We start from the raw sequence: 57671 nt of genomic DNA, 5'->3' as shown, positions 1-57671 counted from the left end.
ACTTTGAGGGTCTTCTGCGGCGGTAGATAAAGAACCAAAAAATCGTTCTAAGCTTGACGTTAAACTGGTATTGGAAGAAGCCAGCAACGAATCTAATTGTTGAACTTGATCTAAAAATGCTTCTGATTCTGCTAAATTCTCGCCAGCAGATCGCAATTCTTCGTTGATAAATTCATTGCTTAAGCGGTCGACCGATACTATCCGTGTGCCTGTGCCCACAAAACCGCCGCCAGTAAAACGGGGTTGCTGTGTTTCTTGTTCGGTACGCTGACGGCTATAACCTTCTGTGTTGGTATTTGAGATGTTATGGCCCGTCGTTGCAAGAGATGTTTGCGACGATCGCAAGCCGGATAACGCAATGTTAATTAGCGACATAATTAACCTCTACCAATACCATTAACGTGAATTTTTTCATTTAAATTCGGGTTGATCCAACAACTGAATAATTTTTTCTGCGTAGTTAGGATCGGTTGCATAACCTGCTTTCTGTAACTCTTCTACGTATTGTTTTGGGTTTTCTGCAACTGCCAGTGCATTCTGATAACGTGGATTGCTTTGAATAAAACTTACATAGTCTTCAAAACTTTCTGAAAAACTCTGATACGATCGGAAATCTGCCTGTTCTTGATAAGCAACATTGCCGTTAAATTCTAACGTGTTAACACGAACAGCTTGTCCATTCCAACGCGAATCACTTTTAATATTAAAAAGGTTATAACTGTAGCCAGACTGATCTTGCGCTATGTGTTTTCCCCAACCGGTCTCTAAAGCTGCCTGCGCCAGTAAAACATCTTCATTTATATTGAGTTGGCTTGCCGCCTTTTTCGCGTAGGGCTTTAGGGTTTCTATAAAATCGGCTTTGTTAGTAAAATCCGAAAAGTCATTTTGCTTAATAGAATCCTGTGTGATTCCGTGAAAATTATTGGCCGGTATTATTTTTCGATACGCCAAAGAATCATTATTTAGCTGACGAGGTTCTAACCCAGCAGTCGTTGGTTGTTCTTTACCCCAATCCAACTGAAACTGATTGTTTAATTGCTGCTCCAGAATTTTTGCGATACCAACGCCGCCATTTTTAGAAAGCGCCAACGACAATTGTTGATCAAACATTTGTTGATGGTATTTCATCTCGTTACTGTTTAAAAAATTATCTTCACCCAAGGTGTCTGTAGTTTTTCGCATTTCTTTTAGCAGTTGGCTAATAAAAAACGATTCAAATTGTTTAGCGACCTCGGCGATTGCTTTTGGGTCTTGATCACGACCCAATGATTTTATGGAGTTTAATGAGTTCAAATCTGTATAAGCATTTGAATCTAAATTGGTTCGGCCTATTGAATATTCCATAATCAAATCACAATTAACTCGGCACGCAAGGCACCGGCTTGTTTAAGCGCTTCTAATATGGCCATTAAATCACCGGGTGCTGCGCCAACTTCATTAACGGCACGAACAATGTCATCCAATGAAGGGCCTGGTGAAAATCGAAACATTTGTCGCGGGCCGTCTTCCACAATAATCTCTGACTGTGGAATTACTACGGTTTGGCCTTGGGCTAACGGATTGGGTTGCACAGCGTCTGGAGTTTCACGCACAGTGACCGTTAAGCTGCCGTGGGTAATGGCAACAGGCTCTATACTCACGTGACTACCAACAACAATTGTACCGGTACGAGAATTAATAACGACTCGCGCGGGCGCTTCGCCGGGTTCTATTTCAAGATTTTCGATAAGTGATAAAAACTCAACTTTTTGCGCTGGATTTACCGGTGAACGCACCGATACCGATGCAGCATCCAACGGAAATGCGGTTTCTGGCCCAAGAGTAAAATTAATAATCTCGGCCATACGCTTGGCAGAGGTAAAATCTGGATGATGTAAGTTCAATACAATGGGGCCACCGTCGGTAAAACTTACCGCGACTTCGCGCTCAACCGATGCGCCATCGGGAATACGACCAACACTAGGCACGTTTACGGTTAAACGTGATCCGTCTGCACCTTCTACACCTAAACCACCCACCACTAAATTGCCTTGTGCAATGGCATATACTTGACCATCGATACCTCTTAAAGGAGTTAGCAATAAGCTTCCACCGCGTAGTGAACTCGAATTACCAATAGAAGAAACTGTTACGTCTATGGCGCTGCCGGGTTTTGCAAACGGCGGCAGTTGGGCGTGCACGGCCACAGCGGCGACATTCGCCAATTGAAATCGAGCACCTTCGGGTATGGCAATTCCGAATTGTTTTAACATTGAGCTAAAAGACTGCGCAGTAAAAGGTGTTTGGTTGGTTTGATCACCGGTGCCGTCTAGACCAACGACAAGACCGTAGCCAATTAATTGATTCGAACGAACACCCTGGATACTGGTTATGTCTTTTATGCGTTCAGCCACAGACACGTTGGATATTAAGATAAATAAACCGAAAATAATGCAACGTAAAATAATCATAATTACGCTCGCTAAAATGGCCAGAGAGGGCCGTTAAAAAATCGAGACAACCAACCTTGCCGATTAGTATTGGCAAGCTCACCTGTACCGCTGTAAGAAATTCGAGCGTTGGCGATACGCGTTGATACAACCGTATTATCGGTGGCAATATCACCCGGACGAATAATACCGCTCAAGCGAATGTATTCATCGCCACGATTAATGGTGATCCATTTTTCACCGCGAATCACAAGATTACCATTGGGCAGAATATCTGCCACAGTTACCGTGATATCACCAATTAAACTGTTACTTTGGTCTGCATCTGCTTCTCCGGTAAATTCTCTTTCTGCGACCAGATCGGTTAATAAACTCAGATTTTTTACACTTACTCCAGAACCTAATACCGTGCCCTCTTCTATATTAACGTCGTCATCTTTTACCAACGATACATTGGATGATTTACTGGAACTGGTTTCTTCCTCAAGAATAACGGTGATGATATCCCCAATGCGCATGGCTTTAGCATCGGTGTATAGAGAGATCGAATAATTTTCGCTGTACAAAGATCCATTACTCGGCGGAATTACCGGCGGCGGTGGTGCGATAACTGGCGCATAAAACGGATCAGAATCCGGTGTCGGCATTCTGGATTGACCCGCGCAGCCCGCCAGACTTATTAATGGAATTACGCAGAGAGATAAACGCTTGTAGAAATTAAATAATTGAGTCATTTTTTGTACTTCTTTGCTTTAGCATCCACAAACAGTCGCACCGTTATTCGTTATTATTTTCTGTTGTTTGCGAGAATGATGAATGCAACTATTTACTGCACGGTTATTAATGCCAAATTAAAGATTTTGACTAATAAACTGCAACATTTGATCGGCCGTAGTCACAACCTTTGAATTTAATTCGTAAACACGTTGCGTAGTAATCATATTTACCATTTCTTCGACAATATCCACGTTAGAGTTTTCGAGTGTACCTTGTAATAAATCCCCTAAACCATTTTGACCCGGCGTACCTGTTAGGGGATTACCACTTGCGGCGGTTTCATAAAATAAGTTGCCGCCAAAGGCTTCTAAACCCGATGGATTAATAAAGTCGACAATTTCAATCGTGCCAATTTGAGTTGGGTTAGTTTGCCCTCTGATATTGGCGGTCACAATTCCGTCTGTACCAATAGTTAATGTACTGGTATTTTCTGGAACGGTAATAGCAGGATCGAGTAATAAACCATTGGCATTTACCAAGTCACCATCGGAATTTAAATGAAATTGGCCGTTACGTGTGTATGCAGTTGTACCATCGGGTAACGCTATTTGAAAAAAACCGCGACCGCTAATGGCTACATCCAATGCTTGATCGGTAACTTGTAAACTGCCTTCTGTAAATTGTTTTTGCGTACTTACCACGCGCACACCAGTACCTAGCTGCAAACCCGACGGTAAGGTTGTATCTTGGGTTGATTGCGCACCGGGTTGACGAGTAATTTGATAAATTAGATCTTCAAATACTGCGGCATCACGCTTATAACCAACGGTCGATGCATTAGCCAGATTATTTGAAATGGTTGTTAGTTGGGTGTCTTGAGCACTTAAACCCGTTTTACTTACATACAGTGCTGCGTGCATAAATACCTCTGATGTTCAATATTTTTAATAAAAAATTGGGTCCGTTAAATTAGCTGGTATTTTTTGACAAAAAACTACCGAATTACTTTTTGGAACCTCTGATTAACTCATCCATGATTTAATCAGAGGACAGAAATTGAAAATGCGATTTCCAATTTCTTCACAATTTCGATCACTTATAGTTCTTGAAATTGGTGACACATCCTTGTGTCACCGGAAACTCTAGGTTAACCAGAGTTTCTTTTTATTTAAGAAAGCTGCAAAAGTTTAAGATTTGCATCGGCATTCTCTTCTACGGTTGACATTAATTTTATTTGTGTCTCGTATTGTCGAGCCAAAGCAATAACCGAGGTTAATTCACTGATGGTATTAACATTACTGGTTTCTAAAAATCCGGCAATTACCGTGACGGAAGGATCATCAACAAATTCACCACCATCTCGTAATCTAAATAAACCGTCTTCACCTTTTTCTACATTTTCAAGATCAGGATTAACCAATCGCAAACGATTAATATTGGCAAGCGCTTCTGGCCCCTGCCCCTGAATTTGCACACTGAGCGTACCATCCTTTGCAATTTGTAGTTTCTCAAGCGGTGGTAAAATAATTGGACCACCCTCGCCTAAAACCGGTAAACCATTACCGGTATGCAAAATACCTTCTGGGCTAATGACAAAATTACCGGCTCTTGTTAACGCCTCAGAACCGTCTGCCGTAGCAACCACCAAAAAACCATCACCCTCAATAGCAACGTCAAGATCGCGTCCGGTTAAATTTAAGGAGCCATGACTAAAATCGGTTGCGGGCCGCTCTGTTTGCGAATAGGCGCGAGTTGGAATGCCATCACCATAATAAACGCCCATGCTGCGCGCTTGCTCAAAGTCGGCTCTAAAACCTGTTGTGTTGGCGTTCGCCAAATTATTGGCTCTGGCGGTTTGTGCTAACATATTATTTTTTGCACCCGTCATGGCGATATAAATTGCTCTATCCATATTCAAGGGCTCTCACAATACTAAAGAAAAAACATAAGCTGTCGAAAACATTAAAACCGGCTTATGACAAAAAATTACCGCTTTTTATTAAGTGAGCAAAGCCGATGCCATAGAAAAATAAAAACAAAAAAAAGGCGACTTTCGTCGCCCAAGTCGCACAGTCAATTCTTTTTTAACGGATATTAATAATGGTTTGCGTGACCTGGTCAGCCGTCTCAACCGTTTTAGAGTTTGCTTGATAATTACGTTGCGCAATAATCAATTGCACAAGCTGCTCGGTTAAATCGGTATTTGATTCCTCTAATACACCCGAGTTAACTAAGCCTAGCGCGGCAGAACCTGGAGCGCCAATATTTGCTTCGCCCGATTGAAAAGTTTGTGCCCAAGAATTATTGCCTACCGGTTGTAATCCTTGGTTGTTGGTGAATTCCGCGAGCGCAACTTGACCCACAACACTAGATTGTCCGTTGGTAAATCGCGCAAATATGATTCCAAACTCGTCAATTTCTAATCCCGATAATCGACCGGTGGTAAATCCGTCTTGTGAAACATCGGCAACACCAAAATTAGAGCCAAATTGAGTAGAACCGCGATAATTAATCGTCAGTGTTGCACGTGCAGGGTCCGTTGCCTGAGGGTTAGACCAATTTAGAATGTCAAATTCGGTTGCTCCGGCAACACCATCTACCGCGCTTAAATTACCGGTAGAATCAAACGTTAATAGGTTGGGAACTGGATTACCGGTGGCATCAACAGAAGCTGCGGCTCCGTCGATATAAGTGTAGGCTTGCCATTGTGAAGGGCCACCGGCTGGCGAGTTTTGTACGTAATATTGTGTCAGTGTATGCGATACGCCTAATGAATCAAATATTGTCACTGACGTAACGCTGTTATAGCTGGCCGCATCTGTTGAATCAAACGTAGTTACCAGCGGCGGTAATTCACCGGCATCGAGATTAATTCGCCAATCAACATCGACGGTTTGTTGGGGCGCAATATTATCGGTTGATAATTGAAGATCGGTTAATACACCGATGATGTTATTGTCATCGTCGGCCCCAAAGCCTTGAACAATAGATCCTGAGTTATTGACCAAAAAACCACTCTCGTTAACACCGAAGGTTCCGTCGCGGGTATAATTTAATTCACCACCGGCATCAACAATAAAAAACCCTTCACCACTTATAGCAAGGTCTAATTCATTTTCGGTGTAAGCCAGATTACCTTGGTCAAATGATTGCGCCACCTCGGTGACTCGTACACCATCGCCAACTTCTAAAGAGCCTGATCCAAATAATGAGTTTGCGTAAATATCACCAAATTCGGTTCGACTTTCCTTAAACCCTATGGTTGAGGCGTTCGAAATATTATTACCCGTCACTTCAAGGTCAATATTTGCCGCACGAATTCCACTGAGACCAATATTAAATGACATAATTTACTCCATCGAACCGAATAAAACGGTGTTTTTATTGTTCATTAAACTGAATAACATCGTTAATGCTGTATGCGCCTATACCGGCAAGGTTTAGCGTGAGCTCTCCGTTTCCACCAACGGTGACACTGTTAACATTTGCGCTTAAGCCGGTATCCAATTGTGTCGTACTGCCATTAATATTTGCGGTTACCGTAATTCGGTATTCACCGCTGTCGATGTTAGATCTTGATGATTGCCAGTCGATAAGCTCGCCGTTAACTTCGGCAAAACTGCCATCCCAGCGGAAAACCAATTCCCCAGCGGCCTGAGTTCCTAATGGAATTCGATCGACAAAACTGCCTGCGCTGTCGAATATATCGATATTAACGTCGTTGCTGGAAGCAGGTAATTGCACTTGTCCAGAAACCACGCCACCGGGTGCTAATAAGGCGGTATTGGTAGGAACGGTTACCGAAGTTCCAACCAGCGACGAAGCGGCCAAAGCTTGGTTAGATAAAAATGAACTGCTAAAGTCGGTAAAATTATTGTTTAATTCACCCAGGCTTTCTAATTGTGAAAATTGCGCAAGTTGTGCGACGAATTCACTGTTTTCTTGGGGTTCTAATGGGTTTTGATTTTGCAATTGCGTTGTTAATAATTGCAGAAAAACATCTCTACCTAGATCGTCGCCGTCATCCGTTTCTTCTGTAGCGCGGTTTTCAAGTGAGAAACGACTTAGTACCGATTCAACATTGGAAATATCCATTATTTAATCTCCGCAAAAAGCCCTACTGACCAAGCGTTAATATTCTTTGCATCATTGATTTTGCTGAATTAAGCACTTCAACATTCATTTGATAGGCCTTTGAGCTTGAGATCATGTTCGTCAATTCTTCTACGGCATTTACATTGGGGTAAAATACGTAACCGTCTTCGTTGGCGAGAGGATGGCCCGGCTCGTAACGTTGCTGCAACGGCGCATTTGATTCGACAACACCTAAAACTTGAACACCACTGGTTTCACTGGGTCCTGCATCAAGAGTATCAAAATTAATATCCAAGGCTTCTTTCGCCACCGCGGCAAAAACTGGGTGGCGAGCGCGATAGGTTTCGTCAATACTCGATGCGGCGGACTCAGCGTTAGCCAAATTACTTGCCGTGGTATTAATTCGAACCGTATTTGCGCTCAGTGCCGACGCAGATGTTCTAAAGACATCGCCTAATGACATAATTTTTTACCTCTATTATTCACCGCGTAATGCGGTTAACAGGCCGCTAAACCGACTTTTTAAGAATAAAAAACTGGATTCAAACGCTAATGAATTTTTCATAAACTCGGCGTGTTCAATGTGCTCTTCTACGGTATTGCCATCAATAGAAGGCTGCAAAGGATTTCGATACAAAAGTTCGTCATCGTTTATAACTACAGCGCCGCCGGGTCTGTGACCGGATTGAGTGACGTCCATATTCAAACCTTCAGTTTGGTTTGAAAGATGCTGTTCAAAAACGGCCTGAAAATTAAGATCTCGTGCTTTGAACCCAGGTGTTTCTGCATTGGCAATATTATTTGCCAATATATTTGCACGCTCGGTACGTTTTTGTAATGCAAGTGGGTGGATACCTAATGCAGTGTCAAAATTAATAGCCACGATAATTACTCATTTCACAGATTGATTTTTTTGCAGAACAACCATCAACTCGTTAAAAATTCCAGCTTTATGGATAAACTAAAAATCTCTGCAATTTCATCCTTAGAAACCTCTGATTAAATCAGGGATAAGTTAATCGGAGGTTCCTTTGGTAAATCTATTTATTGCCGCTTTAACGGCAATGCACTCTCACAAGTGGGTTAAAGCGAGAACTAGGCCAACAGCGTTATTGATTGAACATTTTGTGTTAGTCGCAGAATTTGATACAACATTCTGAGTAGTTATCAAAAACCATGGAATATGAGAGTTTTTGATTCTCTCTAGAAAACTATGATCAAGTCTGAAAAAAATCCGCAAATCTAAAGCTTATTAGCGTTTACTTAATAAAACGCTGATTAACTCCGCCATATTTAAATAACGGTAAGAAATAGAAATATAATTTCTGAACTCTTCACAAACTCAAACAATTTCCGCTGATCAAATCAGGGATGAGTTAACCGGTGGTTCCAAAAGTTATTCGAGAGGAAATAGTTTGCCGTGTAATTTTACTTCAGCAAAAATTAGTGAAAAACACTCGTACTACAAAACGTAGAATTCAGGGGAATTTATCAATTGGAAGAGTTTATTAATTAGAAGAATCTATAGGAACCTCTGATTAACTCATCCATGATTTAATCAGAGGACAGAAATTGAAAATGCGATTTCCAATTTCTTCACAATTCCAATCACTTACCGTTCTTGAAATTGGCAACACATCCTTGTGTCGCGAGAAACTCTAGGTTAATCAGAGTTTCCTATAAATTATAAGATTTTGGAGATTAGAAGGCGTTGTAATTTAAAACAGTTTACGAATTGAAAGCATTTACCAATGAGACAGACAAACAACGAATATTACCGCGTGGAGTGAAAGCGAATAAAAGCCTAGTAATACAGTGAGATATAAATCGAATCAATACCGAATATGCGGTATTCATAAAGATACAAGAGTAACGAAAGTTACCGTTTAAAGATCGCAATATTAAGCTAGAGCACTGATACAGGTACTCTGATTAATTCGCAAAGAGTTAACCAGAGTCCAATGCTGTTCGTGCTCTAACGAATTAGATGATGAGGATAATGTTCACCCGCGAACACCACAAATACAGCGGGCTCTATTAATCGTCTATGTCATCAAAATCAAATTCGCGCAGCTCTCGACTAAGCCTACGCTCTTCTAACGCGTCTTCTAATCTTCTACGGGCATCAATTTGCAAGTTTTTAGCGGTGAAGTTGTCCAGCTCATCACCGATGCTGTTAAGCACATCACTTGAATTGAAGTCGTCATTGGTTAGTTCGTCACGCATAAAATCATCCTCAACAATTCCAACAAAATTAATCGCTTGTAAGAATCACTGTGTTCTACCCGCAACTAGGAGGCTACAACAACCAGCCACCTTATTGGGATCGTTCCAACAGCTGACAATTGCAAAAATAACTATAGAATACCTTTTTCGTCAAGAATATTTTTTCACTAATGTGTGCTGCGCTTTTAAAGTGAGTCAAAATATACTTTACCGAAGCCGACACTTTTGCGGATTCAAACACAACCGACGCTGAACACAATTCCCACAAGGGTATAGATTGGTGTTTTTTAGTAAGCTCTTTTGCGTTTTGAATGCACCGGCATCATCGAGCTACTTGCTGCATTCAGCAAACCTCAAGCCAAAAAATGACCACGGCAGAAACTAAGGTTAACGAATAGTCGCTAATGCTACGAAAGTCTATAAAACAAGGTAAAAGCGGCTGTTATCTACTCTAATTGGATTAAAAACCCAGCTACAGGGGCTTTCAATCGCGGAACTGGTTAAAAATTGTTTGGTAATTATTAACCGTAATTTTTAATCCTGTTTGCACTAATCGGTAATGTTCGAAAACAAACAATCTTTCAAACATTTTTTAATCAGCGAGTATCATATCGCCATGTACGAATCTCTAGGAACCCCTAAGTTAACGCATCCATGATTTAGTTAGAGGTTTCTGTAATTTAAACGGCTTGTTAAATATAGCAGGTGAACAAAATAAAGAATGGAATGGATACCTATCAGCTTAACCGAGAAACTTAAAAAATGTATCTATAAAGAACGTATCTATAAAGGCACTGTGTTTATAAAAGCACCGCGCTTTAGGGAGAAACCTCGGCAAGGCCCTATTTAATTAAACGTCAATTAACTCAAACCTCAATTAGCGTCATAAATACAATTTAATGTGTAAACTCAAAGTACGCTTTAAAGCTGTTCTTCAACAATTAATCCAACTTCACGAAATTTGGCAATTTTATACCTCAGTGTTCGCGGGCTAATTCCCAAACGCGCCGCGGCTCGCTTGCGGCTGCCACGCTCATCGCGAATGGTATCAACTATAAGCTCGAACTCGCGTTGCTTTAAATCGTTCCCCAGACTGCCTTTACCCATATCCGGTGTAGCTGGTGGTGTTTTTACGGTATCAACGGTGTCTAGATTAGCCTCACTAAACAGCTCAGAGACCGGCGAATACCGAACAGTGGGTGCACTTGAGGCGAATAGATTGGAATTCTGATCATCATGCCACAGTGGAGTTAACGACTGCGGTTGTGAGTGCGCAACAGTAGTTTCGTTTTGCATCCAACTCTCGAACACGTTTTCGTGGGAGCCGGAAACATTTGCTCGAAAACAATTTGTATTTTCATTCAAATTGGTTTTAGGGATAGTTATGGATGTAGTCATTACCTCAGGTGCTGAACTGTTTACTGTCGTGCTGGGTAGAGTATTATTTGAAGCGTCGCTGCAACTCAACGCCGATATCACCGGCAAGGCCATAGCTACGCCTTTTTCGTTTGGTAAGCCCAGATCACAAGCATTGATGGTAAGCCCTTCCTGTAAGATCAACGCTCGTTGTATTACGTTGTCTAATTCCCGAACATTTCCCGGCCAAGAATAGTTAATTAGACCTTGCTTTGCGTCTATCGATAAACGCACGCCATTTCGATGTTGTTTTCTTGCATGTTTGCGTAAAAGCTTTTCAGCCAAAGGCACTATGTCGTCACGTCGCTCGCGTAAAGGTAACCAAGACAACGGTAAAACGCTAAGACGGTAGTAGAGATCTTCGCGAAAGCGCCCCGCCTTCACTTCATCCAGCATAGTGCGGTTAGACGTCGCAATAACGCGTACATCCAGACGGATGGTTTTACGCCCACCCAAACGCTCAACTTCGCGCTCTTGTAACACACGTAATAGCTTTGCCTGTAGCGCCATATCCATTTCAGAAATTTCATCAAGTAAAATGGTACCGCCATTGGCCTGCTCAAATTTACCGGGCATACTGGCCGTAGCACCGGTAAATGCACCCTTCTCGTGGCCGAATAGAATAGACTCCAGCATGGTTTCAGGAATGGCGGCACAATTGATTGCCACAAAGGGCCCTTGGCTACGGTTAGAACAGTCGTGAACATAACGCGCTAAAACTTCTTTACCGGTTCCCGATTCGCCTAAAATTAACGCCGTGGAATCCGACTTTGCAACGCGTTTTGCTAACTCCAACAATTGTAAACTGGAGTTCGCCACCGCAACCGGTGCATTTTTAAATTCTTCAGAAATACCTCCGGTATAGCGTTGTACCAGTTCTTGCAAAAGTGCCGGTTCAAAGGGTTTTACAAGGTAATCAACCGCGCCTTCTTGCATCGCCTTTACCGATTGATGAATGGTACCGTAGGCGGTCATCAATACTACGGGAATGTGCGGGAAACGTTCTTTGGAAATTTTTAGCAGTTCGTAGCCATCAAGATTAGGCATGTTTACATCCGATACAACAATGCCAATATCATTACGCGATTGCAAAACTTGCAGGGCTTGATTACCGTCGGCAACCGCTTCAACCTCTAGATTGGCTATTTCTAATGTATCGACAATAGCTTCTCTTAAAGAAGGATCATCTTCTGCAACTAAGACTCGTAATTTAGATTTCATAGGACACTACTCACTGGCCAAAAATCATCAAATTGTTAACGCCACTTGAGAGATGAATAACTCAAAGACATCAATAACCAAAAGATTTTGCGTTAAATTAATTACCCGAATTTTTTGTATATAGCTTTTAGAATCCGTTGATTAGCTCATTTATGATTTAATCAGCGGACAGAAATTGACAATACGATGTCCAACTTCTTCATAATTTTAATCACCTACCGTTCATGAAATTGGCAGCGTGATAACTGCCTCTACTCCCGGATTAGCGTTTTTCAAAATAAACTGCCCACCGTGAGCTTTAACCAGTGTACGTACAACGGCCAAACCCAACCCAGTGCCTTGGGGCTTGGTGGTAACAAAAGGCTCGTCGATGCGGGCGAGAACTTCAGGCGTTATTCCAGGCCCAAAATCTCGAAAGACAATATTTAAAACACCTGAGTTATTTAAATGAATTAACATCTCTAAGCGAGTGCAATTTTTTGACTGTTTTTTTGAATCAAGCTCGTGTTCAATGGCTTGAATAGAATTATTAACAATATTAAGAAAAGCATTAATTAAAGCATCTTTATTGCAACGAATAAAATGAGGAGTAAATTCTTGCGCATTTGTTTTATAGACAATATCTAAGGTAAAACCACTGGCTGTAAGCGGTACTTCAGCGGCTTCATAAAATTCGTTGATAAACTGTTGTACCGAAATACGATCCGTTAAAGGTAAATCCCCTTTAACGAACAGCAACATATCTTGAATTTGTTTTTCTAAATGGCGTAAACGCGATCTTAACTTTTCTGCAAATTTCTTCCGAACGGATAACGTTTGTTGCGTTGCGAGATCATTTTCGTCATTTGAAGAATATTTAAGATCTTCACACAAATGACCGGAATACAATAACGCGGCCGATAAAGGTGTTCGTAGTTGATGAGCTAATGCAGAAACCATTTTTCCCAGAGAAGATAAACGCTTCTGATGACTAAGCTGATCTTGCAGTTTTCGAGTTTCGGTTAAATCGGACAACAAAATAATTTGCCCTTCTTGGCCGCCACTTAAACCTTTGGTCGATACCGAAATTCGTCGTCCCTGTTTTGTTGATATTTCATGACCGTCATCGAATCGACGAACAAAACAATCCGTCATAACTTCACGCCAAAGTCGGTGTAACAAGGGTATACCCAATAAAAACTCTGCGGCCTCATTCGCGTAAATAATCTTGCCCTGTTCGTTCAATACCAATACCGCAGCAGGGACCTTTTCAAGAATTAAATCGAAAGGAATATGAGACCGTGTTAATGTGTTGTTAAGATCATTTTTAACGTTTACTTTTTCAAACGATTTTAGAGAATCAAAGGCAACGACGCTATTTTTAGCGATTAACGCATTGAAGATTGCAGCTTTTTTATCGGATACGGTGACATTTTTTTCTGCACCCAAGATCGCATTAAAAACCATAGCATACACCCTTTAATTTCCGTCAAAAAATCATGTAAATAAGGTTAAACGTTTTATACACATAGAATAATGCAACCTTAATACCAAAATTTTTTTCATAGTTTTCAAGGTGTTACAAAAGACGTGGTGTCAAATAATCGACCCATTTTAATGAACGTGCAGGAGTATTTGTCGGTCATACTGAAAAATCATAGTAATAGAATTCAAAAAATTTATTCATACTATTCATATAATGCACAAATTCTCGAATTTAACGTTTTTCAAAAACCGCATTTACTAGGAAACTCTGATTAACCTAGAGTTGCTCGCAACACAAGGATGTGTCGCCAACGTCAAGAACAGTAAATGATTGAAGTTGTGAAAAAATTGAGAATCGCATTGTCAATGTATGTCTTCCGATTAAATCATGAATGATTTAATCAGAGGTTCCATTAGTTAACATCAATATAAAAATGGCTAAGAGATTGCTCTAGGAATCGTTAGGTTAATGGCGGTTTGCGATGAATTATTGAGAGAGGACTCGAAGTAACAGACTTTACAGAGTACACGAATTCAGTAACACCTGATTTTGGTGCCACCCTAGATGTTTACATAATCATGAGTTTATACACGTTCACTTATATAAAAAAAGCCTTTTAAAAAGGCTAATAGAGGAAGCTTTTAAAGAATGACTCTTTAAAGGAGGAGCGACAAATAGCCGTCGAAATTTAAACTCGATGCAAACCGTACTTACGCATTTTCTCTACCAAAGTAGTTCGTCGTATTGCCAAACGTGATGCGGCTCTAGCAACAACACCTCCGCAATCGTCTAATGCTTGTTGAATTAAATTACGCTCTAAATTGGTTAAATATTCTTTAAGGTCAATTCCATCATCGGGCAACAAGGTGGTATCACCCATTTTTACCATGGTGGTCTTAGCGTCGATGTCGTCGGTATCGGGTTCGAACTCTTCATCAATATCAACATGACGATATTTTTCAGGCAGGTCTTGAGCGCCAATAACACCGTAGGGATGCACAATTGCCATACGTTCAACTAAATTCGCCAACTCTCTTACATTACCAGGCCAAAGATGACGAGATAGCGAGAATATTGCTGCCGAATTAAATCGAATGGAACCGCGCTTTTCGCTCTCTAACCGAGCCACCAATTCATTAATCAAGATTGGTATATCTTCGCAGCGTTCGCTCAAAGAAGGCATTTCAATGGGGAAAACGTTTAATCGATAAAACAAATCTTCACGAAAAGTACCGTCTTCTATCATTTGTTCAAGATTGCGATGCGTAGCCGCAATAACTCTGACATTGGTCGGTTGAGGACGATTAGATCCTACGCGTTCGAATACTTTTTCTTGCAGTACTCTGAGTAATTTTACTTGCATGTTCAACGGCATATCGCCGATTTCATCTAAGAATAATGTGCCGCCCTCAGCCAACTCGAATCTTCCCGCGCGCGAATTAATGGCGCCGGTAAATGCGCCCTTCTCGTGCCCAAACAATTCACTTTCTAATAATTCCGCTGGAATAGCGCCACAATTAACTGGCACGAAAGGACCATTTCTACGTGCAGAACCGTAGTGAAGATTACGTGCTACAACTTCTTTACCCGTACCGGATTCTCCGGTTATTAACACGCTAACTTCTTTATCGGCAACCTGAGTCATGGCTTCGCGAACATGAACAATTTTACGACTGGTACCGACCAAACTTCTGAATAAATGCACAGGGCGCTTTTGATTAATGCTACCGTGGGTTTTCGCTTCGCGGTATCGCTGTGCGCGGTGCAAAGTGTCCATTAAGGTGGCGTAAGACGGTGGCATTGAAAGTTGACCAATAACCGATTCACGTTGCAATAATTCAAGATCGATAGATTCATTTCTCGACATTAGGATAAACGGTAAAGATTTATCCCAATTTAGAACCTCGTCAATTAATCCATCTACAGAACAATTTACATCGCCAATAATGACGGCAACAAAATCTTGAGACTCAAATTGTGTATCGTGAATTACCTGTTTCCAGCTATCAGAGTTATAGACAACCGCAGGCTCACCCATAAAATCGAGTACAATTTTTAGATCGTGCTGCCTTTGCTGATTATCGTCTATCACTAAAACTTTTAATTCTGCCCACATATTAACAACCTAGCTATACACCTTGATATTTCAATCCGATATCAATATCAAACGATTATTGGTAAATGAGATCAATTATTACCTGCAAATTATTAATACAACTTCAGTATAATATTAGCAATTAATAATGGATTTTCGTTTTACGTTAATTGCATTCTCATCGTTGATAAAAAGATATAAACCGCGCAAATATAATAAGTCGTCAAAATCTTGGTTATTTGCCCAGCCAATACTCCGTCTATACTTAAAAAAAATTAGACTAGGTTAAAATCAAAGTCAATTTATTGTCTGGTGAAGGTGAAAGAAAACTGACAAATAAGAACGCACTTATGCAGATCGTTAGAAAATTTCACAGTAAAAATTTAAAAAAGCTACGTTTTATAGAACTAAAGCGCCTTTTTAAATTATGCGAATGCTTATCAAACAGATAGAAACGCCTATATTCAACAATTTTTGTAAGTTATTTTTACCTCAATACCGAAATCATCTGAAGCCATATAAGAGAATTTGAAGATGAATTTTACGGGATTTTACAATTAAGCGGATATGATTTCTCAAGACCCTACAGTGTCGTTAGTCGGTTTAAAAAACTATTGAATTCGGTAAGAAATGAATCAAATGCACCCTTTCGCAATTGTTAGTAAAAAACTCACAACGTTAACGTATCTGCTAACGGCTACTTGTTTGATGGCAACTATCTCCTGTACTCATACCATGGTTTCATCCGTTGAAATTGATCCTAGAAATTCATCAGATGATGAAATTAAGGGGATTGATAATTCAGAAATGATGCTGAAACAAGAAGATTCGGCAATGGATTCCATGAAACCTATTTCCGATGGTTCCAATGAAAAAGTTGTGGGATTACCAGATCAAGATCACTTAATGAGTGATTCAATAGAACTTGAGTCCCAAATGCAGGAAAATACAAAAACCGACAATGCAATGGCTCCGCAAAATTCGTGCAAAAACGCCATTAATGAGCGTGTAAATAAGAAAGTTTCTGTTTTAGGTTTTAGTATTCAATCGCCTGCCAATGCCGTAGATTTATCGCCACTACACACATTGTTACCGAAAGAGTTAACCGGTAAATTATCCGAGTTAAATAGCTCGGTTGCTATTGATAGCACTACAACTCAACTACCCGGAAAATCTCATAGACAGGGTTTTGCAATCGCATTAAAAGATTTGCAGCTGAAAGATAACAGTCAATATTCTGTTATTGGTAATATTGTAAGTACCGCTTACAACACAGATGAGTCTATTTTCGACAAATTGAAAAACAAACAAATTCCCTGGAAACAAATTCGCGGTCAAAAACCACGAATTTTTTCCATCAGCTTAGCCGTTATTGATAACTTTACCGGACTTGAAGTTGCGCACAAAAAATTCTCTGGCAGTGCCTACGACAGCACCAGCCTTAAAAATAAACCTCAAGCCTTCTCAGCGGCTTTTTACGATACAGACTATGGTCAGGTTGTTTCTGAGATTGTTACACAAGCTGCGCGCTGGATTAATGACTCATTGCTGTGCTTACCCACGAAAGCACGCATCACTCAAATCAGTAATAATGGGGTAACGCTCAATATTGGTCGCGATGTTAATGTTGAAACAGGTATGATTTTTAAAGTAGATAGCCGAGGCGAACAAAGTTTACCGGATTTTATACAGCAAACTGATCCACACAACGGTGCGGAGATTGTGATAACGCAAGTATATGAGAATCAGTCTTTTGCGAGATACATCGAAAACTTGGCAAACTTTCAGGTCTACATTAACGACCAAGCACAACTGATTCGTTAATTGCTTAACCCTTACTTTTCACGAAATCCTAATCAATCCGGAATTTCAAACAATACAAAAAACATTTCACCAACTTCAAGAACCGTAAGTTAATGACATAAGTTAATGACGATAAATTAATGACAATAAAATGAAAACAGAAATTGCGCAGGCAACTTCTGCTGCGTGACTCGTTCACGAACTAACTGATCGAAGGTTCTTTTAGTTGTTTTGAGATTAATGATTTTGAAATTAATAGTTTTGAGCCAGGTAGGCTTGATGTACTTTTTTCTCTAAACCTAGAGAATGAATTTTATCTTGAACATCAACCTTTTGTTGTTCAAGAAAATAAATAACACGTCGGTACATTCTAACAATTCTTTCAATTTTAAGCGCAACACTTTGAAATTCAATTGCTCTTAATTCAACACACACTTGAACCAATTCATTTATTTGACGATCAAGATTATCGAATGCACTACTGTCTTCTTGCTCTAAGGCCATATCCAAACCCATCGCCAATTTGGATAAGCTGTTTTCTATTTCGATCAATGTCATTGTTTTATTCATAATGATTATTTGTGCTCTTCAATTGCTTTAAGATCTAATCCATTCCAACCATCACGAATAACGCGCATTAAATCTGTGGCTTCATCGCATTTTTTTAAATCGTTATTAAGATTTGCCGAAATTAAAAGATGCGTCATGTATTCATATAAGTCATCTAAATTTGTCGCTACTTTACCGCCTTTTTCAAAATCAAGGGCCGCGCGTAAACCCGCTAATATATCAATCGCCTTAGATATTCGATTGCCCTTCATTTCTATCTTGTTGTTTAAAATTGCTACACGGGCCTGAGCTACGCGCTCTAAAAAGCCTAATAACAACAGATCAATAAGTTTATGAGGTGACGCATCAGTAACGGATGTATGCAAACTTACCTGATTGTACTGACTTAACGCATGATTTTGATTCATAATATTTCCTCGCCTGCTCCTGTTAGATATCGACAAAAGCAAAAGGGACTTGAGCCTAATATATTTTATTCGCAATATTTTACATACTGAATCCTATGATTAACTCCGCCACGATTTAATCAAAGGGCCTGTTAGTTATCTCTGCGATTATTTATAGGAGTATTTTGTAATGAGCTGGTTAAAAAGCTTAAGGTATTATTGAGCTGGCCCACTAGGGCATCTGTCGCTCGATATTGAGCGAATAATCGCTCTTGCGTTAATTCAATTCGTCTTTCTAATGCTTCTCGCTGGTCATCAATACCGTTAAGCGTATTTTGCAAACTGTCTCTTCGTAACTGTAGTATACCGCTGGAACCTGTGTACCCATCCAAAGACTCCGATAGACGATTCGATAATCCGTTATCACCCGAAAACAAATTAGCAATCGCATCAAAATCTGTCGAAAATGCATTGTTTAAACGGGTGTTATCAATGGTTAACCGCCCTTCTTGATCGGTTGATACACCAATATTTACTAAAAACTGTAAACCTTGGGGATTGTCAGAAACACCGGTAGAAAATTGGCTTCGTATATTAGAAAGCAAACCTCTTACCGTTGAGTCGCCGGTTAAGGCTCCGGTTACGTTACCGGTATTACCATCATTTACGACAACAACGGTGAGTTGTTCTACGACGTCTAAAAAGCTGTTATAGACATTCACAAAATTTTCGATCGCACCGCGTGCACTGGCGGTGTCATTGCCAACCGTTAAATTGATCGTATCTCCGCTGGCAAAATCATCGGCATTTTGAGCGTCTAATAAATTGAAGGTGACGCCTTCAATGGCATTTTCAAAGGTATTGTTTGAACCCGTAATTCTCAGTCCATCAATGTAGGCAATAGCATTTTGTGCGGAATCTAATTCTCGGCCATCTTGCACCACTCCGCCATCACCGGTGGTTTCGATATCGGTAGGATCATAAACAAGCTGAGACAAGCCCACAGACGCATCTCTGTTATCGCCGTCATTATCGTTTACCGTTAAAGAAATGGTGTTATCTAAACCGGTCTCATTACTGGTTAATACTAATCGCGCCCCGGTTTCGTCGTTAATAATGGAGGCCGTTACACCAAGATTATTTTCCGATTCATTAATAGCGTTACGGATTTGTTGCAGTGTGTTGTTGTTTTCATCAATGTCGATACTGAACGATTCCGAGCCCAAATAAATGTTTAAGGTTCCGGTGCCAACCTCGGTACCGGCGGTTGCAACGGCTTGAGTTGCAATTTTTTGAGCCGTGGCTATTTGCTCAATTTGGATTTGATAACTTCCGGCCTGGGCACTTTCATCGGCGGTAGCACTGATTAAGCTACGATCACCAATACTCACCGATCGCCCTCGAAATAAAGACTCATCGGATAGATCATCGACAGCATCTAAGAAAGCGGTTAATGCCGAGTTTAATTGACCCACCGCCGACAATTCTTCGGTAACATTTGACTCTAGGCGATTTAATCGTCCTTCTGTTGGTGCACGCTCTGCATCGACAATCGCGCCAACAATGGCATCGATATCAAGCCCTGATCCAATACCGTTAAATGTGATGGTCATTAAAAATCCGCCGTATACACGTTAGATGAAAACTGTTTAAAAATCACAACTCTGCAAGTGTTAAAAATTCTGGATGCTTAACTACTGGAGCTATTTATCCTTCGATGATTATGCACAGTTATTGTTATTGATTAGCAAGAATATCGGCTAATTATTGCCGCACTTAAGTTTTTGGTTAGACCACTATTTTCTAGAAATCAAGATAAACGCAAATAGTAAGCCTAAGCGTTGTGAAAGTGCCAATGCGTAAAAATATTAAGTAAAAAACCGGTAAACAGAAGATGAGTTACATCGAATTTAAGTAACAAAAAAACAGGGCCATACATGCGATAGAGAAATACATCAGATAAATATAGTCTAGTAAAAACTAATATAATAAGCGCAACAACACTCTGTGAAGTTAAATCTTAAAAATTTAAACCTTCACAGAGGGAAGTAAACTTCTTGTCTCAGATATGCGTTCTGCTATTTGCAAAGCTTCATCCGAAGGAATTTTACGAATTAATTCACCAGTTTCAGAGTCGGTAACCTCTACCACAACACGGCCAGTTTCATTTTGTAAACTAAACGATAGATTTCTGCGAATCGATTGCGAGAACTCGTTTAAATTTGAAACCGCTTCGCGAATATTCTCAGAAACACTAGGCTCGGTATTTTCTTGTTCAACCCGCACAGCGCGAATCTGTTCTTGCGGAACGCGATCAGAGATTGCCACTTCTGCTCTGGTATTATTGCGTGAAGCTGAAGGGCTGGCGGCTGTGGGGCGAATATTTTGTACGCTGTTAATATCCATTTTTCACCCTCTATATTATCGGCGGAGTAAACCCCGCCGATAAATCACGTTTTAACCTAGAAGACTCAATACAGCCTGTGGAAGCTGGTTAGCCTGCGCTAGCACCGAAGTACCGGCCTGTTGCAAAATTTGCTGACGTGTTAATTCAGCAGTTTCAGCCGCAAAATCGGTGTCTCTAATTCGGCTTCGTGCTGCAGAAACGTTCTCAGAAATATTTTGCAAGTTGGCAATGGTATTTTCGAATCGGTTTTGCACCGCACCTAACTGCGCTCGCTGGGAGTCAATATTGGCAATAGCACCATCGACTACAGCAATAGCATCCTGTGCACCACTGGCGCTGGTAATATCGATGCCTTCAACGCTTTGTAAAACACCAATTGACGAGCTGGTAATTTCGGCAATGTTAGTGCCCCCAACAGTAAACGGCTCACTGGAATCGAAGGTAATAGTACCTACTGCTTCGAACGCGTTTGCAGTGGCATCGACAGTTTGGTTAGCTGTGCCGATAGTACCGTCTGCGTTTACCGCGGTTAATACAATGCTCGAACTGTTGTTAGCACCGGCTCCGTTAACTTCGGTGAAGTTTTGAATTTCAATATTATCGCCATCTTGAGCCGACAAAATTAAATTTCCGTTTTCATCGAGTGCCGCAGAAATACCGTTACTACCCGAATCTGCGTTAATCGCATCACGGAGGTTTTCTAAATCTTGCGCTACGTCACCGCTGGCCGTTAAGGTAACCGCAGTTGTAGTTGAACTGGTTCCGCCGTCACCATTATTAGTACCAATGGTGAATGTTACCGAGTCCGCTGTACCGTTCGCAGTATCGGTTGATAACACAAAATCACCCGCGTTAATTGCCACTTGAGTAATGGCCCGCGCAGAGACACCGGTGGTATCACCCAGTGCGTTAATAGCATCAGCAACCTCGCCTGCGGTATCTGTATTTGACGTTGTAAAACTACCGGTACCAAATGCACCTGTAATTGTAACGGTAGCGCCATCGGTAAACTGTGTACCACCCACCGAGTTAGATACGCTACCTGCGGTTGTACCCGCCGATTGCACACGGTAGTTACCCAAACGTTCGGCAGAGGCATTTGTTAAAGAAACCTCAATGGTTTGGTTTGCATTGGCACCCACTTGGAAAGAGGCTGTACCAAATGTACCATCAAGAACTGTTCGACCACCAAACGTTGTCGCATCGGCGATACGTGTTAATTCTTGTTGTAACTGATTCACTTCTTCTTGTAACGCTTGACGTTCAGACGATGAGTTACTGCCGTTAGCAGATTGCAAGGCCAGGTCACGAATACGTTGTAAAATATCCGTGGATTGTTGCAACGCACCTTCAGCAACTTGCGCCAAAGAAATACCATCGTTCGCATTTCGAGAGGCAATGTTTAGCCCATTAATTTGCGAAGTTAGTCGGTCTGAAATTTGCAAACCTGCAGCATCGTCGGCAGCACTATTAATTCTAAAGCCCGTAGAGAGGCGTTGTAGAGAGACATTAAGTGCTGACGTCGAGCTATTCAAGTTGCGTTGCGTATTTAAAGACGCAACGTTTGTATTGACTGTTAATGTCATTTGAATGACTCCTGGCCCTCTAACGGGGCTAATTGACTGTGAGATAAGATTGTGCACTAAGGCTATCGGCCGATAGCGTAAAAACTTTAAAAATGAAAATTTTTAGGGGAGGTACCGGTTTGTCTAGCGTTTAAGCAAACTCGGTGGAGTAAAAAGAAGAGAACTTAAGAACAGTTAGAGATAGATAAATTAAAAACGTAAAAATTGAGCTCTATGAGAGTATTAACAATCATAGAACGGCAAATACCTGACCTGCCGCGCATTAGCTTTTGCATATGCTTACTTTTATATTAGCGGCCAATTTGGGTTTGTAAACTAAAAAGCGGCAAAAAATCACCGACCGAGTTCACGCAAGTATCATTTTCAAACTCTAGCCTCTGATTAAATCAAAGATGAATTAACCAAAAGGTTCTAAAAGCTACTACAAAGACTTGAAAAATTAGAAGCCTCTAATAACAAGAAAAGCTTTATTAGCGGTCGTCATTTATAGTGGTTAATTAATCAGCGTGACATATTAAAAATACACGGCATTTGGTTGCCAGAAATGCAAGTATAAGGTAACGGAAGTTCTGATTTACCTGGAATTCACTTGGACACAAGAATATATCGCTAAGATAAAGCACTGAGAGTGCTTAAAATTATGAAGGAAGTAGAAATCGCATTTTCAAGATCTACTCTCTGATTAAATCACAAATGATTTAATCAGAGAGTAATATAAATGCACAGATTTAAACAAAGTCGATACTGTATTTAATCTTGATACAACCAATCTAAGTTGGCCGTTAGGCATTTCGTTACTTAGCAATCAAAAACTCAACCAATGCCTTTGTTTTGGTTTCTTGACCCAAAGAGCCTGGCTTATATACCCACTTATTTACCGCATTTAATGCAGCTTCATTAAAACCAGACTCAGGGCTTGCCTCTAAAATCTTTGAAGAAACGACTTTACCATCTTCAGCGACTTCTACTTCTATTAGTACCCAACCTTCTATACCGCGATTAAGAAGGTCTTTAGGATAAAACGGAGCTACTTTAATCAACGGCTTTTGGGTAATTTGCTGGTAAGGAGCATCTACAGGAGCAGACGTGATTGGCGTCGCGCCACAACCCATTAAAATTGAAACCAATATGCATAAAACTGTGTATCTCACAAAAACTGCTAAAAATTTAACACTAAATAAACGTGTATATTATCACGGAGTTTATTGTTGACTACATGAAATTTAGAAAACATGCTCAAAATATATACATTAAAATTTTCGCGCATATTTTAAATGATACAACTCACGGTATTTCGCAACTTCGCACTCATCCCATTCTAAAATCCCCCATTGAACAGGTTTTTTAGTATCAGCATGAACAAAAGTATCAAACGCAATGGGATTAGGGAATTGTTTCGAATCGACGAACCCCAGCTTACCGTATATTTTCTTTGTTGCAGAATTTTTTACATCGTATAATCCGAAAACTTTTTTGGCACCCTCACTCAGTACATATTCCGCAGCAGATGCAAATAACAAGGGTGTCGCCTTCTTATAATATCGTTTATCTAGGCAATAGGTATTCATATCCATAGCCAAATCATCGCACATATATTCATACTGCTTACCATGCTCTGTTGTTCCGGCTTCAAACGGAAATACCAACTCATCTGACCGTTTATTAACCCGCAAAGTAGTAGCAACAACATTATTTATTTCTACGTAAAAATAAATTCCACTCTCATGGTATTTTTTATCTATTTCTTCGCTGTAACCTTCATAGCCAGCATTATGCAAACGATCTTTATGCAGTCCGCGAAGATATGAAGCAAGTGCGAAGGTTTCATCATTTACCGGAATTTTATAACAAGCATACCCATCAAACTCGGTTACTAAATATCTATTATCACTCAACAGTTTCATGTAAACGCTCGCAATAAATGAATTAAAAAATAAAGGAAACGCTGATTGATCCAGATTTTCCAGCGACATAAGGATGTGTCATCATTTTTAAGAGCAGTAAGAAATTGAAATTGTGAAACAATTGTAAATTATATTTTCAATAACTGTTTCCTGATTAAATCACGAATCAATTAATCAGCGAAACCTAAAAGTACTTCTGTTTAAAATGTTCCATAAAATTAACAGAGAAATCATTTTTTTCAGTGCACAAATCAGCAACTATCAAAAAAACACGACAATATTATTAACACGATAAATACTGCGACAACCCCCAAATACCTCTGTACATGAAACACATCAAATATGAGTCTATTAAATCGTAACTTGAGGGAAATAGTCTACGGATATCGACTGTTCTCTATGAATCCGTGATACTTACATGATTTTTGTTCTAAACAATCCAACTCTATAAAAGAGAAAAGAACAAAAATAGATTTTAACCCTAGTTCTACTGACAAATTTTTAGAACGAATAATTCAAACCGACGTAAACTATCACGATTTAAGCTTCCGTTATTTAGAAGAAGAAACAAACTGCTTACGAACACAATTTTTAGAATTGATTTATTAATTCTCAACGAAACAAAAGCATATCTATATTCTGAGATAATAAGTACCGTGTCTAAATAAAGCTAACTGAAAAACTGTTAATATAAATTTTAAGAACATCTGAATCATGTTTAAGAAATTCTGATTAAATCATGGGTGAGTTAATCAGAGCTTCCTTTAAGTCAAACAATCAATTTACAGTTTTAAATGTTTCCGCAAAAAAAAGGCCGCTCAATGGCGGCCAAGATCGTGAGATTGCAGAGATTAAAGAACCTATTTTTATTGTTATCCACCCAACAAGCTGAGGACTGCTTGGGGAATTTGGTTTGCCTGCGCAAGAATTGTGGTGCCAGCTTGTTGTAGAATTTGGCTTCTTGTTAATTGCGCGGTCTCTGCGGCAAAGTCTGTGTCTCTAATTCGGCTACGTGCAGCCGATACGTTTTCAACAATGTTATTTAAGTTGGCAATGGTGTTTTCAAACCGGTTTTGCACCGCACCTAAAATCGCCCTTTGACTATCGATGGACGATATTGCCCCATCGACAATGGCGATGGCATCTTGCGCTCCATCGGCGGTGGTAACATCAATATCTGCAACTGTTTGTAAAACCCCAATGGTCGCCGCCGTAATTTCTCCAATGTTGGTACCGCTAAGCGTGAAGGGTTCATTGGAGTCAAACGTAACTGTACCAATCGCCTCAAAGGTATTTGAGGTTGCACCGGATAAGGCGACGTTTGCGGTACTAATGGTATCATCGGGTAATACAACACTGAATGTTACCGACGAATCGTTTGCGCTATTGTTGCCGTCAATTTCGGTAAAACCCGTAATCTGAATATTGTCGCCGTCTTTTGCAGTAACAATTAAATTACCGGTTTCGTCAATTTGTGCCGACAAACCATTGGTACCCGAATCTGCGTTAATCGCATCACGAAGATTTTCTAAATCTTGCGCGGCATCGCCGGTTGCGGTTAACACAATATCGGTTGTGTTAGCAACGCCGTCACCATTATTGGTTCCAATCGAGAAACTTACCGAATCGGCAACTCCGTTGGCGCCATCAAAGGCTATAGATATGTCGCTTGCGTTAACGGCAATTCTATTAATTGCACTAGCACTAACTCCGGTTGATTGCGTAGATGCATTAATGGCATCGGCAATGTCTCCGGCGGTATCGGTTGTTTCTACCGTAAAGGTCGAAATACCAAACGGGCCAACAACACCTACTGTACCCGCGGTAAAGTTAGCACCGCCAATGGCATTACTAATACTTCCCGCTACCGTCCCTTCGCTATCAACTCGATAATTACCAAGTCTAGAAGATGACGCATTGGTTAATGTTACTTCGATGGTTTGGTTTGCTTCGGCACCCACTTGGAATGACGAGGTTCCAAAAGTGCCGTCTAGAATTCTTCGACCACCAAATGTAGTGGTGTCAGCAATGCGAGTGAGCTCTTGTTTAAGCTGATTAACTTCTTCTTGCAGCGCTTGGCGTTCACCGGCGGAGTTACTACCGTTAGCCGATTGCAATGCAAGATCACGAATACGTTGTAAAATATCCGTTGACTGTTGCAATGCGCCCTCTGCAACTTGAGATAAAGAAATACCATCACTGGCATTTCTTGCGGCAACGGTTAAACCGTTTACCTGTGATGTTAAGCGGTTTGAAATTTGTAAACCGGCTGCATCATCACGAGCGCTATTGATACGAAATCCTGTTGATAAACGTTGTAAAGCTACGTTTAGGTCACCAGAAGATTGGTTTAAATTACGCTGAGTATTCAGCGAAGCGATATTGGTATTTACAGTTAAAGTCATGGTTCTACTCCTAGCCCCCTAGGGGATTAAGATCCTCGTTACAATCATTCACAACCGGGACATCGGCTCTAAAAAATTTTACTTTAGGGAGGAATTTGTAGAAAAAGATTATTTTTTGCTCACCGACCGAAATTAATTTTCATTAATAGAATTTAATTATGATCAAATTGGTTTTCTATCGAAAATTAATTGCTCAAGTTTTTAAATTTACGTCGAGCGATTTAAGAAACCATTTGTGTGCTTTTACGTGTATTTTAGAAAAGCTGGAGAAAAATTACCGTCGAAGCTAGGTTTCTACACCTAAATTTAGACTGGCTAAATAATTGCTCTGTTGCCTTTATTAATAATTTATCAATAAATCAAGGCTAAAGATGATTGAGCAACTGCAAAAAGCGGTAGAAAGCGGCAACACAGCGGAAATGCGGCAAATTATTGCCGCTTTGAGTGAAAAAAATCACTCCGTTGTAGTATTAATCCCGCTTATTAATATCTGTATGAAAGAGCAGCAATTTGATTTGGCTCTTAAAATTTTTAAGCAGGCTATTCAGCAAAATCTACATCCGAAGCAAATCGTACGACTTTTAAATGAAGAATTTTTCAAAGGGCATTCCCGTTTAGCCATCGATTTTTTAACCATCGCCTACAATGAACTTCCAAATAATAACGTTATTTGTGAATATTATGTAGACCGCCTGATGTCGCTTGAGCATTACACTCAAGCAGAAGATGTATTAAGTCAGATTATACAACAACGTCCTGAGCCTATTTATCTGGCTAAGCTGAGCGAATGTTATTACCGTCAAGCAAAATTGCATGAGGCAAAAGCAACCGCTTTAATCGTGCAACAAATGTGTCCGCACTTGGCAAAAAGTTATATCAATTTAGCAGTAGTTGAAAAAGCGCTTGGTAACTTGAGTACCACGGCGCAACTGCTGCAAAAAGCTATAGAGATCGAACCGGATAATTTTTACGCGCACATAAATTTTGCGCATTTAGCACTCTTGTCTCATGAATTTGAGCTTGGTTGGCAAGAATACGAGTATCGCTGGCAGGATAGTCATTGTATTCAATTGGATTTACCACTACCCAGCTGGAACGGTGAGCAAGAGGGACATTTGTTATTGTGGGCCGATCAAGGATTGGGTGATCAAATCATGTTTCTGAATTTAATGGCTAAATTGCAGACCGAAATCACGCTAAAAATAGATCCTAGATTAAGAACATTAATTGAACCACTATTGCACGAACGGGTTCACTTTATAACTGATGAATACCAAGGTGATTACAGTGAATTTGATTTCTGCATATCGCTTGGATCACTCGGTCGATACCTTGTGCGTAGCATTGACGATATACAACCACAAGCGATCTTAGCCAAAGTACCTCATAGCATAAATTCGAAAGCTCAATTAGAAAGCGAACTTAAAGCAAAAATTTACCACTTCTTTGATATAAATGATGACGCCGAGCAACCTCTTTTTATTGGCATCAGTTGGCGTGGCGGAAACTACCGGACAAATGCGTTAGGAAGAAATATACCGCTAGAAATACTCTCGGATTTACTGGAAGCATTTGTTGGAGATCAATCTATAAAGTTCATTAATCTTCAATACGATGCAACAAGTGACGAAATAGAATTGCTTGCAAAGAAAGGTGTCTATACACCCGATTTTGATTTAAAAAATGACTTGGTTCATCTATCCATACTAATGACTTCATTTTTAACCAAGTTTATCAGCGTAGATAATTCAATCGTGCATTTAGCTGGCGCTCTGGGTGTTAACACCGATTTATTACTGTCATCTTTAGCCGATTGGCGCTGGTTTTACGAGTCCGACTGTTGTCGATGGTATGAGTCAGTGAGAATCTGTAGAAACCTGCCACTTATCGGTTGTAACTCTTTTGACTGCTTAAATTCAGAAAATCAAACATTATCGAATCAACAAAAAATAGCATTAACACAATTAAAACATGACTTTTATGCGTTAATATTGGATGTAAAAAATATCCATCAATAACTATTGAAAATCCAATATTACTTCATAGTTTCCTAACTCTTCTAAAAATACGCAGTTAATGATTATCTCTTTGTACAGACATAACGGATTAAATCAAAGTTAATTAGATCACGGACGCTTATATTATAAACATTTTTAATAACAGCAGTTTTGTTAAAGTGCGTAAATCGTAGATCGCTAACTATATTGCATGTGATACAGACAAACTTGAGATTAACAATGTCTATTCAAAAAAAGTTTATAACGGCGCTGACTATTGCTACCTTAATTATAGGTTTGTTATTGATAGTGTTTTCTTGGGAGAACGAGGTTTCTAAAACCGAAAAATTCGTTGCGGATCTTGAGCAAGACATTTTACACGATATTCGCACCGTATTAGATATAACCAACTCAATTATGTCTGAACGTGTCGCTAGCAGTATGAAACTGCTAAAAGAACGCGGCGCTGAACTTGGCGCTGCTAGATCTGGTGAAGAGGTAAATGTTTCAGGAACTCCGTCTACCAACTTGTACCTTGGTAATAGACCCATCGCCAATAATTACGATCTCGTGGATGGATTGACAGACATAATGGGAGGCACTGCGACCATCTTCAGCAAACGTGGTGAAGATTTTATTCGTATTTCAACCAACGTCATGAAAGATAACGCTCGTGCTACGGGCACAAAATTAGCCGAAAATAGTAAAGCAATGACGGCTATTAAAGCAGGTCAGACCTATTACGGTGAAGTCGATATTTTGGGTAAACCTTATTTGACGGCATACGAACCCTTAAAAAATATATTTAACGAAACTATTGGTATATGGTATGTCGGTTATTCGGCGAATCTTGGCGCTATGAATAACGCCATAGAAAGCACACGCATATTGGAAAATGGCTTTGCCGCGTTAAGAGACGCTAAAGATACAGTCACTATCTCTTCGTCAAACGTCACAAATGATCAGGTACAACAAATTATATCAAACCAGTCCACTGAATATAACCTCAAAATAATACCGTATGAACCTTGGGGCTACGACATTATTGTTGCAACAAAAAAATCCGATATCCGTTCAAGAGCATTTGATGCCGCCATCGTAACGATTATAGAAATCATTGGTGTGCTTACCGTTATTATTACCGTTGTGATGTTTTTAACGTCGAATTTGGTCAGTAAACCCTTGAGATCACAAATTAAAGCCATCAAAAATCTTGCCGATGGCGGTGGTGATTTAACCGTACGATTTGCGTCAACACGCCAAGACGAAATTGGTGTTATGGCGAAAGAGTTTGATCGACTTCTGGCCAGCTTACAGTCAACCATGAAAGAAGTAAGTGATCAAACCCGTGCGGTATCGGCAACATCTGAGAGCCTCACTGAATATTCCAGTAATATGTCAGCTGTTCAAGATGAACAAAATGAGAAGACCAAATTACTGGCTTCAGCGGTGCATCAGCTTTCGATATCAGCAAATCAGGTTGCGGAGAATACCGAGGGCGCTAAGAAAATTACTGAAGGAGCCTACGGCAACGTTAAAGTGGGTTCTGATTCATTACGTCAAACTTCTCAAAAAATTAGGCAACAGGCTCGTAACATTGAAGAATCCGAAGCTGTAGTATCAAAATTAGCGGAACAAAGTACGAATATTTCAACGGTATTGGATGTTATTCGAAACATTGCCGAGCAGACCAATCTTCTTGCTTTAAATGCTGCCATTGAAGCTGCACGAGCTGGCGAACAAGGACGCGGCTTCGCCGTAGTTGCCGACGAGGTGCGTTCGTTGGCGAGTAGAACGCAGGCTTCTACTCAAGAAATTAACGACATGATTCAGAAACTACAACAACAAGGGAAACACGCTACCGATTTAATGCAGGAAAATCGTCAACAGGCAGCTCAAAATGCAGAATTAACCGAAGAAGTTAGTAAGAATTTTATAAATGTACTGAGCTCAATGGAACAAATAAATCAATTAAATTCCGAAATTGCCCAGGCAGCCGACGAACAAAAAACTGTGTCCCACGATATATCTCACAATGTTGAAATCATACACTCTTCAGCCGCCCGAAATAATGAAATTGCGCAATCAACACAGTATGCCTGCAATGATTTATTTGGCGCTATTTCTCAATTGAAAAATCTGATAGAGCGGTACAAACTGTAAAATAACTATTAGATGCCGAACGCTAGCATTAACCCCTAGTTGCTGTAGGTTTAATTTGTATCTGATATAACGCGCGTTTAGAACACTATTTTACAAAGTTCATAAATAATCTATTTAAAATTTTTCGATATTGGAAACTATAGGAAGCTCTGATTAACTCATCCATGATTTAATCAGAGCACAGAAATTGAAAATGCGATTTCCAATTTCTTCACAATTTCAATCACTTACGGTTCTTGAAATTGGCGACACATCCTTGTGTCGCTGGAAACTCTAGGTTAATCAGAGTTTCCAATAAATTCTTTAGAACATAACTAATGTCGAAAAATGGGTACCGCACTTAACGGTCTATTATAGATTCAATTAGAGTCACCTAAAGAACAACAGTTATTTCATTATCTGTTAACGAAAGCATTTTTTTAAAACCTTGCCTAATTATTTATTCTTTTAGAGAAAGAACCCCATCAAAAACCCTTCTAAACAATAATTTATCATTATTAAAAGATCGTATATTGTCGATAAAATCACAGTACTGACGATCAATAGATGACAAGAAAAGCGCGCAAACAAATAAAATCTTGTCGCATTTTTTGATAGTGTATTTGATGTAAACCTCTTTCAAAAATATACCTTTATCACTAATATACCGTTCATTAATGATTATCAGTCAGCGATACTCATTCTATCGGTAATCAAAAGGAAATATAGATTGAACACTAGAGAAGTCATCACTACCCTACCCGAAAAAAGGTTAGTCGATTTAAATACCTATAAGCGTAGAGAATTGCTTGAAGTATTTTTGCAATACGATGTCCCTTTTCTGAGTGCAACCGTAGAAGTTGATATTACAACAGTAAGGGAATGCGCCAAAAATAACGATCTTAATTTGTTTACCTGCCTACTTTATTGCCTGACAAAAACGGTGAATAGCATACCCGAATTAAAGCATCGCTATATAAATAATCACCTTTACGAATTTGACTACATAGAACCAGGGTATACAGTATCGCAAGCTGATGGAACTTTTAGCTTTTGCGATTCTAAATATGTTTCACGCTTCGAACGTTTTCATCAAACTATTTTAAACGATATAGCTCAAGCCAAAGAAAGTCCCGATACCGGCGTTAAAGACAAATCTCATATGTTTTTTGTTTCTAACATTCCTTGGATTTCATTTACACATTTTCAGCAACCGTTTTTTCGCCCCTATGGGTTCAATCCGGTGGTTACTATTGGTAAACATATTGATCGTGATGGCAGACGTTATGCCCCCGTTGCTTTGCAATGCCATCACGGCACCGTCGACGGATTGCATATTGGTTTGTTTTTTAACCGTTTAGAAGCCTGTATTTCTCAATTTGAACAGCTTATAGACAATGTTGAGCCAGTATTCGACTGAAAAACACCAACTGCGTGCATTTAGTTGTAACTCGTTAACGATTTGGCTCTTACATCTTTTTAATCCCAGCTAAGAAGTTGAAGCCAACTTCTTAGACGTTTACACTGCTGCGAACTATTTTTGTGAACATAATTCGGAGTATTTTGTGAACCCAGCTAATAACAGCAAACTCGTCGTAATCAGTGGTGGTTCTAAAGGTATAGGTCGTGCCTTAGTGGATAAATTCTACAATGCAGGCTTTACCATCGCGACCTGCTCTAGAAACATCAACGAACTAGAATCGTTGAAATCTGAATTAGATTTAGAAAAACGTTTGCATATATTTCAGGCTGATCTCGCCAATAAAAGCGATGTTTGCGCTTTTGCAGATTATGTTTTGAGCTTAAACCTGCCAATTCAGGTATTAATCAACAACGCGGGTAAATTTTTACCCGGCGAAGTTCATTTAGAAGAAGAAGGCGTGTTGGAATCGCAAATAGAAACTAACTTATATTCCGCCTATTATTTAACACGTCATTTAATCGAAAATATCAAATCTCAAAAAAGTAGCCATATTTTCAATGTATGCTCTATTGCCTCATTAATAGCCTATGCAAATGGCGGCTCGTATACCATCAGTAAATTCGCACTGTATGGTTTTTCAAAAGCTTTAAGAGAAGAGATGAAAAACCATCATGTAAAAGTAACATCTGTCTTACCGGGAGCAACCCTAACCAGCAGCTGGGACGGTGTTGATATTCCAGAAGAAAGATTTATACCCGCAGAAGACGTGGCCGCATTAATGTTTAATTGCTTTGAAGTCAGTGACAGAACCGTTGTTGAAGATTTACTTATTAGGCCACAACTGGGCGACATCTAGCATTTATACATTTTGCTAAAATCTGCCTAATTGCTTAGAAAATTGAATCAAGTAAAAGAGTAATCACTAAATACAAATTATATTAGCGATTACTCTTTCATCGTTTTTTGTAAATCCAAGATATTTAGCCTCTCGTTAGTGATCATTTTTATAACTTTAAAAAGATAGTATTTTTCTACTCACAATTTTTATCAATAGACTTTTTATAATCCCACCACAATAAAAACCGTGTAAATTTTTAATTTAGTCAAATATTGACAGATCTCCTCATTGCTTCGCTCCTATTAATCCGGAATACAATTTTTGATTGACATAATTACTACATTTAAAAAATTAAACTTAATAACGAGCTTGAACATCCGAAATTCATTCAATTAAAAAGTCAATACAAGTACTAACACTTTGGTGTTAAATTCTTTAGAAAAAATATGTAAAGTTAGAACAGCAAAGGAAAACAGCTATTTATTTTTCTTTAAATAAAAATTATTTACTTTTTATAAAAATAATACACTTAAATAAGTTACTTATTTGGCGCGAAAATCATCCTATACAAATAATTTTTAGAGCGACTTTTATAATTTTGAGATAGAATTCACACCTCCTTATTTTTACCAATCCATTTGCAGACAATAAAGGAATACCTGCATGAAATTTACTTCATACTCTTTAATTTTGTCATTTTTTGTTGCACTTTCAGGCTGCGCCACTATTGTTGGTGAATCGACTCAAACACTACCAATTATGAGTTCACCAGATGGTGCATCTATTGTTATTACCGACGAGAAAGGCGCTGAAATTTTTAAAGGCACTACTCCTACTACAGTAACACTAGAGAAAAGTGATGGTTCATACTGGGGTGGAAAATCATTCAACTTAGTATTATCAAAAGACGGCTATGACACCGTTGAGATTCCAGTAAAAACTTCTGCTAACGGTTGGTACATTGGCGGTAATATTTTATTCGGCGGTTTAATTGGATGGTTTATTGTTGATCCACTAAATGGCAACATGTACACATTGTCTGCGAAAGAAATTAACACTACTTTATCTAAAAGCGCTTCAGCCAACGCTACTAAATTTAACGAAAACATTTCTATTGTTATGTTAGACGAAGTACCTGAAGAATTACGCTCTAAACTGGTAAAAGTATCTAAATAAGTTTACTTAGTTAGTTCAGGTGGCGGAAATTTCTGCCACCGAATTCTAGTATGTTATCTGTATATCTTCTCATAAAACCCATCTAGATTTTCCCATCCTAACGTTTAGCCACTCCAATAGTCTTTTTAAAGGTTTCATCAAAATAAAACTGTAATAGCATCCTATCAAGTACTATAAAAGTTGAAATTCAGGCATAAAAAAGGCCTCTATAAAAGAGGCCTTTTTAAAATAATACTCGATTATTTTTTGAAGCTACTTAAGTCCAACGCATTCCAGTGTGGGAAATGTTTGCGAACCAGAGCATTTAACTCAAGTTCAAATTCAGAGAATTGACTGTTACTTAAAGAAGATTCATCTTCGCTTAACGCTTCGGTTACCATACCGGCGCCAACGGTGATATTGGTCAGGCGATCAATAATAATAAAAGCACCAGTTGCACGATTAATATTGTATGGATCGATAGCCACATCGGAGTTTAGCGAAACCTCTGCCAAGGCAATATCGTTTAACTCTAATTGTTGTGCTTCACGAGTTTCTTGTGTGTTCACGTCAATCAAATGAGCGATGGAATTAACTTGGCCGATGACTGCCTTACTAGCGAACTTAAATTCGTATTGTTTTTTGGGTGTAAGATTTTGCTCAGACATCCATACAATGTGTGCATTTAAGTGATTTGTTTTTGAGACTTTATTATCGTCCGCATGAACAATCATATCGCCGCGACTAATATCAATTTCATCGGCTAATGTAAGGGTAACAGCTTGATCAACGAAAGCTAAATCCAGATTACCGTCAAAGGTAACAATGCTTTTAACAGTGCTGGTTTTGCCGGAAGGTAAGGTTTTAATCTTATCGCCAACACGAACGACACCGGATGCAACTGTGCCACAAAAACCGCGAAAATCTAAATTCGGACGATTAACGTATTGCACCGGAAAACGGAAATCTTCGGTGTTTTTATCTTCTGCAATTTCTACAGTTTCGAGAATTTGCATCAACGTTTGGCCTTTATACCAAGGCGTGTGTTCGCTGACGTTTACAACATTGTCGCCATCTAGCGCCGAAATAGGCACGCAGCGAATATCTTGTAAACCTAGGTCTTCGGCAAAAGGTACGTAGGCTTTTTGAATTTCGTTGAAACGCTCTTCGCTGAATTCAACTAAGTCCATTTTATTAATAGCAACAACAATGTGTTTAATGCCTAACAAAGATGCAATATAACTGTGGCGACGAGTTTGCGTCATCACGCCATGACGGGCATCAATTAAAATAATGGCAAGGTCACAGGTAGAAGCACCTGTTGCCATGTTGCGGGTATATTGCTCATGCCCCGGAGTATCGGCAATGATGAATTTACGTTTTTCAGTTGAGAAATAACGATAAGCAACATCAATCGTAATACCCTGCTCGCGTTCAGCGGCCAAACCATCAACCAGTAATGCAAGGTCAATTTTGCCGCCTGTGGTACCGTGTTTTTGGGTATCGGACTGAATAGCCGCTAGCTGATCTTCATAGATCATCTTTGAGTCGTGAAGAAGTCGGCCAATTAAGGTGCTTTTGCCGTCATCAACACTGCCGCAGGTTAAAAAGCGTAACAGCTCTTTATGTTCATGCTGCTCTAAATAAGCATTAATATCGGTAGCGATTAAATCTGACTGGTGTGACATTAGAAATACCCCTCTTGCTTTTTCTTCTCCATGGAACCTGAACTGTCGTGATCAATAACTCGACCTTGACGTTCCGAGGTAGTGGTAAGCAGCATTTCTTGGATAATTTCAGGTAATGTTGTTGCTTCTGATTCGACAGCACCGGTTAATGGATAGCAACCTAGGGTACGGAATCGAACCATTTTTTCTTGGATTTCTTCGCCATCTTCGATTGGCATACGATCATCATCAACCATGATCAACGTGCCATCGCGCTCGACAACTGGACGCTTCGCGGCAAAATAAAGCGGTACAAGCGGAATACTTTCTAAGTGAATGTATTGCCAGATATCAAGTTCGGTCCAGTTTGACAGCGGGAAAACTCGAATGCTTTCGCCCTTGTTAACTCGACCGTTATAAATATTCCAAAGTTCAGGACGCTGATTTTTCGGGTCCCAACGGTGGTTTTTATCGCGGAAAGAATAAACGCGCTCTTTAGCACGGGATTTTTCTTCATCTCGGCGAGCGCCCCCAAAGGCGGCATCAAAACCGTATTTATCAAGCGCTTGTTTTAACGCAGCGGTCTTCATGATGTCGGTGTGTTTGGCACTGCCGTGAGTAAATGGACCAACACCCATATCCACACCTTCTTGGTTGGTGTGAACAATTAAGTCCCAACCCAATTTTTCCGCCATTTCGTCGCGGAAGGTAATCATTTCTTTAAACTTCCACGTGGTATCAACGTGCATTAAAGGAAATGGTGGCTTACCTGGGTAGAATGCTTTTTGAGCAAGATGCAACATTACGGCAGAATCTTTACCGATGGAGTAAAGCATTACTGGATTGTCGAATTCTGCAGCAACTTCACGAATGATGTGAATACTCTCAGCTTCCAACTGCTTTAGGTGGGTGAGATTGAAATCTATGGTCATGGGTAGGTTTATCCCGGTTTATCTCTCTATTGCGGTATGGATTAACTTTTACGATAAAAACGGGCGGCATTATAATCATTTACCGCCCTACTTTGCCTAACTTTGTACTTCTATCGATATACCCACTTGTTTGGCAAGCTCTGCAAACCCTGGGAACGAAGTTGCAACGGTCGCACAGTCGTGGATACGAATTTCTTCGGTAGCGATCAAAGACGCTACTGCAAATGACATAGCAATTCGATGGTCGTGGTGGGTTTGAATATCGCCGCCCAACAGTGGCTTGCCACCATTGATCACCATACCATCAGGCGTTGGTGTTGCATCGGCACCAATGGCGTTTAAGCCATCGGCCATAACCTGAATGCGATCGCTTTCTTTCACACGAAGCTCTTCAGCACCGCTCAAAATCGTAGTGCCGTCAGCACTTGCGGCGGCAATAAATAACACCGGAAACTCATCGATCGCTAAAGGTACTTGGTCTTCTGGAATATGAATTCCTTTAAGTGGGGCGTACTGAACTTGAATGTCGGCAACTGGTTCGCCACCCACTTCTCGCTCGTTGAGCAAGGTAATGTTAGCGCCCATTTCTCGCAAAATATTGATAACTCCAACCCGAGTTGGATTAATGCCAACGTGCTGTAATGTTAGGTTCGAACCCGGAGTGATTGCAGCGGCAACCATAAAGAATGCCGACGAAGAGATGTCTGCGGGAACTTCGATATTCGCAGCCGTAAGTTTACCGCCACCGGTCAAAGTCACTTTATTGCCTTCGGTTTTAACATCGTAACCAAAACCGCGCAGCATGCGTTCTGTATGATCACGTGTCGGAGCAGGCTCGGTAACACTGGTTGTGCCATCGGCGTATAAACTCGCTAACAACACACAGGATTTTACCTGTGCACTTGCCATCGGCATATCGTAATGAATGGCTTGTGGCTTAGTTGAACCGGAAATTCTCAATGGCGGGCAACCACCCTCTTCTGTTCCTACCGTTACGCCCATTTCTGCCAAGGGTTTAGCCACACGCCCCATAGGTCGTTTTGAAAGAGACACATCGCCGATTAAGGTTGAATCGAACTCTTGCCCAGCCAATAAACCGGCCATTAAGCGCATGGCAGTGCCTGAATTTCCCATATCAAGCGCATTTTTAGGCGCTTTCAAACCGTGAAGACCAACACCGTGAATAGTTACCTCACCGTTAGTCGGGCCTTCAATATGGACACCCATGTCTTTAAAAGCCTGTAATGTGGCCAATGCATCTTCGCCTTCGAGAAATCCGGTAACGTGTGTCACGCCCTCGGCTAAAGAGCCCAACATAATCGATCGATGAGAAATCGATTTATCACCGGGAACTCGAATACTGCCGGAGACAGAACCACCGGGCTTTAATACATAATTGATTTTGTTAGACATGGATGACTCTTGTTCTTGGGTAGTCGTTGACGACTGACTGCTGTTACTCGAATGCGAGCGTAAAAATGCTTCGCGAGACTCTTTAGCTCGACAAAACAAACTCATAATTGTATCACTGTCGCGCCGCTCTACGGCATCCCTCAGTAGGTGCAAATTTTTGGTGAACAGATCAAGAGAACGCACGACCGCTTCGCTGTTCGCGCACATAATATCGTGCCACATTTTTGGGCTACTTGACGCTATGCGAGTGAAATCCCGAAAACCACCGGCGGCATAATTGAATATATCATCGTGATCAGGATCGTTCGCGAGAGTATCAACTAAGGAATAAGCAAGCGCATGAGGAAGATGACTGGTGGACGCCAGAACCTGATCGTGTGCTTCTACCGACATGGTTAATACTTGAGCACCAACGGCTTCCCATAGCGCTTTTACTCTGACAAAGCTCGGAGATTGCTCAGATTGACTTGCTAATTCCGGAGTTAATATGACTTTGTGATGAGCAAATAAAGTGTCTAAACCAGCACCAACCCCGCTTTTTTCAGATCCCGCGATTGGGTGGCCTAAAATTAGCTGCTCGGGAAAGTTGCCATAAATTTCCACCGCGGCTTCGCGTACCGATCCTTTCACGCTGGCCGCATCAGTAATTGTCACACTGGGACTCAAATAACGGTGACAGTCTTTTAGTACAGTGTTTACTGACAAAGTAGGAACAGCGATAAAGACTAGATCCCTCTCATCCAGTTCGGGCGCGAGGATCTCAAGGGATACTGCGAACCGATCTACCGCGCCGGTTTTAAGCGCTTTTTGCGCAAGATTTGTATTCGCCTCAACACCAATAATTTCTTCACAGACACCCACACGCTTTACACTTTTTGCAAAGCTACCACCGATAAGACCAACGCCAACAACCACTATTTTTCGAACTAATTTTGGTGACACGGCGCTCTGAATCCTCTCAATCGGGCAACTAAACTAAACAAGACGAATGTGAAAAATTGTTATAGGAAACTCTGATTAAATCATGGATGAGTTAATCGAAGATTCCTACAACGGGTTTTTAGGAATATAGCCCTGCGTCTCCAAATACGATATGACTTGATTTTTAGCGTCTTCAAGGCTGTATTTGGATGTATCTATTTTAATTTCTGGTGTTTCAGGAGCTTCGTATGGAGAGTCAATACCCGTAAAATGCTTAATTTCACCGTTACGAGCACGCTTGTACAAGCCTTTAGGATCTCGATCCTCACAGACCTCAATAGGTGTAGCGACGTGAACTTCAACAAATTGGCTTTTTTCAACCAAATGACGAACCATGTCCCGGTCTTGGCGAAACGGTGAAATAAAAGCACTCAATACGATTAATCCGGCATCAACAAACAGTTTTGAGGCTTCGCCAATGCGCCGGATATTTTCAACACGGTCTTCGTCGCTAAAACTGAGGTCTTTATTCAGACCATGGCGAATATTATCGCCGTCAAGTACATAAGTATGATGACTTCTTGTATACAGCTCGAAATCTACAGCATTTGCAAGCGTTGACTTGCCAGCGCCGCTCAAACCGGTGAACCAAATAATACAAGGTCTTTGATTTTTTTGTGCTACACGCTGAGCATGGGATACTTGGGTGTCGTGCCACTTAATGTTGGAACTCATCGGGTTTTAACCTTATATTCGGCAAAAATCACAAGCGATAAAAAAGGACTTAATGATGACTAAGTCCTTTTTACCGTTTACTAAATTTTAAGCGCGGTATAGTAGCGCTTTCAGTTAAACATTCAAAATAGTGATTTATAAAACCGCTTTAGGATATGAACCTAAGACTTTGATATCGGCAGCATGTTCATCGACAACTTTTAAAGCTTCCTGCACGGAATAATCGGAAATATGCCCAGAGAAATCGATAAAAAATACGTAGTTCCAAGCACCCATCTTTGAAGGCCTTGTCTCAATACGTGTTAGGTCGATATGGAATTGATGGAAAGGTTGCAACAGACTGTGTAAAGCACCAGGCTGGTTTTTCATCGCCACCATAATTGAGGTTTTATCAATCCCAGAAACAGGTACTGGTTCGGTACCGATAATCAAAAACCGAGTTGAATTATCGGGCTGATCTTCGATTTTTTCGTTGAGGATATTTAAACCGTATTTACGTGCGGCCAATTCACCCGCAATCGCTGCCGAATTCCATTCACTTTTTACACGTTTTGCAGCCTCAGAATTACTGTTAACCGCAATACGTTCAACGCCCGGATAATGAGTATCAAGCCATTTACGACACTGTGCTAGGGATTGCGAGTGCGAATAAACCCGTGTAATTGAATCGATTTTAGTGACATCGGAAACCATTAGGTTTTGGTGGATGCGCAATTCAACTTCACCGCAAATTTTTAAACCCGATGTCATAAAGTTGTCTAGCGTGTGATTGATAACGCCTTCTGTTGAGTTCTCAACAGGTACGACACCATAATTGACACTGCCGGATTCCACTTCACGGAACACATCATCAATAGCAGGAAGACTTTTAGTAACCGCAGAATGACCAAAATGCTTTAATGCGGCTTGTTGAGTAAATGTGCCTTCAGGGCCTAAATAGGCAACAGAAATTGGTCTCTCTAAAGCCAAACACGCCGACATGATCTCGCGAAATAATCGAGCCATCTCTTCATCGCCCAATGGTCCCTGATTTTTTTCCATTACGCGAGAGAGAACTTGGGCTTCTCGTTCAGGGCGATAAAACACAACCGGTTCATTACCTTCACGAAATTGGTGCTTGATTGCAGCAACTTCTTGAGCAAGTGTGGCGCGTTCATTAATTAACTGCGCTAACCGAGAATCGACTCCGTCAATTTTTTCCCGAAGCTCACCGAGCTTAAGTTCTTCTTGAGAAGTTCGAGTATCAGAATTGGTATCGTTGGTAGTCATTCCAATATATCTCTCTCTACAACCACCACTTCCCGTGTGATGGCCATTTAAATGTATGAAAATTTTGCACCTGTACGCGAGTTACCAAACTCGTTCAGGCGCTAATTGATTTATTCTTCGCCGAAAGAAGAGTCTTCTTCAACGTTAGATTCTGCATCATTTTCTGATTCAGACTCCTCAATACGTTGCAAGCCAACCAAACTTTCGCCTTCTTTCAATTTAATAACGCGTACACCTTGTGTGTTGCGTCCAGAAAGGGAAATTTCATCTGCGCGTGTACGTACTAAAGTACCTTGATCTGAGATCAACATCAGCTCATCACCCTGGAACAATTGCACTGCGCCGACCACCGAGCCGTTGCGTTCAGATACCGCCATGGCAATGACACCTTGGCCACCCCGACCTTTGGTTGGGTACTCGCTGGTTAAGGTACGTTTTCCATAACCATTTTCACTAACGGTTAAGACCATGCCATCTTCTTTAGGGATTACCATAGAGATCACTTTATGGCCTTCGGGCATTCTGATACCACGTACACCTCGAGAACTGCGGCCCATGGGGCGAACATCAGACTCTTTAAAGCGGGCAGCCTTACCGGCAGAGCTCAATAATAAGACGTCACATTCGCCATTGGTAATGGCGGTTTCAACCAACCGGTCGCCTTCATCCAAAACTAGCGCAATTAGGCCAGAATTTCTTGGTCTGGAAAATTGCGACAAAGGAGTCTTTTTAACGGTACCGTTCGCCGTTGCCATAAAGATGAAGTGATCTTCATCAAACTCTTTAACCGGCAAGATGGAGGTAATACGTTCGTCTTCATCAAGAGATAGCAGGTTCACCATCGGACGACCACGCGATTGACGACCGGCCACTGGAATTTGATAGACCTTCAACCAATACACTTTGCCAGCGCTGGTAAAGCACAACAGTGTATCGTGAGTGTTAGCAACCAATAAATGTTCTACAAAGTCTTCATCTTTAACCGATGTTGCTGCCTTACCCATGCCGCCTCGGCGCTGGGCTTGGTAGGCATCGAGAGGTTGACTCTTGGCATAGCCGCCATGGGAAATCGTAACAACACGATCTTCCTCATTAATCAAATCTTCGATGTTTAAATCGGTTTGAGAATGTTGGATTTCGGTGCGACGCTCGTCACCGAAGTTTTCCAAAATTTCGGTCAGTTCTTCACGAATAACTTCCATCAAACGCATAGGATCGTTAAGAATGTGAAGGTATTCGGTAATTTGTTTGAGTTTTTCTTCGTATTCCGCAAGCAGCTTTTCGTGCTCCATGCCGGTTAAACGATGCAATCGCAACTCTAGAATGGCCGTTGCCTGCTCAGGAGACAGATAGTAGGCGTTATCAACAACACCGTATTGGCTACCAAGACCTTCTGGTCGACAGGCATCATCACCGGCACGCTCTAAAAACTGCGCAACGTTACCAATTTCCCAACCACGGGCCATCAAGGCAACCTTGGCTTCCGCCGGCGTAGCCGAGCTTTTGATCAGCTCGATCAGCGGGTCAATGTTGGCAATGGCAACCGCTTGCCCTTCTAGGATGTGGCCACGCTCGCGCGCTTTGCGCAATAAATAAACGGTTCTTCGAGTAACAACGGATCTACGATGCAACAAGAAGTAATCAAGAAGTTGACGAAGGTTCAGCACTTTGGGCTGACCGTCAACCAATGCGACAATATTAATGCCGAACACTGTTTGCATTTGCGTTTGAGCAAACAGGTTGTTCAAAACTATGTCGCCAGATTCGCCACGCTTGAGTTCAATAACCACACGCAGACCATCCTTATCGGATTCATCGCGCAGTTCAGAAATTCCTTCAAGCTTTTTATCCTTAACCAACTCGGCAATTTTTTCAATTAAACGTGCTTTGTTAAGTTGATAAGGAATTTCGGTAACAATGATGGTTTCGCGATTGGTTTTTTCATCTTTTTCAACATGAGCGCGGGCACGTACGTAAATTCGACCACGCCCCGTTCGGTAGGCTTGCAGAATGCCACCACGACCGTTGATGATTGCTCCGGTGGGGAAATCGGGGCCAGGAATGATCTCCATTAACTGATCGATGGTTAACGTAGAATCATCAATTAATGCTAAACACGCCTTAATAACTTCGCGTAAATTGTGTGGAGGTATGTTAGTTGCCATACCCACCGCAATACCAGACGAGCCATTAACCAGCAAATTGGGTACGCGAGTTGGCAAGACTTCTGGAATTAATTCGTTGCCGTCGTAGTTTTCAACAAAATTAACAGTCTCTTTATCGAGATCCGACAGCAATTCATGGGAGATTTTAGCCATGCGAATTTCGGTGTAACGCATGGCAGCGGCGCTATCGCCGTCAATGGAACCGAAGTTACCTTGACCATCAACCAGCATATAACGCATGGAGAACGGCTGAGCTAAACGCACAATGGTGTCATATACAGCCGAATCACCGTGAGGATGGTATTTACCGATAACATCACCCACGACACGAGCAGACTTTTTGTAGGGTTTATTCCAGTCATTTTTAAGCTCGCTCATGGCGTAAAGAACACGCCTATGAACGGGTTTGAGACCATCGCGAACATCAGGAAGTGCACGACCTACGATGACGCTCATTGCGTAATCAAGGTAGGACTGCTTGAGTTCGTCTTCAATATTTACGGGTTGAATTTCTTTTGCGATTTCGGCCATATATGTGTGCTTGCCTAACGTGCAGTACGATCAATGTGGATTAGTCCAGCGCGGGAAATATTGGAAGAAAATGGCCATGTCTTTAAACTTTAAAAAGCAATTTGATGACTAGATAAAAGAGTTACCCGTTCACAATTCGCACAACCAGCCTCAATCCAAATAACATTGATTGAACACACCGGCAAAGTCTATTTTTAGCAGACCTGTTGAATACCATTTTCAGCCGCGTACAGCTTATTCTCAATGCGCTGATAAGCCGGTTATTCTATCATAGAAATCAGTAAGATACGTATTTTTGTTGATGCGCTTGTATATGCCTTGGGGCTATACTGGAATCAGGGTTTTAATAAATTTTTAAACAAGTGGCTTTCCATCAATGAACCAACAAATCGCCAGCAGCAGTAATGCCGATTTATTAATCTACTCGCGATGGATTGCGACTGTTGATGACAATAACACTCTGCTCGAAAATTCCGCCGTCGCTATCAAAGATGGCAAAATCATCGCGGTAATGAACGCCGTAGAAGCAAAAGCATTATTTCCAGATAGCCAAGCCATTCATTTGAATGATCACCTGTTGATACCGGGGCTCATCAATGCGCATGGCCACACGGGTATGACGTTGTTACGGGGTTACGCAGACGACCTGCCCTTGCAAACCTGGTTAGGTGAACATATTTGGCCGGCGGAACACGCTTTTGTAAGCCCAGATTTCGTCAAAACTAGCAGCCAATTGGCTCTCGCCGAAATGTTAAAATCGGGCACCACCTGTTTTGCGGACATGTATTTTTTCCCGGAAGCGACCCTTCAGGCTGTGGAAGAAACCGGGATTCGCGCACACCTTGTACCCCCAGTATTCGATTTTCCGAGCAATTGGCAGCAGAAACCCGGTGATTACCTATCAGCAATTGTAGGATTAATCACCAACCATAAACCAAACACTCTGGTCTCGTTTGGTTTTGGTCCTCACGCGCCCTACACGGTCTCTGACGACACCTTCCTAGCCGTACTAGACGCCAACAAAGCACTGAATCTCGGCCTGCACATTCACCTTCATGAGACTGCTCAAGAAATTACCGACAGCCTCGCTCAGTTTGGCAAACGACCGGTAAAACGTCTTTATGATCTTGGCGCACTTACCGACAAGACCCAATGCGTGCACATGACGCAAATCGATGACGAAGACATTTCATTGCTCCAAGAAACCGGAGCTTCGGTCATACATTGCCCACGCTCTAACATGAAGCTCGCCAGCGGCGGTTGTCCGGTTGATCGACTCCTAGAGGCCGGTATTAACGTAGGCCTAGGCACCGATAGTGCTGCCAGTAACAACGCTCTCAATATGATTTCTGAAATGACACAAGCGGCGATGCTTGCCAAAATTGTAAGTGCTAAAGCAGATGCGGTAAGTGCAGTACAAGCATTGCGTATGGCAACCATAAACTCAGCAAAAGCCCTAGGGCTGGCAAGCAAGATCGGTAGTATCGAAATAGGTAAAGATGCAGATTTATGCGCTGTTGATTTGAGTGACCTACATCATCAGCCTGTTTATTCGCCACTCAGCGCTTTGATTTACGGAGAAACTCAACACAAAGTCAGCGATGTTTGGGTTGCCGGCCAGCAATTGTTAGAATCGGGCAAACTCACGCAAATAAATGAACAGAGCTTGCGAACAGACGTGAACCAATGGCGCGATAAAATTTCGAAATCGTCTCGCTAATCTATAAACCGATAAGAGCACTTGATGTTAATCGTTCATCTTATTGAATAACTGCTCTTATAAAAACGCTTGGCATAATCCACCGTTTAGACAGAAGTGAAAATTGATATGACAAACGCCGATTTATCTGAAATCGCTAAATTTGACGCCAGTGCTTCTCGTTGGTGGGACCGAAACAGTGAATTCAAGCCACTGCACGATATCAACCCATTGCGCTGCAACTATATAGAAGAAACACAACCTGTAGCGGGTAAAAAAGTCTTAGATGTCGGCTGTGGCGGTGGAATTTTAAGCGAAGCTCTCGCATTTCGCGGTGCTGAAGTTACAGCCATAGACTTGAGCCCAGCGGCCCTTGAAGTCGCTCGATTACACGCCTTAGAAAGTGGTGTGACCATAGATTATCGAAAAATTACCGCTGAAGAATTGGTAGAAACTCACAAAGAAACTTTCGACGTGGTTACCTGCATGGAAATGCTGGAGCATGTTCCAAACCCTGCGTCGGTAGTTCAAGCCTGTGCCGATTTGGTTAAACCGGGTGGATTTTTATTTTTATCAACCATTAACCGCAACCCGAAAAGTTACGGTGCCATGGTTGTTGCCGCCGAGTACTTGCTAAAAATGGTCCCCAAAGGCACTCATGATTACGGCAAGTTTATTAAGCCTTCAGAGCTTGGCGCCATGGTTCGCAAAGCAGACTTAACCATCCAAGACATTACCGGTTTGGTGTATAACCCTATAACCCAGTCCTACAAATTGTCTGATCGCGATGTGGACGTAAATTATTTTATGACTGCAGTAAAAGGCTGAACACCTTCTCGATCATGACCGACTCTAATCGCATCAGCTGTGTATTATTTGATCTAGACGGTACTCTACTCGACACCGCTCCAGATTTTATACGCGTGCTCCATACCATGAGAGCGGTAAAACAGCTGCCACCTCTTAACGAACAAGATATTCGCAACACGGTTTCTGGGGGCGCTCGCCAAATGGTTAAACTCGCCTTTGGCGGTCAACCGGGTGAGACCGAATTCGATAGAAATTTGGTTGATTTTCTCGCCAACTACAACGACCTACTCGAATCGAGCAAAAGCGAATCCTGTTTATTTGAGGGTATTCAAACCGTCATAGAACAACTGGAAAGCAACCAGCGTAAATGGGGAATCGTTACCAACAAGCCTGAAAAATATTCCCTCCCCTTAATGGAACAACTTTCACTCAATCCTCCGGTACTTGTGTGTCCTGAGCACGTGAAAGAGGCAAAACCAAGTCCAGAGGCGCTATTTTTAGCGTGTTCAAAACTTAACGCGAATCCTGAAAACAGTATTTATATTGGCGATCACGAGCGAGATATTATTGCCGGTCGTGCCGCCAGTATGAAAACCGTTGTGGCTGGATGGGGATATTTTTCAGAAACAAACCCCACACAAGCTTGGCAAGCAGACTTCTACGCCGAAAACCCTTTAGACTTACTTGAATATTGCTAAGCAAATTTCTTCTCTCTGATTAAATCATGGATGAGTTGATCAAAGGTTCCTAAAACATAAACCAACATAATTTAAGCAGTACTTTTACTATGCAACTACCAGAAAACTTCAATATCACTCCAAACCTTCTCGAAAATAAAATCATCGTGGTAACTGGTGCGGGCGATGGTATCGGTAAAGTTGCTGCAAAATATTTTGCACAACACGGCGCCACAGTCGTTTTAATGGGTAGAACAATTGCAAAATTAGAAATGGTTTATGATGAAATAGAAGCATTGGGCAATCACAAAACAGCCATTTACCCAATGAATTTTGAAGGCGCTATCGAGAAAGACTACGAAGACCTAGCCATTAAATTAAATGAAGAATATGGCCGCCTCGACGGATTACTAATTAACGCAGCGGAGCTAGGTACAAAAACACCCATTTCAAATTATGATACCGAAATCTGGTTTAAGCTCTTTCAGGTAAATTTGCATTCACCATTTATGATGATAAAAGCACTAACACCGTTATTAGAAAATAGCGAGAATGCAAGCGTGATTACCACCAGTTCAAGTGTGGCAAACCAAGGACGAGCATTTTGGGGAGCTTATGCGGCATCAAAAGCTGCGTTAAAAAATCTAACTGAAATTCTTGCCAACGAGTGGGATGGCGTAAATAACATTCGCATTAACTCGGTTAATCCCGGAGCCACTCGCACCAATATGCGAGCACGTGCCTACCCGGCCGAAAATCCAGAAACCGTTACCGCACCACAAGACCATATGCCAACTTATCTGTATTTAATGAGTGACGCGAGCGTGGCTGTAAGCGGTGAAAACTTAAATCTGTCAGCGTCTAAATAACTTGTAGACGCCTACAGCAACGCCTGAAAAAGGAACCTCTGATAATGCCATCGTAATTTTATCAGAAGTTCTTTTATCACAGATTCTTCTAACCTCTAGTCCCAATACCCACAAATCTTGCCTTCCGTTGGCGTTCCCTTTTTTAGCCCATAGGTTATTAATTTCAAGAATGGTTAGTGATTAAAATTGAAAAGAAATTGGAAAGAAATTGGAAATCACATTTTCAATTTCTGTCATCTGATTAAACTAGGAATGACTTAATTAGATGTTCCTATAGTCTTTGACCTTTGGCTTAAATATTTCACTGCCGCCTCACCCGCAACAACGCCACTGGCAAAACAAGCTGTAAGAAGGTAACCACCTGTTGGTGCATCCCAATCCAACATTTCACCCACACAAAAAATACCTGGCGTGAATTTAAGCATCAAACCTTCGGTGAGTTGTTCAAAATCGACGCCGCCTGCTGTACTAATGGCTTCACTAATAGGACGGCAACTGGGCAAAATTTGAGGCAGATTTTTTATAAGTTCCGCAAGGGCATCTATGTTTTGCATTTGCTCTTTAGACGTCAGCTCTTTTAACAACGCTAATTTACTTCCAGAAATACCCAATTGTTTTCTTAACATATTACTGAGCGAATCTTTAGAGCGACGATTTTGTAATTTACCGCGAATATCGGTAACAGAACAATCGGGTAATAAATCCCAATAAACAATCGCCTGACCTTTATTGCTTATTTGATCTTGAATTGATGCCGATAGCCCGTAAATTAAACTGCCCTCAAGGCCATAGGCAGAAATTGTAGCATCACCCTTTTTAGAAGAGATTTGGCTGGTGAGGCAAACATTTTTTAATGGCTGCCCTTGTTGTTCTCGCTGAAAGTTATCACTCCAAGAATAATTAAAGCCACAATTACTCGAACGAAACGGCTGGCAATTAATACCCCGCTGCCGGAAAATCTCCATCCAACGACCATCTGAGCCCAAACGCGGCCAACTTCCACCACCCAGCGCAAAAATAACAACTTCAGACTTAACCGTTAGCTCACCTTCTGAGTTTTGAAATCTTAAATTGCCATGCTCATCCCACCCTAACCAACGATGTCGAGTTTCAATATTAACGCCAGAGTCTTTCAAGCGCTTCAACCACGCCCTGAGCAATGGCGCCGCTTTTTTTTGCGTAGGAAAAATACGCCCAGAACTACCAACAAAGGTATCAATACCAAGCTCTTTCACCCAACTGATTAAAGCGTCGGCATCAAAACGTTTTAGCCAAGGCTCAATTTGGTGTGCAGGAGTATAACGTTTCAAAAAATCAGACTTATTCTCCGAGTGCGTTAGATTAAGACCACCTATGCCTGCTCGCAGAAATTTTCTTCCAACAGATGGCATAGCGTCAAAAATTGTCACGAGAATGTTGTGCCTAGCTAACTGCTCCGCCGCCATCAAACCTGCAGGACCGGCGCCGATAATCACGGCATTTAAAGAAATATTTGCAGACATAAAAGACAATAATCAAAGCCTAAATAACGCCAATCTAACGGGTTAAAGAAAAAGGAATAGAGTATGTTCTGTCAATAACACACCAACCGACAGCACATCGATCAAACATTGCCCAACAACTGCATTCACTGCCTCAAACCTTTAGATTGGCAACATCAATTTACTGTATCTATTATTGTAGCGCCTTCAAGAGTAAAGATTAAACACCTCAGTGGTATCTATGCGCACCAGTCGATGTTAGATAGAAGTGCACTTGCATGAATGGTTTGTAGATGATTTTGATTGGCCCCATCAAAGTCAAGCGTGAGATTTCCTTCAAGGGTTTTCTCAATCCCAACCTTCTTAACAAACAGTATTTCAATTATTTCTACAGACTATCCTTTTTGAAATCTAACGCTTCAATCACGTATGTGTTGCGTGCATGGGTTTGTTATCTTCTAGTAACTTCTCAATTTGAGGTTGATTTAACCGAAATACCGAGATTTCATCCAATTCTTGAGCTCCAACATTCAAATAAAACTGAATTGCAGAGTCATTTGTTTTAAGTGCCCACCACTCAAACCGGGCACAATCATTTTCTCTAGTTATTTGAGCCAGATACACAAGGGCTTTCTTGCCAACTCCCCTTCCCTGACATTCCGGTTCTACATACAAATCATCCAGATGCAGACCTCGCTTTCCTGTTGTAGTTGAAAATGTAAAGTAATAAACAGCAAATCCGCATGGTTTCTCATCTAGATAAAAAATAATGGCTTTTGCTATAGCATCGTTACCTAGTAGGTTCGTCTCTATATCCGATAGAGTAACAGAAATAGGAAAAGGAAATTTTTCGCTAATAGCCAAATCATTAATGTATTTCAAGATCAGTTTCGAATCACTATCTTGAGCCGGTACAAATTTCAACATTCAATTTTCACTCAGAAGGATAACTCTGCAAAATAGCCTGTCATTTTTTTCATAACTTTCATTTACGCAGTTAAATTGTTTTTCTACTTCACTTGCCAATTTTGATACAGCTACGCATACGGTCATTTTCGATTTCTCGCTCCGCACTTAACTCCGCCAGCAAAGGCAGAAAAAACACGCTAAGATTTGGCTATCCCGATGGCAGATCTTGTTAATTTTACAGCGCATCGACTGTGTAAAAATATTCATCGTTAATTAATTTACTCTCGTCATCGAAGTAATAATGCGCCGAGAACCATGTTTCGAAGAAGAAAGCACTCATCGGATGGCATTGCTTGAATATGACATTCAATCTTGATATTACACCCGATAAACGACCTTTACGGTTATTTAAAGCTAAGGGAATTTCATATGTATGTTGTGCAATTTGGGCGGGCTCAATTCCGTAACTATCTATAAGCACCTCCCTAACCTCTTCAATCGATAGGCCGGTATCTATTTGTTCATCAATTTCGGCACTGAATTTTTTCAGAGAGCATGGGATTTTCCCAGCACTTGCTAGCTCTGAAGAAATCCACATAAAAATAAAAACGGCTATTCTGAGGTTCATAACTTATCGAAAGTTAGCGGTCCATAAATAGCGAGCCACTGAAAGTCCTTATGATCTAATCCAAACGCTAGATTGTGAGCATTTAGCGCATTAATAATGCCACCAAGATATTTCGCTGTAAGCATATTTGGCGAAACCTCTTGGACGATTGCATGAAGCCTATCCGCCACTTCGTTCTCAATAGGATTAACCACAACAATTAATAAGTGAATACGCAAGAAAATGCAGGCCGCTGTACCAAATGGAGTAATTTGTTAAAGTTTTTCCACATTTTTCACGCTTAATACAACTCCAGTAAAATGATGGCCCGTATGCCAATGAAAAGCTGTACCACGAACTGTATATTTCTTACCAATCTCTATTTTCAGCTCTTCCGGAATAATAAGTTGAACTTGAGATAAAGAAACTTCGTTGTCTGAAAACTCCCCATCCGGGGCAAAGCATTCCGCTTTATCAAACTTCAACGCTCTATAGTGCGCCAATGAATCTTCTGTTTTATACAAAGCAGGAACAATTTCTCCAGAAATTTCGAATTCTTCCCCGTTGGCAGGCAAACACGCTAAACAATTACTAGAAAGCTGAAAAAACAGTGTTGAAAGTAGGATATTCTTCATTGGAGCTCTAACACTTTGCTTTGTGGCGCGCTAGCGTGTCCGGTGAAGCCAGAGCTTTTTAGTGACCAGAACGAATAGGTATTTCTCGGTGCTATAAGCGTACTACCAAACATTTAAGCTACCTTATTTTCTGCTACCAAGTTTGCCAATTTGAGCTACAAAGAACGAAACTACTCAATCTTACGCAACTATATTATTAATTAAAGCTACGAAGAGCAAAACTGGTCAACATAAACCTACTTTTTACTAAAAATTAATTACCACAATTTTGTAGCTGATAACATTTTGCACTCTACATAAGCACCCCAAGAAAGAGAACTTACAGCATAAGTAACGCCTAACATTTAACACTAATAAAACGCTAGAATAATTCTAACACCACAATAACCAGCAACTGTTATCGTATCCAGCACCAAGGGACGCCCAGTGAATTGTTATCAATCTGCACGTACCTGATTAAAGAAATAACTCCACGTCGGGTCCTTTTCGGTCTCTATTTCTATTGGGTATGGGTCTGCTTCTTGAGGCATATTCTGCAGTCTTTCCACGAATACTTCAGTCGATAGGCAATACCAGACCCATTCACGATAACCATCAGTTGTAATTACCGCACACAATACACCTGATAAATCAGCTTCTAGCGCATCCACTAGACGATTTTCGAAAACCTCCATACTTTGACTTTCATCAGTGGAAGGCATACCTGATTCATGCTGTGTGTAATCCCAATAAATACGAATAAGTTGAGAGTGATTAAAAATACCCGAATCTGGAGTTAACTCATTTCGGAAACGAATTATTAGAAGAAGATCATTATGCATTTCCTCTGCAACTGACCATTGATCGTTTTTTATAATGTCTCTCAATGCTTCCATATTTCCCTCAAAGTATGTCGGTGCAGCTATTAATGAATGTTAATCAAAAAAAAGTACTCTGATTACTACGTAAAGCTAACGCAGCCACGAGCTGTAGCTTTGTTAGGAATATGATTGGCGAATTTTTGCCGATTGCACCAAATTCTATTCGTTTAAATGATTACTCTCTTTGTCTATTTCTGTAATGACTTTTAGTAACGAAAGTTTTGAGTTTCTTAACTCATAAAGAAGCTACGACGACACTTACGTTGCTCCTTGCACTCTGCTTCAAAAGCATCTATTACTTCAATTGCTATTTTTATTTTACTTCAAATTTTATTTCTTAAAACTTCACTTTCTTGAGCGAGTGAAACTTGCTCATCAAAGTTTTTCATTCCAAAAAAATCGTCACTATCCATTTTCTCTGCCTTTAATGGATAACACCCTGCGCAGTGGAAAAACAGAACAGAGCTAATTTACGGTAAAGTGTGCGCAACGAACCCAAATTAGTGTCGCGTAGTTTTTCCGTTACTGTTGATTATTAAATAATTACACCTCACATTTATTGATGGAATCATTAAAACGGCCTCCGGCATCAATACAACGATCTATTTCGATCTGCCCAAGGACGTATTGATAAACAATATATCCCGTGAACAATAAGATAATCCAGGCGACAAAACCAACCAGAACAACCACAATTCCATCTGGATCGATTGATTTTAAGAAAGGCCGACAAATGAGATAGCCAAGCCCTTTAACTAATATCTCGAAGATCACATCAACAATAAAGCTTCCTATTAGCCGAAAGACCCCTACAACCATATCTCCTGCAATTTCACCGATTGGCATGGAATTATCCTAACACTTAACACCTTTATTACAGGTGAATTGTAGTTGATTATTTTTTGTTCCAATCAGTACAAAAAACAAGTAACGAAAATGGAGTCCAGTAGATAAACTTGTTAGAACGTTTCTGCCTCAAGAATAGATATAAATTCTTCACATTATTCTCTGTACAGATTAATTCCAAAACATCCACCAAAAATAGTCGTTTACTTGTTAATGATAATTGAAACAAGAGAGTTTGCGTTATCCCTCTCTATACTTAAGTACTCTCTATACTTAAGTACTCTCTATACTTAAGTACTCTCTATAGATGCCCTTGGATTTATCAGCCTTAGTCTTCCTAATAAGTCTATCTTTAATTAATTTCTTCAGCTCGCTGATATCACTTCTTTTTTACACAGTGACATTCCCATTTCTTCAAATATCATTTTCGACAACTCTGAGCAGATACAAGACCTGAATCAATCTTCAACAAGACTGACGATTTTTATCGTATTTGATTCGTTTCCCTGACGATATATAAAATTCATAATCTAACTCTAACGCTTCGCTAAACAACGAGATACACAGTAGCAATTCCTATGCAAGAACCTGTTTTGCCTGATGTTTAAGCGGTTTTTTATACGTTTTTAACGTAAATAACTTTTGCCGGTATTATTGAATTTACTGCTTTAAAATAAAGACCAATAAACTAAAAATTTACCACAGCTTAATGTGTACAAAGAAGAACTAACTGGATTAATTTTCAGACAGTAAAATACAAAATATTGGTTATCACACCAGGCATTTAATACTTTAGTTTGCCGAAACTTTTGCTACCAAGAACACTGAATTTCAATAATGATGCAAAGGTTAAATTCGCCAAAAATAATACAAAGAATATGTATAACGCCGGGCTTTGCGGCCCCAACGCGGAATGACGGTCAGGAAAGAGCTGCTTGTTATATGCGCAGTCCATATTTGCCCTTGATGTATTTTCCAATTTTGTTTTGCTCAGTCTTTAGATCGCTTATACCCCCTAAAAAACGCTTAAAGGAATTTATCGTGCTCCATGACTGAACAATTTCGAACTCTTCAATATCGGTCTGCTCGACGCCATCCGGATCTAATCGTGTTATCGCAACTTCGTAGGTGTAGTATTGCGTTGATGGTATTAAGCCAAGAAAGAGTAGCATTCCTGGGCTAACATCGAAGAAATGAAATTCTTCTTTCACGTGGATTCGAACGCAGCTTTGATCATTGACACCACAAGAATTACCGACTCCACGTCTAAACCCTATACTCTCGCAAAGGTCTGGCATTTTCTCGTTTATCGCGTTTGATTCCCCACTACACTCTATAGCTGAAGATTTATCCGCCAAGACCGGATCACCGATATCATTGAGTTTGTAGTTTGTGCTGCAACCGACCAGTCCCAGAACAATTACAATATTTGCGATTAGTTTTGACATGCCTCTTCCTGTATATAACACCGTAAGCAGGGACCGACTGAAAGAAGGGCCCCGACCCGAAAGAGCTTGCCTACCTTGCTTCGTTACGTCTTGTCGCAGACCCACTCTGGCTTCCTTTCTGGCTCGGCTCTGTCGGGCAATGGCTCCCATATATACTCGATTTATGTCAATTGAGACTGTAGTACTGAACACTTGAGTACCTAAACGTTATATACCCATCGTGATAAGCACCCAATAGCCTTATCTCAATTTGAACTTCATTATTGTCATCTTCCGACACAACCAGTTTATCAAGCCAAGAATCATGAGGGCACTTATGGCTCTTTGAGCTTCTGTACCAATCTTCAAATACAAACTCTTTTGGGTGTAAATTTAGTTGGTCTTTTATCGAGGCTAAATACTCTCGATATTCATAGGCGTTCACTTTAAAAGCTTCGTATTCTAGGTGATCTATATCTTTACTGAGTATGTACATCGCTTTTTACACATACCTATAACTAAGGGGCAACAAAAGCGAAGCTTTTAACGTCTGGTGAAGGCACGAAGTGCCGTAACGAACTTGAGCGTGTTGTAATGCGTGTGTTACCTAACAGGTGCTTTTTTAAAGATATCGTTGTGTTCATTATCAAATGCATAGTGCACACAATAGTTTAAACAACCTCTAATAGGCTTACCGCTAGAAACTCTCTAAGAGAGAAACTTCTATATAGCACGATTTTTCATAACAATTAGCTGTTGCATACAGGGTATCTAAATCTTTGCCGTCTTCCTTTAATTCTTTAATTACAGCTTGCAGTGCGTTCTTGCTGTGCAACGGAGAACTATTTTCATCGATCATCTGAAACACTTCAGCTACCAAGGTAAAGGAGGAAAATATTATGGAAATCAGGCAGAATGCAAGTTTCGGTTTCATGTGATTATGCCTAACACCTTGCTCACTGGAAAGTTGGGAGCGAACGAGCAATTTTTCTGTGTGCAGCAATTTGCTATGCTGCGGCACGACAATTTCACCCTTTTACACCCTTAGAACAGAAACGCATTCCGCTAACGAATACAGATATCGGCTGCCTCTCAATTTCAATTTGTGCTATCAGCTCATCAATTTCAAACGAAGCGGCAACATTCGATGACTCCATTCTTGGTTTAAGCAACTCCAAAAGCTCTCCAAGTGTATATTGGTCGCCTTGACCGTCAATAACCGCCTCAGCCCAGATTGCCTCAAACTTTAGTCCAGCTTTAGAAAAAGTTACGGGTAAATGGAATCCCATAGATTGATCAACACCCTCTTCGGCAAGCATTTTCTCGAGCAAAGAAACGCCTCTCTCGTGTGCCGGCATTGCATCGACAAACCCAGGACAAATAGTAGAGTCATGTTCTTCAAATACGACCAGACCACCCTCTCGTAGCCAGGGTAGCAGACTGGATAGAACTCTATCAGGGCTAGGTAAATACATTAAAACCCGACGACCAACCACTGCATCGAAAGACAAAAGTTCAATGCCTTCCAGATACTTCGGAGCTTCATTCAAATCAACTTGTAAAAAACGTACATTACTCTTTCCTGATTTGTCGAGTCTATCTGAGGCAGAAGATAACATCTCTTTACTGCGATCGATGGCTAACACACTGCCAGTAGAACCGACAATGTCACTCAAAACTTCAGAGACCTCTCCGGAGCCACATCCTAACTCAAGAACTGCCATGCCCTCAGAAATCCCTGCAGACTTAAAAAGTCTTTCTGTTGTTGAATTACTTCGTTTCACATATCGCTCCTTTGAGCACTAAATGCATAACATTTTGCTAGCGCGTCCGCTGTAGGCCACACTTTGTGACCGGAATGAATAAGAGCAACTTGTTAAGTCGCGCTCCCCAAATATTGCAAGACACTATGCTAACTTGGATATTCAGTGCTATCAAAATGGATTAATTTACCTTCGAAACTTTCTTGCCCGGTGCGCGCATTTTGCGCACGTAGTTGACTTGTTTGTTAGCTTTTTACTTACCATTTATTTTCCTGAAATTACATTGCTTCAATTAGAGGTGCGGCGTGAATATTAAGAGGAATGAAATTGTCATATATTTTATTTGCACCACTATAATATACGGTTTGTATATTCTTAAAATCCAGCTTGCAATTTTTAACGCCGATATCTGACAACCCTATACAAATCGCATTTTTCGCATGCATTTTGCTGTTGGCTGTAAAATAACAAGGGTTATTGCCGTCCGACATATCATCAATAGACGTGACATTGGGAATAGCTCCTTGTTCATTGAAGAGTTTTATAATTTCATTAGTGTCGCCATAATTGACTCGCAAGTGGGAACTACTTCCTTGGTACGTGGAGTCATTGATATTTACATGAACTTCGCCAGTAGACCCAAGTGATCCATGAGGGTGTAATACCATATAAAGGTGTGCTTCAAACACCTCTTGGTGGTATTTCTTATAGTTTCGGCCATGCCCTTCTAGTCCTGCTCTGAACTTTTCAACGACAGTTAATCCAAATCGTCGATTGAAGCTACGATCATAGTTAAGAGTTATTGCAGTAAAATTTGTAACCGCCTGATTGATCTTGTCTCTGTCTCGTATGCGGAGGAGCATTTCTGCGAATTTGGTTGCGAAACTTTCTACCTAGCCGGTGTTGTTATCTAAAGACTCATAACGAGCAACAATAAGTGCAAGCGCTAAGCGGAAGCAATCGAAGTATTCATCGGGAGCGTCCGGCGCCAGTGTATCGACGGTCTGCGTTTCGTCCATGTTATTTAGTTTGTCAATCCACCAATTCGCGGATCCATCAGTGCTGACTTCGGGTACACTGGGACTTCTAAAAATATCTAGGAACCTCTGATTAACCTAAAAATATTTAGATTATTATTTGAGAATACCGTTTATCAATGAATAATCTAAAATAAA

49 protein-coding genes (1 of these 49 running past the window's edge) are annotated in these 57671 nt (G+C 40.7%); 10 read left to right on the top strand and 39 right to left on the bottom strand.

Translation table 11 applies throughout. The annotated features are described in order from the left end of the window. The 14 genes from flgK to ACYQ28_RS15115 all read right to left on the bottom strand — a co-directional run. On the bottom strand, positions 1–375 hold the 5' end (the start) of the coding sequence (flgK, locus tag ACYQ28_RS15180; protein ID WP_460051485.1) for a flagellar hook-associated protein FlgK. 1623 nt of this gene lie to the left of the window's left edge; only the first 375 of its 1998 coding nucleotides appear in the window; its start codon is at positions 373–375; its stop codon lies beyond the left edge, outside the window. A 36-nt stretch (positions 376–411) separates the two neighbouring features. After that, positions 412–1344, bottom strand: coding sequence for a flagellar assembly peptidoglycan hydrolase FlgJ (gene flgJ / locus ACYQ28_RS15175; RefSeq protein WP_460051483.1), 933 nt, complete (start codon positions 1342–1344; stop codon positions 412–414). Between the two features lie 2 nt (positions 1345–1346). Continuing rightward, positions 1347–2450, bottom strand: coding sequence for a flagellar basal body P-ring protein FlgI (locus tag ACYQ28_RS15170; protein WP_460051481.1), 1104 nt, complete (start codon positions 2448–2450; stop codon positions 1347–1349). Between the two features lie 11 nt (positions 2451–2461). Next, the gene (flgH, locus tag ACYQ28_RS15165) at positions 2462–3163 is read right to left on the bottom strand and encodes a flagellar basal body L-ring protein FlgH (RefSeq protein WP_460051480.1); all 702 of its coding nucleotides are present in this window, start codon (positions 3161–3163) and stop codon (positions 2462–2464) included. Between the two features lie 117 nt (positions 3164–3280). Continuing rightward, on the bottom strand, positions 3281–4066 hold the full coding sequence (gene flgG / locus ACYQ28_RS15160) for a flagellar basal-body rod protein FlgG (RefSeq protein WP_460051478.1): 786 nt from the start codon (positions 4064–4066) through the stop codon (positions 3281–3283). Positions 4067–4314: 248 nt separating this feature from the next. Further along, entirely contained in the window at positions 4315–5058 is a 744-nt protein-coding gene (gene flgF / locus ACYQ28_RS15155; protein WP_460051477.1) for a flagellar basal-body rod protein FlgF, read from the bottom strand. A 172-nt stretch (positions 5059–5230) separates the two neighbouring features. Further along, complete coding sequence (gene flgE, locus ACYQ28_RS15150; protein WP_460051475.1) at positions 5231–6493, bottom strand: flagellar hook protein FlgE; 1263 nt, start codon at positions 6491–6493, stop codon at positions 5231–5233. Between the two features lie 34 nt (positions 6494–6527). After that, positions 6528–7241, bottom strand: coding sequence for a flagellar hook assembly protein FlgD (locus tag ACYQ28_RS15145; RefSeq protein ID WP_460051473.1), 714 nt, complete (start codon positions 7239–7241; stop codon positions 6528–6530). Positions 7242–7263: 22 nt separating this feature from the next. Further along, a complete protein-coding gene (gene flgC, locus ACYQ28_RS15140) occupies positions 7264–7704 on the bottom strand; it encodes a flagellar basal body rod protein FlgC (protein WP_460051471.1) in 441 nt (146 codons plus the stop codon). Between the two features lie 15 nt (positions 7705–7719). Continuing rightward, entirely contained in the window at positions 7720–8124 is a 405-nt protein-coding gene (gene flgB, locus ACYQ28_RS15135; RefSeq protein ID WP_460051469.1) for a flagellar basal body rod protein FlgB, read from the bottom strand. Between the two features lie 1154 nt (positions 8125–9278). Next, a complete protein-coding gene (locus ACYQ28_RS15130) occupies positions 9279–9467 on the bottom strand; it encodes a PA3496 family putative envelope integrity protein (RefSeq protein WP_460051467.1) in 189 nt (62 codons plus the stop codon). Positions 9468–10388: 921 nt separating this feature from the next. Further along, a complete protein-coding gene (locus ACYQ28_RS15125) occupies positions 10389–12104 on the bottom strand; it encodes a sigma 54-interacting transcriptional regulator (RefSeq protein ID WP_460051465.1) in 1716 nt (571 codons plus the stop codon). A gap of 222 nt (positions 12105–12326) precedes the next feature. Next, complete coding sequence (locus ACYQ28_RS15120; protein WP_460051463.1) at positions 12327–13550, bottom strand: sensor histidine kinase; 1224 nt, start codon at positions 13548–13550, stop codon at positions 12327–12329. A 707-nt stretch (positions 13551–14257) separates the two neighbouring features. Continuing rightward, positions 14258–15685: a sigma-54-dependent transcriptional regulator gene (locus ACYQ28_RS15115; protein ID WP_460051462.1), complete on the bottom strand. Its 1428-nt coding sequence runs from the start codon at positions 15683–15685 to the stop codon at positions 14258–14260. Positions 15686–16372: 687 nt separating this feature from the next. On the opposite strand from ACYQ28_RS15115, the gene ACYQ28_RS15110 reads away from it, so the two are divergent. Then, entirely contained in the window at positions 16373–17488 is a 1116-nt protein-coding gene (locus ACYQ28_RS15110) for a hypothetical protein (protein WP_460051460.1), read from the top strand. A gap of 231 nt (positions 17489–17719) precedes the next feature. Here ACYQ28_RS15110 and ACYQ28_RS15105 read toward each other — a convergent pair whose 3' ends face one another. From ACYQ28_RS15105 to ACYQ28_RS15070, 8 genes are all read right to left on the bottom strand, one after another. Further along, a complete protein-coding gene (locus tag ACYQ28_RS15105) occupies positions 17720–18025 on the bottom strand; it encodes a hypothetical protein (RefSeq protein ID WP_460164723.1) in 306 nt (101 codons plus the stop codon). A 17-nt stretch (positions 18026–18042) separates the two neighbouring features. Then, positions 18043–18444 carry a flagellar export chaperone FliS gene (gene fliS, locus ACYQ28_RS15100; protein ID WP_460051457.1) on the bottom strand — a complete coding sequence of 134 codons (402 nt, stop codon included), beginning with the start codon at positions 18442–18444 and terminating at the stop codon, positions 18043–18045. A 131-nt stretch (positions 18445–18575) separates the two neighbouring features. Then, entirely contained in the window at positions 18576–20036 is a 1461-nt protein-coding gene (gene fliD, locus ACYQ28_RS15095; protein ID WP_460051455.1) for a flagellar filament capping protein FliD, read from the bottom strand. 415 nt (positions 20037–20451) lie between these two features. Next, positions 20452–20829: a flagellar protein FlaG gene (locus tag ACYQ28_RS15090; RefSeq protein ID WP_460051454.1), complete on the bottom strand. Its 378-nt coding sequence runs from the start codon at positions 20827–20829 to the stop codon at positions 20452–20454. Between the two features lie 51 nt (positions 20830–20880). Then, complete coding sequence (locus ACYQ28_RS15085; protein WP_460051452.1) at positions 20881–22416, bottom strand: flagellin; 1536 nt, start codon at positions 22414–22416, stop codon at positions 20881–20883. A gap of 794 nt (positions 22417–23210) precedes the next feature. Next, positions 23211–23567: an energy transducer TonB gene (locus ACYQ28_RS15080; RefSeq protein ID WP_460051450.1), complete on the bottom strand. Its 357-nt coding sequence runs from the start codon at positions 23565–23567 to the stop codon at positions 23211–23213. 99 nt (positions 23568–23666) lie between these two features. Beyond that, entirely contained in the window at positions 23667–24389 is a 723-nt protein-coding gene (locus tag ACYQ28_RS15075; RefSeq protein WP_460051449.1) for a hypothetical protein, read from the bottom strand. 803 nt (positions 24390–25192) lie between these two features. After that, positions 25193–26725, bottom strand: a complete 1533-nt coding sequence (locus tag ACYQ28_RS15070; RefSeq protein ID WP_460051447.1) for a flagellin — start codon at positions 26723–26725, stop codon at positions 25193–25195. A gap of 371 nt (positions 26726–27096) precedes the next feature. Here ACYQ28_RS15070 and ACYQ28_RS15065 point away from each other — a divergent pair, with 371 nt between their 5' ends. The 5 genes from ACYQ28_RS15065 (at position 27097) to ACYQ28_RS15045 (ending at position 34301) form a co-directional block, all read left to right on the top strand. Next, entirely contained in the window at positions 27097–28743 is a 1647-nt protein-coding gene (locus tag ACYQ28_RS15065; protein WP_460051446.1) for a hypothetical protein, read from the top strand. Positions 28744–28962: 219 nt separating this feature from the next. Beyond that, entirely contained in the window at positions 28963–30885 is a 1923-nt protein-coding gene (locus ACYQ28_RS15060; RefSeq protein ID WP_460051444.1) for a methyl-accepting chemotaxis protein, read from the top strand. Between the two features lie 709 nt (positions 30886–31594). After that, complete coding sequence (locus ACYQ28_RS15055; protein ID WP_460051442.1) at positions 31595–32284, top strand: CatA-like O-acetyltransferase; 690 nt, start codon at positions 31595–31597, stop codon at positions 32282–32284. A 145-nt stretch (positions 32285–32429) separates the two neighbouring features. Then, the gene (locus ACYQ28_RS15050) at positions 32430–33143 is read left to right on the top strand and encodes an SDR family NAD(P)-dependent oxidoreductase (protein ID WP_460051440.1); all 714 of its coding nucleotides are present in this window, start codon (positions 32430–32432) and stop codon (positions 33141–33143) included. A 645-nt stretch (positions 33144–33788) separates the two neighbouring features. Next, on the top strand, positions 33789–34301 hold the full coding sequence (locus ACYQ28_RS15045) for a hypothetical protein (protein WP_460051439.1): 513 nt from the start codon (positions 33789–33791) through the stop codon (positions 34299–34301). Positions 34302–34540: 239 nt separating this feature from the next. Here the strand turns inward: ACYQ28_RS15045 and cysN are convergent, their stop codons facing one another. The 6 genes from cysN to gyrA form a co-directional block, all read right to left on the bottom strand. Next, positions 34541–35968 (bottom strand): sulfate adenylyltransferase subunit CysN, encoded by a 1428-nt coding sequence (gene cysN / locus ACYQ28_RS15040; protein ID WP_460051437.1) that lies wholly within the window; start codon positions 35966–35968, stop codon positions 34541–34543. After that, positions 35968–36879 (bottom strand): sulfate adenylyltransferase subunit CysD, encoded by a 912-nt coding sequence (cysD, locus tag ACYQ28_RS15035; protein WP_460051435.1) that lies wholly within the window; start codon positions 36877–36879, stop codon positions 35968–35970. The genes cysN and cysD overlap by 1 nt, the downstream gene beginning before the upstream one ends. A 96-nt stretch (positions 36880–36975) precedes the next feature. Beyond that, entirely contained in the window at positions 36976–39234 is a 2259-nt protein-coding gene (locus tag ACYQ28_RS15030; RefSeq protein WP_460051433.1) for a bifunctional prephenate dehydrogenase/3-phosphoshikimate 1-carboxyvinyltransferase, read from the bottom strand. A gap of 105 nt (positions 39235–39339) precedes the next feature. Continuing rightward, the gene (gene cysC, locus ACYQ28_RS15025; protein ID WP_460051432.1) at positions 39340–39948 is read right to left on the bottom strand and encodes an adenylyl-sulfate kinase; all 609 of its coding nucleotides are present in this window, start codon (positions 39946–39948) and stop codon (positions 39340–39342) included. Positions 39949–40083: 135 nt separating this feature from the next. After that, the gene (pheA, locus tag ACYQ28_RS15020) at positions 40084–41217 is read right to left on the bottom strand and encodes a prephenate dehydratase (RefSeq protein ID WP_460051430.1); all 1134 of its coding nucleotides are present in this window, start codon (positions 41215–41217) and stop codon (positions 40084–40086) included. Positions 41218–41327: 110 nt separating this feature from the next. Next, complete coding sequence (gene gyrA / locus ACYQ28_RS15015; protein ID WP_460051428.1) at positions 41328–43913, bottom strand: DNA gyrase subunit A; 2586 nt, start codon at positions 43911–43913, stop codon at positions 41328–41330. A 376-nt stretch (positions 43914–44289) separates the two neighbouring features. Here gyrA and ACYQ28_RS15010 point away from each other — a divergent pair, with 376 nt between their 5' ends. From ACYQ28_RS15010 to ACYQ28_RS14995, 4 genes are all read left to right on the top strand, one after another. Then, positions 44290–45633: a TRZ/ATZ family hydrolase gene (locus ACYQ28_RS15010; RefSeq protein ID WP_460051427.1), complete on the top strand. Its 1344-nt coding sequence runs from the start codon at positions 44290–44292 to the stop codon at positions 45631–45633. A 108-nt stretch (positions 45634–45741) separates the two neighbouring features. Continuing rightward, on the top strand, positions 45742–46440 hold the full coding sequence (ubiG, locus tag ACYQ28_RS15005; RefSeq protein ID WP_460051426.1) for a bifunctional 2-polyprenyl-6-hydroxyphenol methylase/3-demethylubiquinol 3-O-methyltransferase UbiG: 699 nt from the start codon (positions 45742–45744) through the stop codon (positions 46438–46440). Between the two features lie 14 nt (positions 46441–46454). After that, positions 46455–47120: an HAD family hydrolase gene (locus ACYQ28_RS15000; RefSeq protein ID WP_460051424.1), complete on the top strand. Its 666-nt coding sequence runs from the start codon at positions 46455–46457 to the stop codon at positions 47118–47120. Positions 47121–47209: 89 nt separating this feature from the next. Then, on the top strand, positions 47210–47968 hold the full coding sequence (locus tag ACYQ28_RS14995) for a YciK family oxidoreductase (protein WP_460051423.1): 759 nt from the start codon (positions 47210–47212) through the stop codon (positions 47966–47968). Between the two features lie 257 nt (positions 47969–48225). Here the strand turns inward: ACYQ28_RS14995 and ACYQ28_RS14990 are convergent, their stop codons facing one another. From ACYQ28_RS14990 to ACYQ28_RS14940, 11 genes are all read right to left on the bottom strand, one after another. Then, a complete protein-coding gene (locus ACYQ28_RS14990; protein ID WP_460051421.1) occupies positions 48226–49470 on the bottom strand; it encodes a TIGR03862 family flavoprotein in 1245 nt (414 codons plus the stop codon). A gap of 402 nt (positions 49471–49872) precedes the next feature. After that, on the bottom strand, positions 49873–50376 hold the full coding sequence (locus ACYQ28_RS14985; protein WP_460051420.1) for a GNAT family N-acetyltransferase: 504 nt from the start codon (positions 50374–50376) through the stop codon (positions 49873–49875). 217 nt (positions 50377–50593) lie between these two features. Then, positions 50594–50986, bottom strand: a complete 393-nt coding sequence (locus ACYQ28_RS14980) for a hypothetical protein (protein ID WP_460051418.1) — start codon at positions 50984–50986, stop codon at positions 50594–50596. A 254-nt stretch (positions 50987–51240) separates the two neighbouring features. Beyond that, positions 51241–51600, bottom strand: coding sequence for a DUF4431 domain-containing protein (locus tag ACYQ28_RS14975; protein WP_460051417.1), 360 nt, complete (start codon positions 51598–51600; stop codon positions 51241–51243). Positions 51601–52037: 437 nt separating this feature from the next. Continuing rightward, entirely contained in the window at positions 52038–52475 is a 438-nt protein-coding gene (locus ACYQ28_RS14970; RefSeq protein ID WP_460051415.1) for a DUF695 domain-containing protein, read from the bottom strand. 528 nt (positions 52476–53003) lie between these two features. After that, on the bottom strand, positions 53004–53306 hold the full coding sequence (locus tag ACYQ28_RS14965; protein WP_460051414.1) for a hypothetical protein: 303 nt from the start codon (positions 53304–53306) through the stop codon (positions 53004–53006). A 938-nt stretch (positions 53307–54244) separates the two neighbouring features. Next, positions 54245–54754, bottom strand: a complete 510-nt coding sequence (locus ACYQ28_RS14960; RefSeq protein ID WP_460051412.1) for a hypothetical protein — start codon at positions 54752–54754, stop codon at positions 54245–54247. Positions 54755–55430: 676 nt separating this feature from the next. Next, on the bottom strand, positions 55431–55667 hold the full coding sequence (locus ACYQ28_RS14955) for a hypothetical protein (RefSeq protein WP_460051410.1): 237 nt from the start codon (positions 55665–55667) through the stop codon (positions 55431–55433). Positions 55668–55761: 94 nt separating this feature from the next. Beyond that, positions 55762–56517 (bottom strand): class I SAM-dependent methyltransferase, encoded by a 756-nt coding sequence (locus ACYQ28_RS14950; RefSeq protein WP_460051409.1) that lies wholly within the window; start codon positions 56515–56517, stop codon positions 55762–55764. 257 nt (positions 56518–56774) lie between these two features. Continuing rightward, a complete protein-coding gene (locus tag ACYQ28_RS14945) occupies positions 56775–57185 on the bottom strand; it encodes a hypothetical protein (RefSeq protein WP_460164722.1) in 411 nt (136 codons plus the stop codon). 204 nt (positions 57186–57389) lie between these two features. Then, positions 57390–57515 (bottom strand): hypothetical protein, encoded by a 126-nt coding sequence (locus ACYQ28_RS14940; protein ID WP_460051405.1) that lies wholly within the window; start codon positions 57513–57515, stop codon positions 57390–57392. Between the last annotated feature and the right edge of the window lie 156 nt (positions 57516–57671).

The organism is Sessilibacter sp. MAH1, assembly GCF_054658315.1.
The sequence above is the reverse complement of the archived record's forward strand: the minus strand, read 5'-3'. Positions and strand labels throughout refer to the sequence as shown.

Excerpts from the sequence above, each read along its gene's own strand:
- flgH (WP_460051480.1), bottom strand. The coding sequence starts at position 3,163 with ATGACTCAATTATTTAATTTCTACAAGCGTTTATCTCTCTGCGTAATT.
- flgE (WP_460051475.1), bottom strand. The coding sequence starts at position 6,493 with ATGTCATTTAATATTGGTCTCAGTGGAATTCGTGCGGCAAATATTGAC.
- ACYQ28_RS15090 (WP_460051454.1), bottom strand. The coding sequence starts at position 20,829 with ATGGATATTAACAGCGTACAAAATATTCGCCCCACAGCCGCCAGCCCT.
- ACYQ28_RS15075 (WP_460051449.1), bottom strand. The coding sequence starts at position 24,389 with ATGTCGCTGGAAAATCTGGATCAATCAGCGTTTCCTTTATTTTTTAAT.
- pheA (WP_460051430.1), bottom strand. The coding sequence starts at position 41,217 with ATGACTACCAACGATACCAATTCTGATACTCGAACTTCTCAAGAAGAA.
- ACYQ28_RS14995 (WP_460051423.1), top strand. The coding sequence starts at position 47,210 with ATGCAACTACCAGAAAACTTCAATATCACTCCAAACCTTCTCGAAAAT.
- ubiG (WP_460051426.1), top strand. The coding sequence starts at position 45,742 with ATGACAAACGCCGATTTATCTGAAATCGCTAAATTTGACGCCAGTGCT.
- ACYQ28_RS15105 (WP_460164723.1), bottom strand. The coding sequence starts at position 18,025 with ATGACATTGATCGAAATAGAAAACAGCTTATCCAAATTGGCGATGGGT.
- ACYQ28_RS15110 (WP_460051460.1), top strand. The coding sequence starts at position 16,373 with ATGGCAACTATCTCCTGTACTCATACCATGGTTTCATCCGTTGAAATT.
- ACYQ28_RS14975 (WP_460051417.1), bottom strand. The coding sequence starts at position 51,600 with ATGAAGAATATCCTACTTTCAACACTGTTTTTTCAGCTTTCTAGTAAT.
- ACYQ28_RS14965 (WP_460051414.1), bottom strand. The coding sequence starts at position 53,306 with ATGCCAATCGGTGAAATTGCAGGAGATATGGTTGTAGGGGTCTTTCGG.
- ACYQ28_RS14980 (WP_460051418.1), bottom strand. The coding sequence starts at position 50,986 with ATGAACCTCAGAATAGCCGTTTTTATTTTTATGTGGATTTCTTCAGAG.
- ACYQ28_RS15060 (WP_460051444.1), top strand. The coding sequence starts at position 28,963 with ATGTCTATTCAAAAAAAGTTTATAACGGCGCTGACTATTGCTACCTTA.
- flgF (WP_460051477.1), bottom strand. The coding sequence starts at position 5,058 with ATGGATAGAGCAATTTATATCGCCATGACGGGTGCAAAAAATAATATG.
- cysN (WP_460051437.1), bottom strand. The coding sequence starts at position 35,968 with ATGTCACACCAGTCAGATTTAATCGCTACCGATATTAATGCTTATTTA.
- ACYQ28_RS15120 (WP_460051463.1), bottom strand. The coding sequence starts at position 13,550 with ATGGTTTTTAATGCGATCTTGGGTGCAGAAAAAAATGTCACCGTATCC.
- fliS (WP_460051457.1), bottom strand. The coding sequence starts at position 18,444 with ATGAATCAAAATCATGCGTTAAGTCAGTACAATCAGGTAAGTTTGCAT.
- ACYQ28_RS15000 (WP_460051424.1), top strand. The coding sequence starts at position 46,455 with ATGACCGACTCTAATCGCATCAGCTGTGTATTATTTGATCTAGACGGT.
- ACYQ28_RS15045 (WP_460051439.1), top strand. The coding sequence starts at position 33,789 with ATGAAATTTACTTCATACTCTTTAATTTTGTCATTTTTTGTTGCACTT.
- fliD (WP_460051455.1), bottom strand. The coding sequence starts at position 20,036 with ATGACCATCACATTTAACGGTATTGGATCAGGGCTTGATATCGATGCC.
- flgJ (WP_460051483.1), bottom strand. The coding sequence starts at position 1,344 with ATGGAATATTCAATAGGCCGAACCAATTTAGATTCAAATGCTTATACA.
- flgC (WP_460051471.1), bottom strand. The coding sequence starts at position 7,704 with ATGTCATTAGGCGATGTCTTTAGAACATCTGCGTCGGCACTGAGCGCA.
- ACYQ28_RS14955 (WP_460051410.1), bottom strand. The coding sequence starts at position 55,667 with ATGAAACCGAAACTTGCATTCTGCCTGATTTCCATAATATTTTCCTCC.
- ACYQ28_RS15145 (WP_460051473.1), bottom strand. The coding sequence starts at position 7,241 with ATGGATATTTCCAATGTTGAATCGGTACTAAGTCGTTTCTCACTTGAA.
- ACYQ28_RS14985 (WP_460051420.1), bottom strand. The coding sequence starts at position 50,376 with ATGTTGAAATTTGTACCGGCTCAAGATAGTGATTCGAAACTGATCTTG.
- ACYQ28_RS15115 (WP_460051462.1), bottom strand. The coding sequence starts at position 15,685 with ATGTGGGCAGAATTAAAAGTTTTAGTGATAGACGATAATCAGCAAAGG.
- cysC (WP_460051432.1), bottom strand. The coding sequence starts at position 39,948 with ATGAGTTCCAACATTAAGTGGCACGACACCCAAGTATCCCATGCTCAG.
- ACYQ28_RS15010 (WP_460051427.1), top strand. The coding sequence starts at position 44,290 with ATGAACCAACAAATCGCCAGCAGCAGTAATGCCGATTTATTAATCTAC.
- ACYQ28_RS15125 (WP_460051465.1), bottom strand. The coding sequence starts at position 12,104 with ATGAAATCTAAATTACGAGTCTTAGTTGCAGAAGATGATCCTTCTTTA.
- ACYQ28_RS14990 (WP_460051421.1), bottom strand. The coding sequence starts at position 49,470 with ATGTCTGCAAATATTTCTTTAAATGCCGTGATTATCGGCGCCGGTCCT.
- ACYQ28_RS14970 (WP_460051415.1), bottom strand. The coding sequence starts at position 52,475 with ATGGAAGCATTGAGAGACATTATAAAAAACGATCAATGGTCAGTTGCA.
- ACYQ28_RS14940 (WP_460051405.1), bottom strand. The coding sequence starts at position 57,515 with ATGGACGAAACGCAGACCGTCGATACACTGGCGCCGGACGCTCCCGAT.
- ACYQ28_RS14960 (WP_460051412.1), bottom strand. The coding sequence starts at position 54,754 with ATGTCAAAACTAATCGCAAATATTGTAATTGTTCTGGGACTGGTCGGT.
- flgG (WP_460051478.1), bottom strand. The coding sequence starts at position 4,066 with ATGCACGCAGCACTGTATGTAAGTAAAACGGGTTTAAGTGCTCAAGAC.
- ACYQ28_RS15170 (WP_460051481.1), bottom strand. The coding sequence starts at position 2,450 with ATGATTATTTTACGTTGCATTATTTTCGGTTTATTTATCTTAATATCC.
- gyrA (WP_460051428.1), bottom strand. The coding sequence starts at position 43,913 with ATGGCCGAAATCGCAAAAGAAATTCAACCCGTAAATATTGAAGACGAA.
- ACYQ28_RS15130 (WP_460051467.1), bottom strand. The coding sequence starts at position 9,467 with ATGCGTGACGAACTAACCAATGACGACTTCAATTCAAGTGATGTGCTT.
- ACYQ28_RS15070 (WP_460051447.1), bottom strand. The coding sequence starts at position 26,725 with ATGACTTTAACTGTAAATACCAATATCGCTTCGCTGAATACTCAGCGT.
- ACYQ28_RS15085 (WP_460051452.1), bottom strand. The coding sequence starts at position 22,416 with ATGACATTAACAGTCAATACAAACGTTGCGTCTTTAAATACGCAACGC.
- ACYQ28_RS15065 (WP_460051446.1), top strand. The coding sequence starts at position 27,097 with ATGATTGAGCAACTGCAAAAAGCGGTAGAAAGCGGCAACACAGCGGAA.
- cysD (WP_460051435.1), bottom strand. The coding sequence starts at position 36,879 with ATGACCATAGATTTCAATCTCACCCACCTAAAGCAGTTGGAAGCTGAG.